The organism is Comamonas sp. 26 (assembly GCF_002754475.1).
GTDB lineage: Bacteria > Pseudomonadota > Gammaproteobacteria > Burkholderiales > Burkholderiaceae_C > Comamonas.
In genome coordinates this window covers 911,621-968,679 of sequence record NZ_PEFL01000001.1, presented here as the reverse complement: position 1 = coordinate 968,679, position 57,059 = coordinate 911,621, and the positions used below count along the sequence as shown (strand labels likewise).

General features: G+C 59.3%; 51 protein-coding genes, 1 tRNA gene, 2 pseudogenes and 1 riboswitch (1 of these 55 cut by a window edge). Of the genes and pseudogenes, 32 read left to right on the top strand and 22 right to left on the bottom strand.

The annotated features are described in order from the left end of the window. The first annotated feature begins 168 nt into the window (after positions 1–168). Both CLU84_RS04460 and CLU84_RS04455 read left to right on the top strand, forming a co-directional pair. On the top strand, positions 169–789 hold the full coding sequence (locus tag CLU84_RS04460) for a TRAP transporter small permease subunit (protein WP_099736120.1): 621 nt from the start codon (positions 169–171) through the stop codon (positions 787–789). Between the two features lie 19 nt (positions 790–808). Continuing rightward, positions 809–2,652: pseudogene (locus CLU84_RS04455) on the top strand (TRAP transporter large permease subunit). A 265-nt stretch (positions 2,653–2,917) separates the two neighbouring features. Here CLU84_RS04455 and CLU84_RS04450 read toward each other — a convergent pair. The 5 genes from CLU84_RS04450 to xseB all read right to left on the bottom strand — a co-directional run bounded on the left by CLU84_RS04450 (position 2,918) and on the right by xseB (position 8,632). Continuing rightward, complete coding sequence (locus CLU84_RS04450; protein ID WP_099736119.1) at positions 2,918–4,000, bottom strand: TRAP transporter substrate-binding protein; 1,083 nt, start codon at positions 3,998–4,000, stop codon at positions 2,918–2,920. Positions 4,001–4,183: 183 nt separating this feature from the next. Then, positions 4,184–5,266: a TRAP transporter substrate-binding protein DctP gene (dctP, locus tag CLU84_RS04445; RefSeq protein WP_099736118.1), complete on the bottom strand. Its 1,083-nt coding sequence runs from the start codon at positions 5,264–5,266 to the stop codon at positions 4,184–4,186. Between the two features lie 194 nt (positions 5,267–5,460). Further along, complete coding sequence (gene dxs, locus CLU84_RS04440; protein WP_099736117.1) at positions 5,461–7,326, bottom strand: 1-deoxy-D-xylulose-5-phosphate synthase; 1,866 nt, start codon at positions 7,324–7,326, stop codon at positions 5,461–5,463. 68 nt (positions 7,327–7,394) lie between these two features. Continuing rightward, complete coding sequence (locus CLU84_RS04435) at positions 7,395–8,336, bottom strand: polyprenyl synthetase family protein (protein ID WP_099736116.1); 942 nt, start codon at positions 8,334–8,336, stop codon at positions 7,395–7,397. A 56-nt stretch (positions 8,337–8,392) separates the two neighbouring features. Further along, complete coding sequence (gene xseB, locus CLU84_RS04430) at positions 8,393–8,632, bottom strand: exodeoxyribonuclease VII small subunit (RefSeq protein WP_099736115.1); 240 nt, start codon at positions 8,630–8,632, stop codon at positions 8,393–8,395. Positions 8,633–9,079: 447 nt separating this feature from the next. On the opposite strand from xseB, the gene CLU84_RS04425 reads away from it, so the two are divergent. The 3 genes from CLU84_RS04425 (at position 9,080) to CLU84_RS04415 (ending at position 12,388) form a co-directional block, all read left to right on the top strand. Next, complete coding sequence (locus tag CLU84_RS04425) at positions 9,080–10,219, top strand: aromatic ring-hydroxylating dioxygenase subunit alpha (RefSeq protein ID WP_099736114.1); 1,140 nt, start codon at positions 9,080–9,082, stop codon at positions 10,217–10,219. Positions 10,220–10,302: 83 nt separating this feature from the next. Continuing rightward, positions 10,303–11,217 (top strand): DMT family transporter, encoded by a 915-nt coding sequence (locus CLU84_RS04420; RefSeq protein ID WP_099736113.1) that lies wholly within the window; start codon positions 10,303–10,305, stop codon positions 11,215–11,217. A 259-nt stretch (positions 11,218–11,476) separates the two neighbouring features. After that, positions 11,477–12,388, top strand: a complete 912-nt coding sequence (locus CLU84_RS04415; protein ID WP_099737857.1) for a sulfurtransferase — start codon at positions 11,477–11,479, stop codon at positions 12,386–12,388. On the opposite strand, the gene CLU84_RS04410 is transcribed toward CLU84_RS04415, so the two are convergent. After that, entirely contained in the window at positions 12,318–13,565 is a 1,248-nt protein-coding gene (locus tag CLU84_RS04410) for a GGDEF domain-containing protein (protein ID WP_199173684.1), read from the bottom strand. The two genes, CLU84_RS04415 and CLU84_RS04410, sit on opposite strands and share 71 nt — an antisense overlap. 401 nt (positions 13,566–13,966) lie before the next feature. Between CLU84_RS04410 and flhD the strand changes: the two genes are divergently transcribed. Both flhD and flhC read left to right on the top strand, forming a co-directional pair. After that, positions 13,967–14,293: a flagellar transcriptional regulator FlhD gene (flhD, locus tag CLU84_RS04405; RefSeq protein ID WP_099736112.1), complete on the top strand. Its 327-nt coding sequence runs from the start codon at positions 13,967–13,969 to the stop codon at positions 14,291–14,293. Between the two features lie 38 nt (positions 14,294–14,331). Next, the gene (gene flhC / locus CLU84_RS04400; protein ID WP_099736111.1) at positions 14,332–14,883 is read left to right on the top strand and encodes a flagellar transcriptional regulator FlhC; all 552 of its coding nucleotides are present in this window, start codon (positions 14,332–14,334) and stop codon (positions 14,881–14,883) included. Between the two features lie 229 nt (positions 14,884–15,112). Here the strand turns inward: flhC and ppc are convergent, their stop codons facing one another. Continuing rightward, a complete protein-coding gene (ppc, locus tag CLU84_RS04395; RefSeq protein WP_099736110.1) occupies positions 15,113–17,962 on the bottom strand; it encodes a phosphoenolpyruvate carboxylase in 2,850 nt (949 codons plus the stop codon). Positions 17,963–18,042: 80 nt separating this feature from the next. Here ppc and hemC point away from each other — a divergent pair, with 80 nt between their 5' ends. The 10 genes from hemC (at position 18,043) to galU (ending at position 29,263) form a co-directional block, all read left to right on the top strand. Then, positions 18,043–18,987, top strand: a complete 945-nt coding sequence (hemC, locus tag CLU84_RS04390) for a hydroxymethylbilane synthase (protein WP_099736109.1) — start codon at positions 18,043–18,045, stop codon at positions 18,985–18,987. 11 nt (positions 18,988–18,998) lie between these two features. Continuing rightward, a complete protein-coding gene (locus CLU84_RS04385) occupies positions 18,999–19,832 on the top strand; it encodes a uroporphyrinogen-III synthase (RefSeq protein WP_099736108.1) in 834 nt (277 codons plus the stop codon). Then, the gene (locus tag CLU84_RS04380) at positions 19,829–20,947 is read left to right on the top strand and encodes a uroporphyrinogen-III C-methyltransferase (RefSeq protein WP_099736107.1); all 1,119 of its coding nucleotides are present in this window, start codon (positions 19,829–19,831) and stop codon (positions 20,945–20,947) included. Before CLU84_RS04385 ends, CLU84_RS04380 begins: the two co-directional genes overlap by 4 nt. A gap of 18 nt (positions 20,948–20,965) precedes the next feature. Further along, positions 20,966–22,276, top strand: a complete 1,311-nt coding sequence (locus CLU84_RS04375) for a heme biosynthesis HemY N-terminal domain-containing protein (protein ID WP_099736106.1) — start codon at positions 20,966–20,968, stop codon at positions 22,274–22,276. Positions 22,277–22,451: 175 nt separating this feature from the next. Beyond that, a complete protein-coding gene (locus tag CLU84_RS04370) occupies positions 22,452–23,015 on the top strand; it encodes a cytochrome b (protein ID WP_099736105.1) in 564 nt (187 codons plus the stop codon). 35 nt (positions 23,016–23,050) lie between these two features. After that, positions 23,051–23,626 (top strand): YceI family protein, encoded by a 576-nt coding sequence (locus CLU84_RS04365; protein ID WP_099736104.1) that lies wholly within the window; start codon positions 23,051–23,053, stop codon positions 23,624–23,626. 82 nt (positions 23,627–23,708) lie between these two features. Next, positions 23,709–24,284, top strand: coding sequence for a YceI family protein (locus CLU84_RS04360; RefSeq protein ID WP_099736103.1), 576 nt, complete (start codon positions 23,709–23,711; stop codon positions 24,282–24,284). Between the two features lie 170 nt (positions 24,285–24,454). After that, positions 24,455–25,105, top strand: coding sequence for a VOC family protein (locus CLU84_RS04355; RefSeq protein WP_099736102.1), 651 nt, complete (start codon positions 24,455–24,457; stop codon positions 25,103–25,105). 284 nt (positions 25,106–25,389) lie between these two features. Next, positions 25,390–28,302 (top strand): valine--tRNA ligase, encoded by a 2,913-nt coding sequence (locus CLU84_RS04350; protein WP_099736101.1) that lies wholly within the window; start codon positions 25,390–25,392, stop codon positions 28,300–28,302. 73 nt (positions 28,303–28,375) lie between these two features. Continuing rightward, positions 28,376–29,263, top strand: a complete 888-nt coding sequence (galU, locus tag CLU84_RS04345) for a UTP--glucose-1-phosphate uridylyltransferase GalU (protein WP_099736100.1) — start codon at positions 28,376–28,378, stop codon at positions 29,261–29,263. Positions 29,264–29,339: 76 nt separating this feature from the next. Here galU and CLU84_RS04340 read toward each other — a convergent pair whose 3' ends face one another. The 3 genes from CLU84_RS04340 to cysM all read right to left on the bottom strand — a co-directional run bounded on the left by CLU84_RS04340 (position 29,340) and on the right by cysM (position 31,411). After that, positions 29,340–29,567 carry a sulfurtransferase TusA family protein gene (locus CLU84_RS04340; protein WP_099736099.1) on the bottom strand — a complete coding sequence of 76 codons (228 nt, stop codon included), beginning with the start codon at positions 29,565–29,567 and terminating at the stop codon, positions 29,340–29,342. Between the two features lie 203 nt (positions 29,568–29,770). Continuing rightward, complete coding sequence (locus tag CLU84_RS04335; protein WP_099736098.1) at positions 29,771–30,394, bottom strand: NUDIX domain-containing protein; 624 nt, start codon at positions 30,392–30,394, stop codon at positions 29,771–29,773. A 111-nt stretch (positions 30,395–30,505) separates the two neighbouring features. Beyond that, entirely contained in the window at positions 30,506–31,411 is a 906-nt protein-coding gene (gene cysM, locus CLU84_RS04330) for a cysteine synthase CysM (RefSeq protein ID WP_099736097.1), read from the bottom strand. A 39-nt stretch (positions 31,412–31,450) separates the two neighbouring features. Between cysM and CLU84_RS04325 the strand changes: the two genes are divergently transcribed. The 5 genes and pseudogenes from CLU84_RS04325 to CLU84_RS04305 all read left to right on the top strand — a co-directional run bounded on the left by CLU84_RS04325 (position 31,451) and on the right by CLU84_RS04305 (position 33,786). Next, positions 31,451–31,535: transfer RNA gene (locus CLU84_RS04325), tRNA-Leu, on the top strand. A 210-nt stretch (positions 31,536–31,745) separates the two neighbouring features. Further along, positions 31,746–32,162 (top strand): translesion error-prone DNA polymerase V autoproteolytic subunit, encoded by a 417-nt coding sequence (locus tag CLU84_RS04320; RefSeq protein WP_199173753.1) that lies wholly within the window; start codon positions 31,746–31,748, stop codon positions 32,160–32,162. Between the two features lie 4 nt (positions 32,163–32,166). Next, positions 32,167–33,024, top strand: coding sequence for an excinuclease Cho (gene cho / locus CLU84_RS04315; RefSeq protein WP_099736096.1), 858 nt, complete (start codon positions 32,167–32,169; stop codon positions 33,022–33,024). Positions 33,025–33,033: 9 nt separating this feature from the next. Then, positions 33,034–33,463, top strand: a pseudogene (locus CLU84_RS04310) (DNA polymerase V subunit UmuC); the annotation flags it as partial. Then, positions 33,451–33,786 carry a hypothetical protein gene (locus tag CLU84_RS04305; protein ID WP_099736095.1) on the top strand — a complete coding sequence of 112 codons (336 nt, stop codon included), beginning with the start codon at positions 33,451–33,453 and terminating at the stop codon, positions 33,784–33,786. The pseudogene CLU84_RS04310 and the gene CLU84_RS04305, both read left to right, overlap by 13 nt. A gap of 25 nt (positions 33,787–33,811) precedes the next feature. Here the strand turns inward: CLU84_RS04305 and CLU84_RS04300 are convergent, their stop codons facing one another. Continuing rightward, positions 33,812–34,855 carry a glycosyltransferase gene (locus CLU84_RS04300; RefSeq protein WP_233209923.1) on the bottom strand — a complete coding sequence of 348 codons (1,044 nt, stop codon included), beginning with the start codon at positions 34,853–34,855 and terminating at the stop codon, positions 33,812–33,814. Between the two features lie 592 nt (positions 34,856–35,447). Here CLU84_RS04300 and CLU84_RS22595 point away from each other — a divergent pair. Beyond that, positions 35,448–35,930, top strand: a complete 483-nt coding sequence (locus CLU84_RS22595) for a hypothetical protein (protein ID WP_304441936.1) — start codon at positions 35,448–35,450, stop codon at positions 35,928–35,930. Between the two features lie 1,526 nt (positions 35,931–37,456). Here CLU84_RS22595 and CLU84_RS04290 read toward each other — a convergent pair. Next, positions 37,457–37,675 carry a hypothetical protein gene (locus CLU84_RS04290; protein WP_099736092.1) on the bottom strand — a complete coding sequence of 73 codons (219 nt, stop codon included), beginning with the start codon at positions 37,673–37,675 and terminating at the stop codon, positions 37,457–37,459. Positions 37,676–37,872: 197 nt separating this feature from the next. On the opposite strand from CLU84_RS04290, the gene CLU84_RS04285 reads away from it, so the two are divergent. Both CLU84_RS04285 and CLU84_RS04280 read left to right on the top strand, forming a co-directional pair. Then, the gene (locus CLU84_RS04285; RefSeq protein ID WP_099736091.1) at positions 37,873–38,274 is read left to right on the top strand and encodes a CidA/LrgA family protein; all 402 of its coding nucleotides are present in this window, start codon (positions 37,873–37,875) and stop codon (positions 38,272–38,274) included. Continuing rightward, positions 38,271–39,011 (top strand): LrgB family protein, encoded by a 741-nt coding sequence (locus CLU84_RS04280; protein ID WP_099736090.1) that lies wholly within the window; start codon positions 38,271–38,273, stop codon positions 39,009–39,011. Before CLU84_RS04285 ends, CLU84_RS04280 begins: the two co-directional genes overlap by 4 nt. Positions 39,012–39,058: 47 nt before the next feature. Here the strand turns inward: CLU84_RS04280 and CLU84_RS04275 are convergent, their stop codons facing one another. Continuing rightward, entirely contained in the window at positions 39,059–40,009 is a 951-nt protein-coding gene (locus CLU84_RS04275) for a DMT family transporter (protein WP_233209922.1), read from the bottom strand. Between the two features lie 75 nt (positions 40,010–40,084). Here CLU84_RS04275 and CLU84_RS04270 point away from each other — a divergent pair, with 75 nt between their 5' ends. Then, positions 40,085–41,041: a LysR family transcriptional regulator gene (locus tag CLU84_RS04270; protein ID WP_099736089.1), complete on the top strand. Its 957-nt coding sequence runs from the start codon at positions 40,085–40,087 to the stop codon at positions 41,039–41,041. A 757-nt stretch (positions 41,042–41,798) separates the two neighbouring features. On the opposite strand, the gene tenA is transcribed toward CLU84_RS04270, so the two are convergent. From tenA to CLU84_RS04255, 3 genes are all read right to left on the bottom strand, one after another. After that, a complete protein-coding gene (tenA, locus tag CLU84_RS04265) occupies positions 41,799–42,470 on the bottom strand; it encodes a thiaminase II (protein WP_099736088.1) in 672 nt (223 codons plus the stop codon). Positions 42,471–42,640: 170 nt separating this feature from the next. After that, positions 42,641–43,021 (bottom strand): lysozyme inhibitor LprI family protein, encoded by a 381-nt coding sequence (locus CLU84_RS04260; RefSeq protein WP_099736087.1) that lies wholly within the window; start codon positions 43,019–43,021, stop codon positions 42,641–42,643. 112 nt (positions 43,022–43,133) lie between these two features. After that, positions 43,134–44,078, bottom strand: coding sequence for a LysR substrate-binding domain-containing protein (locus CLU84_RS04255; RefSeq protein ID WP_099736086.1), 945 nt, complete (start codon positions 44,076–44,078; stop codon positions 43,134–43,136). Positions 44,079–44,271: 193 nt separating this feature from the next. Here CLU84_RS04255 and CLU84_RS04250 point away from each other — a divergent pair, with 193 nt between their 5' ends. From CLU84_RS04250 to CLU84_RS04240, 3 genes are all read left to right on the top strand, one after another. Then, positions 44,272–45,465 carry an acyl-CoA dehydrogenase gene (locus CLU84_RS04250; RefSeq protein WP_099737853.1) on the top strand — a complete coding sequence of 398 codons (1,194 nt, stop codon included), beginning with the start codon at positions 44,272–44,274 and terminating at the stop codon, positions 45,463–45,465. Between the two features lie 264 nt (positions 45,466–45,729). Continuing rightward, the gene (locus CLU84_RS04245) at positions 45,730–46,980 is read left to right on the top strand and encodes a CaiB/BaiF CoA-transferase family protein (RefSeq protein ID WP_099736085.1); all 1,251 of its coding nucleotides are present in this window, start codon (positions 45,730–45,732) and stop codon (positions 46,978–46,980) included. Positions 46,981–47,107: 127 nt separating this feature from the next. Further along, entirely contained in the window at positions 47,108–48,076 is a 969-nt protein-coding gene (locus CLU84_RS04240) for a tripartite tricarboxylate transporter substrate binding protein BugE (protein WP_099736084.1), read from the top strand. Positions 48,077–48,184: 108 nt separating this feature from the next. On the opposite strand, the gene CLU84_RS04235 is transcribed toward CLU84_RS04240, so the two are convergent. The 3 genes from CLU84_RS04235 to CLU84_RS04225 form a co-directional block, all read right to left on the bottom strand. Beyond that, positions 48,185–49,234: a porin gene (locus tag CLU84_RS04235; protein WP_099736083.1), complete on the bottom strand. Its 1,050-nt coding sequence runs from the start codon at positions 49,232–49,234 to the stop codon at positions 48,185–48,187. 71 nt (positions 49,235–49,305) lie between these two features. After that, positions 49,306–50,526 (bottom strand): sugar transporter, encoded by a 1,221-nt coding sequence (locus tag CLU84_RS04230; protein ID WP_099737852.1) that lies wholly within the window; start codon positions 50,524–50,526, stop codon positions 49,306–49,308. Between the two features lie 122 nt (positions 50,527–50,648). After that, positions 50,649–51,308 carry an NAD(P)-dependent oxidoreductase gene (locus CLU84_RS04225; protein ID WP_099736082.1) on the bottom strand — a complete coding sequence of 220 codons (660 nt, stop codon included), beginning with the start codon at positions 51,306–51,308 and terminating at the stop codon, positions 50,649–50,651. A gap of 108 nt (positions 51,309–51,416) precedes the next feature. On the opposite strand from CLU84_RS04225, the gene CLU84_RS04220 reads away from it, so the two are divergent. Further along, positions 51,417–52,343: a LysR family transcriptional regulator gene (locus tag CLU84_RS04220; protein WP_099736081.1), complete on the top strand. Its 927-nt coding sequence runs from the start codon at positions 51,417–51,419 to the stop codon at positions 52,341–52,343. Positions 52,344–52,498: 155 nt separating this feature from the next. Here CLU84_RS04220 and CLU84_RS04215 read toward each other — a convergent pair whose 3' ends face one another. Both CLU84_RS04215 and CLU84_RS04210 read right to left on the bottom strand, forming a co-directional pair. Next, the gene (locus tag CLU84_RS04215) at positions 52,499–53,635 is read right to left on the bottom strand and encodes a branched-chain amino acid ABC transporter substrate-binding protein (RefSeq protein ID WP_099736080.1); all 1,137 of its coding nucleotides are present in this window, start codon (positions 53,633–53,635) and stop codon (positions 52,499–52,501) included. A 242-nt stretch (positions 53,636–53,877) separates the two neighbouring features. Continuing rightward, a complete protein-coding gene (locus CLU84_RS04210) occupies positions 53,878–54,420 on the bottom strand; it encodes a 6,7-dimethyl-8-ribityllumazine synthase (RefSeq protein ID WP_099736079.1) in 543 nt (180 codons plus the stop codon). Between the two features lie 89 nt (positions 54,421–54,509). Continuing rightward, positions 54,510–54,680, bottom strand: a riboswitch (FMN riboswitch). Between the two features lie 255 nt (positions 54,681–54,935). On the opposite strand from CLU84_RS04210, the gene CLU84_RS04205 reads away from it, so the two are divergent. Together CLU84_RS04205 and CLU84_RS04200 are read left to right on the top strand one after the other, a co-directional pair. Then, a complete protein-coding gene (locus CLU84_RS04205; RefSeq protein ID WP_233209921.1) occupies positions 54,936–55,511 on the top strand; it encodes a hypothetical protein in 576 nt (191 codons plus the stop codon). Between the two features lie 112 nt (positions 55,512–55,623). Next, complete coding sequence (locus CLU84_RS04200) at positions 55,624–56,334, top strand: DUF4124 domain-containing protein (protein ID WP_233209920.1); 711 nt, start codon at positions 55,624–55,626, stop codon at positions 56,332–56,334. A 63-nt stretch (positions 56,335–56,397) separates the two neighbouring features. Here the strand turns inward: CLU84_RS04200 and CLU84_RS04195 are convergent, their stop codons facing one another. After that, on the bottom strand, positions 56,398–57,059 hold the 3' portion of the coding sequence (locus CLU84_RS04195; protein WP_233210074.1) for an SDR family oxidoreductase. The gene runs 214 nt beyond the window's last position; the window shows 662 of its 876 coding nt (coding positions 215–876); the start codon falls outside the window, past its right edge; it ends in the stop codon at positions 56,398–56,400.

Below are 57,059 nucleotides of genomic sequence, written 5' to 3'. Positions count from 1 at the left end.
TAGTAGGCAATCGCTGACGCTCAGCCACCACATTCAGGACGATATTTGTAAAAAACTTGATACCGCCGTCCGTAGAATCTCTTCCTTGGTTAGAACACATAGATCGCCCCTTGAGGCTTACCAGCTCCAAACCGCGCGACGCAACACAGCCTACTTTTTGGAGACACCATGCAGGCTTTACTCGCCCTGTCAAAGGGCATAGACAGGCTCAATGCCTTTGTCGGCAAATATTCCATCTGGCTGATATTTGCCGCCACCTTCATCAGCGCCGCCAACGCCATCGTTCGCAAGGTCTTTGACACCAGCTCCAACGCCTTCCTGGAAGTGCAGTGGTACCTGTTTGCCTGGTCCTTTCTGATTGCCGCCGGCTACACCCTGCTGCACCGCGAGCATGTGCGTATCGACGTCATCAACTCCCGCCTGTCCAAGAAAACGCAGGTCTGGATCGACATCATCGGCTTCGCACTGTTCCTGACGCCGCTGTGCATCACCATCCTCTGGCTGAGCACGCCCGTGGCGATTCAGATGTGCCAGTCGGGCGAAGTGTCGGGCAACCCAGGTGGCCTGATTCGCTGGCCGGTATGGGCAGCCATCCCCGTGGGCATCACCTTGCTGATGCTGCAGGGCTGGTCTGAGCTGATCAAGCGCATCGCATTTTTGACTGGCAATGGCCCCGACCCCATGGGCAAGCTGCAGGACAAGAGCGCCGAAGAAGAGCTGGCCGAAGCACTGCGTGCCGAAGCCGATCGCAAGCAGGCTGAGGCGCTGACCGCTCAGGCCAAGGCATAAGAAGTAGCGGGAGACATCAATGGAATTTATCGCTACCAACTACGCCCCCATCATGTTTGCGGGGCTGATCTGTTTCTTGCTGCTGGGCTTCCCCGTGGCATTCAGTCTGGGTGCTGCGGGCCTGGCCTTCGGCTTTCTGGGCATCGAGCTGGGCGTCTTCCCCTCGTCCGTCATGGCCTGGCTGCCCCAGCGCCTGATCGGCATCATGGCCAACGACACCTTGCTGGCCGTCCCCTTCTTTACCTTGATGGGCCTGATTCTTGAGCGCTCGGGCATGGCAGAGGATTTGCTGGACACCGTCGGTCAGGTCTTTGGCCCCATCCGCGGCGGCCTGGCTCTGGCCGTGATCTTTGTGGGCGCGCTGCTGGCAGCCACCACCGGTGTGGTTGCCGCTTCGGTGATCTCCATGGGCCTGATCTCGCTGCCCATCATGCTGCGCTACGGCTACGACCGCCCCTTGTCTGCGGGCGTGATTGCCGCATCCGGCACGCTGGCCCAGATCATTCCACCATCGCTGGTGCTGATTCTGATGGCCGACCAGCTGGGCAAGAGCGTGGGCGATATGTACAAGGGCGCCTTCATCCCCGGCTTCATGCTGATGGGTCTGTATGTGCTGTGGGTCATGTTCCTGGCCGTGTTCAAGCCCAAGCTGGTTCCCGCACTGCCGCCTGAAGCCCGTATCTACCGCGAAGCCAATGGCAACGGCGGCTACACCTCGCTGGTCGTGGTGCTGGGTCTGTCCACCATCGTCGCCATCTTCCTGGCCAACCACATGGCTGACCTGCACACCTGGTGGCAGGGCAAGGAAGTGCTGGACGTTGCCACAGACGAAAAGATTGTCTCCGCCATGTGCGGCGGCACCTTCATGGCCTTTGTGATCGCTTCGCTGAACCGCGTGTTCAAGCTGGGCCTGCTGTCCAAGCTGGCCGAGCGCGTGACCTTTGTGCTGATCCCCCCCTGCTGTTGATCTTCCTGGTGCTGGGCACCATCTTCCTGGGCATTGCGACACCTACCGAAGGCGGCGCCATGGGCGCGATGGCTGCGCTCATCATGGGCTTTGCACGCGGCCGTCTGAACATGACTCTGCTCACGCAGGCTCTGGCATCCACCACCAAGCTGGCCAGCTTTGTGATGTTCATCATGATTGGCGCCACCACCTTCAGTCTGGTCTTCCAGGCGGCTGACGGCCCCAAGTGGGTTGAGCACCTGCTCACCGGTCTGCCCGGCGGCCAGGTAGGCTTCCTGATCGTGGTCAACGTCATGATCTTTTTCCTGGCCTTCTTCCTGGACTACTTTGAGCTGTCGTTCATCGTGGTGCCGCTGCTGGGCCCCGTGGCCGAGAAGATGGGCATTGATCTGATCTGGTTCGGCGTGCTGCTTGCGGTCAATATGCAGACCTCCTTCATGCACCCGCCATTCGGCTTTGCACTGTTCTTCCTACGCTCCGTTGCACCCGATAAGCAGTATGTGGACAAGGTCACGCACAAGGTCATCGAGCCCGTGACCACCATGCAGATCTACAAGGGAGCCATTCCCTTTGTGCTGATCCAGCTGGTGATGGTGGGCACGCTGATCGCCTTCCCAGGCATCGTGACGGGCGCGCTCGATAAACCGGTCGTCGTCGACATGCAGAAAGTCGGCGACCAGCTGCAGGAGCAGTTGAACGACGCTGGCGGCGGCTACGGTGCAGACAACCCGTTTGGCGCACCTGAAGGTGGCGAAGAAGGCTCAGCCTCTCCCGACGCGCCCAAAGACGGCAGCCAGCCAGCGCCAGAGGCCCCGAGCGCTGACACCGGTTACGGCTCGGACGACCCAGCCAAAGCTCTGCAGGATTCGCTGACGCCTACACCTGCTGCCAAGTAAGCAGCAGAAAGTCAGAGCTGGCAGCCAGAAACTGCCAGCTTCCAGGCAAGCCCCGCCTCGCAAGAGCCGGGGCTTTTTCATGCCTGCCCACCCTGCTGCGCATATAAAACAATAGCCGTCAGCGTTTGCTAAGCATTGCCTTCAAGGTCATAAGAAGCTGAAACCCATGAATGGCAAGCGCTGGACGCTCCCAAAATAAAAAAGCCGCAAGAGATTCTTGCGGCTTTTGCGTTTGCGGTGCAGCCTAGCTGCACCTTGAAAAGCATCAGATCTTGGCGGTAGCCATGTACTGGTTGAAGGGGTACTCCGAGAAGCGGTTCCACAGGATCTGATCGCGCTGGAAAGCGCGCATGTCCTGGTGAATTTTCTTGAACTCGGGCGACTTGGCTTCGTGCTCGGCAAACACTTCCATGGAGGCCTTGAAGCCAGCGTCCATCAACGGCTTGGGGAACATCTTCAGCTGCGTCTTGTTGGCCACCAGGCGCTTGATGGCCTGGGGGTTCAGCACCTGGTACTTGGAGGTCATGTCCATGGCGGCCACGCGAGTCGCGGCATCCAGAATGGCCTTGTTCTCAGGCGACAGAGCGTTGTACTTCTTGATGTTGATGAAGAACTCCAGCTCGGCAGAGCCTTCCCACCAGCCGGGATAGTAGTAGTAAGGCGCAACCTTGTTGAAGCCCAGCTTTTCGTCGTCGTAAGGACCGACGAATTCCACAGCATCCAGAGTGCCCTTTTCCAGCGCCTGGTAGACATCGCCAGCAGGCATGTTTTGCGCCACCACGCCCAGCTTGGCCATGGCCTCGCCGAACACACCGCCGCCCAGACGCATCTTCAGACCCTTGAGATCTTCCACGGTCTTGATTTCCTTGCGGTACCAGCCGCCCATCTGGGTGGTGGTGTTGCCGGCGGATGCGGTCTTGAAGTTGTACTTGGCGAAGAAAGCATCCAGCAGCTTGCGGCCATTGCCATGGTCCTTCCAACCATTCATCTGCAGCGCGGTCAGGCCAAACGGCACTGCGCAGCTGAAGGCGAAGATGGGGTCTTTGCCGGTGAAGTAGTAGGCCGCCGTCTGTGCCATGTCGATGGTGTCGCCCTGCAGTGCATCCACCACGCCAAAAGCAGGCATCAGCTCGCCAGCGGGGTGCACCGAGATTTCAAACTTGCCGCCCGACATGGCCTTGACCACTTGCGACAGCTTTTCGGCGCTGCCAAAGATGGTGTCCAGCGACTTGGGGAAGCTGGAAGCCAGACGCCAGCGCACTGCGGCCTGAGCGTGAACAGCGGGAGCTGCACCAGCAGCCAGCACGCCAGCGATACCCGCATTTTTCAGAATAGAACGACGATCCACTTTTTAGTCTCCTTGAGGAAGTTATTGGGCTGGCACAGATGACGGATCTAAGCCAGCTTCACTCATGTAACAGGCACAAAATGTACACGAGCCCAACGCGGAGTGCTCACTAAAAAGTGACCGTTCATTTAAGAAGTTCTACCTAGTGATTTTCATCAATCTCAATCACTCAAGAGCAAGCGCTTACAGCCGGACAGCACTCATATAACTGGCATAGCGAAATTCCGAGAACCGGTCCCACAGCAGTTGGTCATGCTGAAACCCGCGCATGCTGCGGTGAATTTTCTTGAACATGGCCGACTTGGCTTCATGCTCGGCCATGGTCGCCATCACCGCCTTAAAGCCCGCATCCATCAACTCGCGCGGGAAGGCGCGCAATTGCACTCTTTCACTCAGCAGCTTCTTCAATGCGGCGGGGTTTAGCGCCAGATATTTGGCCGTCAAATCCTTGGCCGCCAGCGCAGCTGCGGCTTCCACCATGGCCCGGTGCTCAGGTGCCAGCGCGGCAAAGGCCTTGGTGTTAATGAAATAGGCCAGCTCAGCCCCACCCTCCCACCAGCCGGGGTAGTAGTAGTAAGGCGCAATCTTGCCAAAGCCCAGTTTCTGGTCGTCGTAGGGGCCGACAAACTCCACCGCATCGAGCCTGCCTTTTTCGAGCGCCTGCTGCGCATCACCAATCGGCATATTGACGGCCTGCACACCCAGCTTTTGCAGCGCATCGCCCAGCAGGCCACCGCCTGCGCGCATGCGCAGACCACGCAAGTCTTGCACGCTCTTGATTTCTTTGCGGTACCAGCCGCCCATCTGCGTGCCGGTGTTGCCCGCGCTCAGGCTCTTGATGTTGTACTGGGCGTAGAAGTCATCCATGAGCTTGCGCCCACCGCCATACTCCATCCAGGCGTCCATCTGCCGGGCCGTCAGACCAAAAGGAACGGCGCAGCCCAGGGCGAAGCAGTAGTCCTTGTCTGTGAAGTAGTACGGAGCCGTCAGCGCCATCTCTACAGTACCGCTTTGCACGCCTTCCATCACACCAAACGCGGGCATCAGTTCGCCTGCGGCGTGAATGCTGACTTCGATCTGGCCTGCAGACATGACGCGCAGCGTCTGGGCAAATTTCTCTGCAGCGCCAGAGATGGCATCCAGTGCTTTGGGGAAGCTCGTCACAAGGCGCCAGCGCAGCACCTCCTGGGCGCGAACTGCAGGTGCGACACCCGCAGCCAGCACGCCAGCCATGCCCACATGTTTGACGAGTGAGCGACGATCCATGAATATTTCTCCGCAATAAGTTTGTCAGTGACTCAACCGTTATATCAGGCTGAGCCCAAGCCCCAGCCATTCTAGAAACGCAGATGCCGACTGTGTGGAGATTAAGGTCTGCCGTCAGTTTTCTTTGCCATGTCACCAAGATCTCGCAAAGAAAAAAGGCCCTTCAATGAAGGGCCTCATTTTTGCCATGCAACTCAGGCAGCAAGACGTTTGCGAATCGAGGCTTCAATACCTTCAGCATCCAGCCCTTGCAGCGCCAGCAGCTTGACGGGGTCGCCATGCTCGATGAACTGATCGGGCAGGCCCAGTTGCAGCACGCTCTTGGTCACGCCGTGGGCAGCCAAAGCTTCCATCACCGCCGTGCCAGCACCACCCATGATGCAACTGTCTTCCAGCGTCACGATCAAATCATGCTCGGCAGCCAGTTTGAGCAGCAGCGCTTCATCCAGCGGCTTGGCCCAGCGCATATTGGCCACGCTGGCGTCCAGCGCCTCGGCGGCTTGCAGTGCGGGGTAGAGCAGCGGACCGAAGGCCAGAATCGCCACCTTTTTAGAGGCCGATTCGCGGCGCATTTCGCCCTTGCCGAAGGGCAAAGCCTCCAGACTTTCCAGCGGAGCCACACCCACACCGGCGCCGCGCGGGTAGCGCACGCAGACGGGGTGATTTTGCTCGTAAGCCGTGCTCAGCAACTGGCGCGTTTCGCGCTCGTCGGCCGGGCAAGCCATGCTCATATTCGGAATGCAGCGCACAAAGGCCACATCGTATGCACCGGCGTGCGTAGCGCCATCAGCGCCCACCAGACCTGCACGGTCCAGCGCAAACACCACAGGTAGGTTTTGCAGGGCCACGTCGTGAATCAGCTGGTCGTAGCCACGTTGCAAAAAGGTTGAATAGATGGCGACCACGGGCTTGAGCCCTTCGCAGGCCATGCCACCCGCAAAGGTGACTGCGTGCTGCTCGGCAATACCCACGTCGTAGTAGCGACCGGGGAAGCGCTTGTGAAACTCCACCATGCCCGAGCCTTCGCGCATGGCTGGCGTGATGCCCACCAAGCGCTGATCCTTGGCCGCCATATCGCACAACCAGGAGCCAAAGATTTGCGTAAAGGTCTGCTTGGCCGGTGTAGCGGACTTGACTAAGCCAACCGCCGGGTCGAACTTGCCAGGACCGTGATAAGCAATCGGGTCAGCCTCGGCCATCTTGTAGCCCTGGCCTTTTTTGGTGACCACGTGCAGGAACTGCGGGCCTTTCAGGCCTTTGATGTTTTCCAGCGTAGGAATCAGCGAATCCAGATCGTGACCATCAATCGGGCCGATGTAGTTGAAGCCGAACTGCTCAAACATGGTGGCAGGAACGACCATGCCCTTGGCCTGCTGCTCAAGGCGCTTGGCCAGTTCCAGCAGGGGAGGCACCTGTTTGAGAACGCTCTTGCCCACATCACGGGCCTTGGCGTAGAACTGGCCGCTCATCAGCTGGGCCAGATAGCGGTTCAGCGCACCCACGGGCGGGCTGATGCTCATATCGTTGTCATTGAGGATGACCAGCAGATTGGCATCCGTCACGCCGCCGTTGTTCAGCGCCTCAAAGGCCATGCCGGCCGTCATCGCACCGTCGCCAATCACGGCAATGGCACGGCGGTCTTCGCCCTTTTGCTTGGCAGCCATGGCCATGCCTAAAGCGGCAGAGATGCTGGTGGACGAGTGCGCCGTGCCAAAGGTGTCGTATTCGCTCTCGGTGCGCTGAGGAAAGCCTGACAGCCCGCCCATCTGGCGCAGCGTGGACATGCGATCGCGGCGGCCAGTCAGAATTTTGTGCGGATAGGTCTGGTGACCCACATCCCAGACGACGCGGTCATACGGCGTGTTGAACACCGCATGCAGCGCCACCGTCAGCTCCACTGTGCCCAGATTGGAGCTGAGGTGTCCGCCTGTCTTGGAGACACTGTCGAGCACATAGCCGCGCAGCTCGGCGGCCAGCGTCTTGAGCTGCGCACGCGGCAGGCGGCGCATCTCTGCGGGATCATTGATGCTCTGCAGCAAAGGGTATGTGTTCGTGGACATGATCTATATTTTTAATAGCTGCTAGCGCTTGCCAATACTGGATTACAGGGCTTTTTTATTCTTGATTTTTAGTGTGTGCGCTGCACCACCATATCAGCCAGTGCCGCCAGCGCCTGTGTATCTGCCAGACCGCTGCGGGCCAGTGCGGCATGGGCCTGCAGGCGCAGCTCTTCAGCATGCGCACGTGCAGTATCCAGCCCCAGCAGGGACACATAGGTAGGCTTGTCATTGGCGGCATCCTTGCCCGCCGTCTTGCCCAGCGTGGCCGAATCTGCGACCACATCCAGAATGTCATCAACGACCTGGAAGGCTACGCCCAGCGCCTGGCCGTAGTCCGTCAGCGCAGCCAGAGCCGCATCATCCGTTTTTTCATTGCAGGCAGCGCCCATGAGCACGCTACCCAGAAGCAGAGCGCCGGTCTTGAGACGGTGCATTTCGCGCAGCTGTGCTTCATCAAGCTGTTTGCCCACGCTGGCCAGATCAATGGCCTGACCGCCTGCCATGCCCTGACCGCCTGCGGCAGCGCCCAGCAAGCGGCAAAGCTTGGCCTGCATGGAGCATGGAATGCCTTCATCCTCAGGCAGCAGCAGCTCGAAGGCCAGCGCCTGCAGCGCATCACCGGCGAGCAGGGCCGAGGCTTCGCCAAACTGCACATGCACAGTGGGCTTGCCGCGGCGCATGATGTCGTTGTCCATGCAGGGCATGTCGTCGTGCACCAGCGAGTAAGCGTGGATCAGCTCCACCGCGCAACCGGCGCGCAGCATGGCAGCCGCTTGCCCGCCCACGGCTTCTGCAGCCGCCCAGACCAGCAAGGGCCGCAGGCGCTTGCCGCCATCGAGCACGGCGTAACGCATGGCTTCACCCAGACCAGCAGGCGTGTTGATGCCCACCCAGCGCGACAGCGCGTACTCGGTGCGAGCCAGTCGCTCCTGCATCCAGGCAGAGAAATCCAGGGCAGGCTTGCCCGCGTTCAGAGAAGTCGACTGTTCAGCAATCATTGATTCATTCATGGGCGGCATATTCAAGGCGGTGGTCTCTGGGTCTGAATCTAGCTCGGGCACTGGTCTCAGTCCTGAGTCCAGGCAGACAGCTTGCCTTCGTCGAGCACCTTGACTTGCTCCTGCACGGCATCCAGCTGCCCACGGCAAAAGCCCAGCAGTTCAGCGGCTCGCTGATAACCGCTGAGCATCTGCTCCAGCGGCAGCTGACCGGATTCGATCTGTGCAATCAGTTGCTCCAGCTCCTGCAACGCAGCTTCGTAGCTGGCAGGCTGATCAGATTTTTTCGCAGCGGCGGCCTTGGGCATGGATGGTGTGGGTTTGTGTTGGACGGAAACGACGATTTTAGGCGTCCCCGCCTCCCCAGCGTCCAATGACCGCAAAGCAGGCCCACGCTTTGTGTCTTAGGTGTGACTTCTGCACGACTTCTGCGGTTCCGAGCGCCATGCCTGAGGCAGCAGAACCTTTGCCCACGCAGGTTTTAAGGCAACTGGCAGTTGGCTGACAGATATCAGCGCCAAGCGTCACGCTTCGCCAATACACGTACCAGAAGAACGGCAATAACCCCACAGCCTATAATCCCATTCCTGTCAAGCCGGCCCCGTCTCTAGTCATCCTGCTTGGGCGCTCCGGGGCTGTATTTTCAAGTTCTGCCTCTTACCGCCTGAAATTCATGTCCAGACAAGGCCGGTTTCGTTATTTACCGCGTGCGTACGTGCACCCTCCCTGTGGGGAGTCTTTAGGTCAGGTCACCCATGACTGATTTAAGTCTTCAACTGCAGCAGGCCGCAAGCCAACTACCAGTTTCAAGTTATTTCGACCCTGCGCTGTTCCAGCGTGAGTTGGAAACGATTTTCAAGTGCGGCCCTCGCTATGTGGGCCACCAGCTAGCTGTACCCGAAATCGGCGACTACTACGCCTTGCCTCAGGAAAACGAAGGCCGGGCGCTGGTGCGCAACAGCAAGGGTGAGATCGAGCTGATCTCCAACGTCTGCCGCCATCGTCAGGCCGTGATGCTCAAGGGTCAGGGCAATCTGAGCTCCGAAGGCAAAGGCCATGCCGGGGGCAACATCGTCTGCCCGCTGCACCGCTGGACCTACAACACCAGCGGCGAGTTGCTAGGCGCGCCCCACTTTGGCCACGATCCCTGCCTGAACCTCAACAACTACAAGCTGCGCGAGTGGAATGGCCTGCTGTTTGAGGACAACGGCCGCGATGTCGAGGCCGATCTTGCAGGCATGAAGCTGCGCGACCAGCTCAAGTTCGATGGCTTTGTGCTCCACCACGTAGAAATGCACGAGTGCAACTACAACTGGAAGACCTTTATCGAGGTCTATCTGGAGGACTACCACGTCGGCCCCTTCCACCCCGGCCTGGGCAACTTTGTGACCTGCGACGATCTGAAGTGGGAATTTGCCAGCGAGTACTCGGTACAGACCGTGGGCGTGGCGCCCGGCTTTGGCAATCCAGGCTCGGACATCTACAAGACTTGGCATGACGTGCTGCTGGCCTACCGCAATGGCGAGTTGCCTGATCGCGGGGCCATCTGGCTGACCTACTACCCCCATATCATGGTGGAGTGGTACCCGCATGTGCTGACGGTCTCGACCCTGCACCCGCTGGCCGTGGACAAGACGCTGAACGTGGTGGAATTCTTCTACCCTGAGGAAATCGCGGCCTTCGAACCCGAGTTCGTTCAGGCCCAAAAAGCCGCCTACATGGAAACCTGTATTGAGGACGACGAAATTGCCGAACGCATGGACGCAGGCCGCAAGGCTTTGTATATGCGCGGGGACAACGAAGTCGGCCCCTACCAGAGCCCCATGGAGGACGGCATGCAACATTTCCATGAGTGGTACCGCCGCATCATGGGTGACAGCGTGCCCCAACGCTGAACGAGGTGCGCCTCAAAATCGATAGCTGCTATCGCTTACCCCATAAGCGCAGCAGCTATTTTTTATGCTGAATTGAGTGAGATATGCAAGCCCTGTGGATGGTGCTGGCCGCGTTGATTTTTGCGGTCATGAGTGTGTGTGTGAAGTTTGCCTCCCAAGACTTCAATACGGCAGAGATTATTTTTTACCGCGGCCTGATCAGCATGGCGCTGCTGGCCTGGTTGGCCAAAAGCAGCGGCGTGACACTGGCGACCCGCTACCCACGTGAGCACGGCTGGCGCAGTTTTGTCGGCGTTGTCTCCATGGGGGCCTGGTTTTATGCCATTGGTCACCTGCCACTGGCCACCGCCACCACGCTCAACTCCATGAGCAGCATCTGGATGGCCGTATTCCTCATCAGCCAGGGTTTGTGGATGCGCCACACTCTGCGCAAGTCCTATGCCGCGCAGCCCGAGACACGTCTCGCTATTCCGCCCTTCCCCTGGGGACTGGTCTCCACCGTCGTGGCTGGTTTTGTCGGCGTGCTGCTGGTGCTGCGCCCAACAAGCGCCCCAGCAAGCGAATGGGTGGCCGCACTGGGCGGGCTGTTTGGCGGCATGTTTGCCGCCATGGCTTATATGCAGGTGGCCACGCTCTCGCGCATGGGCGAGCCTGAAACCCGCGTGGTCTTTTATTTCTCTCTGGGCTCAGCCATTGCAGGCGGCATCACCATGCTTTTTATCGGCATCTCCCCCTTCCCGGGCTGGAGCGCTCTGTGGCTGGTGCCCGTGGGCGTGCTCGCCGCCGTCGCCCAGGTCTGCATGACCAAGGCCTACGCTTCCGCCGGCAGCAAGCGCAACACGCTGGTAGTCGCCAATCTGCAGTACACCGGTATTGTGTTTGCCGCCTTGCTCAGCCTGATGCTGTTTGGCGAGAGCATCCCCGTGATCGGCTGGGTGGGCATTGTGCTGATCGTGGCCAGTGGTGCCGCAGCGACTGCACTCCGCTCCAGAAGCTAAGCCCCTCAGGCGCTTTGCGCCTTCTCCCTGTCTCGCTCCGTGGGATAGGAACGATGCCATCGCTGCGGTGCGGCACTTGCCTGTCGCACTGACCTGCTCCACGCCTGTTCAACGCTATCTGACAGCGCAGACACACATGTCCAAACGATAGCTCGGCAGACCTCTGCGCCAGCTCACCCCCATCGCATAATGGTTTGCATCCCGCAGGCAAGCATCAATGCATGGCCTGCATCAGCTACATTTTTTGGAGCAGCAAGCCATGACCACATCTGCACCAGGGCGCTATAACACCCTGATTTCTGTCGAGCAACTGGCTCAGCTCAAGGCCAGCGGCAAGCCCGTGATGGTGTTTGACTGCAGCTTCGACCTCATGAATCCACCTGCAGGTCATGCACAGTATTTGCAGTCGCATATTCCAGAGGCGGTGTTTGCCGATCTGGACAAAAACCTCAGCGCCCCGCACGGCGCACCGGGTGAAGATGGTCAGGTTGCTACCAGCGTTCAGGCCGCATCGGGCGGTCGCCACCCGCTTCCCACGCGTGAGCGCTTCTCGGTCTGGCTGTCATCCATAGGCTTTGCCAACGATATGCAGGCCGTGGTCTATGACCGCAACGGTGCCAATTACTGCGGCCGCCTGTGGTGGATGCTGCGCTGGGCCGGCCATGATGCCGTGGCCGTGCTCGACGGCGGGCTGCAAGCCTGGCAGGCCGCAGGTCAGGCCGTGAATGCGGGTGAAGAGCCCAGCCACTTCCAGTCCAACTTTGAGCTGGGCGAGCCGCTGGAAACACTGAAAACAGTCGATCAGGTCGAGGCCGATCTGGGCCAGACCACCCAGACGCTGATTGATGCCCGCGCGCCCGCCCGCTATCGCGGCGAGGTCGAACCTCTGGACCCCGTGGCAGGCCATATCCCCGGCGCGCTCAACCGTCCGTTCAGCAGCAATATTGCCGCCGACGGCCGCTTCAAGCCCGCAGCTCTGCTCAAGGCGGAGTTTGATGAACTACTGGCAGGCCGCGACCCGGCCAGCGTGGTACACCAGTGCGGCAGCGGCGTCAGCGCTACGCCCAATGTGCTGGCCATGCGCATTGCAGGCTTTGCGCCTACGGCCTTGTTTGCAGGTAGCTGGAGCGAGTGGTGCAGCCAACCCACTCGTCCGGCCGAGCGGGGCTGAACTTGCTGCGCGCAGGAGCAAGATCAGGCGCTGACTTCTGCTTGGCCCATTCCACCCGGTTGCGGCCCCGGTGCTTGGCCTCATACAAGGCCGCATCGGTGCGCTCCAGCAACGTCACCGCGCCCTCGTCTTCCTCAAGCATCGCGGCCCCGATGGAAACTGTATAGGAGACTTGAATGCCCGAGGAAAGAACCGCAGGCGTTGCGGCAATCTTTGCTCTCACATACTCCAGTAGCTGAGCGCCGTCATCCTGTGAGGTGTTGGCCATCAGCAGCACAAACTCCTCCCCGCCCCAGCGCGCCCAAATGTCCGAACCTCGGACGCTGGCCTCCACCTGACGGGCAAAACTCTGCAAAACCTGATCGCCTGCAGCATGGCCGTGGCTGTCGTTAATCGCTTTGAAAAAATCCAGATCGAACTGAGCCACCAGCAAAGGCTGGCCGCTGTGCCGCGCTCGCGTCTCTTCAAGGCGCAGCATGTCCTGCATATAGCGACGGTTGGGCAGACCGGTCAGCTCATCGTGGGTAGCCAGCTCGTGAATATGCTGCACCGCTTCGGCCAGCTCGCTTTTCTGTACTTGCAGATGCACCCGCATGGCATTGGCATGCAAACTCAGCGCGGCCGTCATCGTCAGCACCATGGCCACGATCAGCAGATAGACCGCCGCCAGAGAAGCTGGCATAGGATCGTCAGGCAGACCCCACTGCACCACCGCTGCCGCCGCGCCATAGGCGAACAGGCCATAGAACATCAAGCCCTTGATCTGCCTGGGCTTCAGGCCGAAGACCGCGAACATCATGATCGCCGCCAAGATGGGCGGCGTAATACCCCTGGCCGTACCTGCAATCACGTAGGCAACGGCGTTGCTGGTGATGGCATAGACCATCTGTGCGCAGGTAAACGCCGGGTCATGCCAGTTACGCGTCACGCCGCTGCGAATCAACGCAAAACTGATCAGCACGCAAGCGCCGCTGGCAAACGACCACCAGCGCACCCACTGCCTGTCAGCCAGCCCGGCGGCGGCAACCAGCTCCATGGCCAGAATGCAGAACGCCATGAACAAACAGGCAAACCCCGTCGTAATCAATGACACACGCTGACGTGAATCCGTGGTCAGCAGAGCATCAAGCAGGCTGGAGCACCTCACGCCTTGAGAACTCACGAATCTCTGGCTCATATGCACCCCTGAAGAAGTTGACTAAGCCAGTCAACGTAGATTCACGCAACTATCACAGCCGGCGGCGGATTCTCTATTTCAAAGGCACTTAGATACAACGAAAAAACTGCCTATTTCCTAGCTTGGCTTTTTTGCACCTCATTCACAATAGCGAACAACCGCAGGAGACTTCCCTGCATCAATGCAGTCCCAACGCAGGCTCATTGAGTCATCCACAAGGATGGCAGTCAAGTAAGGGAAATCTTACATAGTGGCTGGCGCAACCGGTCAGGCCAGACATCCCTGCCCCGACTTCAGTTCAGTCGCGGTCTGCAACACAATTCACTCCAACAGATCGAAACACTTTTAACGCCTTGTTTTGCAAGCCGTTGCGGTCTGTCGGTATTGAAAGGACCAGACCCATGAACAACGAACAACTGCTTGCCGAGATCCGCGAAGCCAACCTCACTTATCTGATGCTGGCCCAGACCCTGATCCGCCAGGACAAGGCTGAAGCCGTGTTCCGCCTGGGTCTGAATGAAGAAGCCTGCGACTTGCTGGGCTCGCTCTCCTCGGCACAGGTGCTCAAGCTGGCATCGCGCAACACGCTGCTGGCCAGCTTCCGCGCCGACGATGAAATGGTCTGGAGCCTGCTGACCAACCACAGCAGCAACAAGATTGGCAATGCCGCCACCAACACGCTGCACGCCAATATCCTGATGGCCAGCCGTGTCTCCGAAGTGCTTTAAGCACTCGTTAATACCTACCTGGTTTTAAGGAAAGACACATGCCTGCTACCAAGACTGCCGTGAAAAGCGTTCTCAACGAATCCAAGCAAATCGAGCGCGCCGCCATGCTCATCGAGATGGGCGCCCGCATGCAGGTGCTGGAGTCCGAGACTACTCTGTCTTACGAACGCCTGATCCGGCTGTACAAGGAAATCTCGGGCAAATCCCCCTCCAAGGGCCAGCTGCCGTTCTCCACGGACTGGTTTCTGACTTGGCAAGAAAACGTGCACAGCTCGCTGTTTCTCAATATCTACGAATACCTGTCCAAGGGCGTGGAGCTGGATACCGCCGAGCAACTGACCAAGGCCTACCGCCTCTACGCCGAACAAATCAAGGCGGCCGAGCTGGATGTGCTGCTGTCCTTTACCCGCGCCTGGCGCCTGGTGAAGTTTGTCGATGCGCAGATGCTGAGCCGTACGCAATGCTCCGTCTGCAAGGGCCAGTTTGTGACCGAGCCCTACGAAAATGCCCGCCACTATCAGTGCGGTCTGTGCAATCCTCCGGCCCGTGCCGGCAAGAGCAAGGCTGCCGGCTCCTTGATGCTTCACTGAGGGGACGACTCCCCCTGAGCCGCTACGCGGCTTCCCCAAAGGGGACGACATCCTCGCTGCGCGGCGGCGCTTGCTTGCTGTCCCTTGCGCTGAGGTCGTGCCGGTATTTAGGTCAGCTCATTCTTTTCATAGCTGGTAGCGCCATATACAAAAGGGTTTGAAGCAGATATCTGCCTCAAACCCTTTATGTATTGGCGCAAGCAGCTCCTGTTTCAAGAGCTGCTTTGCTTTAACCCGTGTTGCGCACCCCCGCCGCAATACCGTTGATGGACAGGTGAATACCGTTTTTCACCTTTTCATCCGTCTGGCCCGCACGCCAGCGGCGCACCAGCTCCACCTGCAAATGGTGCAGCGGGTCGATATAGGGGAAGCGGTGACGAATGGAGCGGGCCAACGCCGAGTTGTGCTCCAGCCGCTGTTTATCGCCCGTGATCTGGTTCAGGGCATCCACCGTGCTATGCCATTCGGCCTCAATCACGCTAAAGATGCGGCGACGCAAACGGGCATCAGTCACCAGTTCGCTGTAGCGCGACGCCAGGTTCAGGTCGCTCTTGGCCAGCACCATGTCCATATTTGACAACAGCGTTTTAAAGAACGGCCACTGGCGATACATCTTCTGCAGCAGCGCCAGTTGCGCCTTGGCATCTTTACCGGGGCGGTGAATAAAGGCCTGAATCGCGGAGCCAAAGCCATACCAGCCGGGCAGCGTCAAGCGGCACTGACCCCAGCTGAAGCCCCAGGGGATGGCGCGCAGGTCTTCAATCGCCTGCGTGGCCTTGCGCGATGCAGGGCGCGAGCCGATATTGAGCTCGGCAATCTCGCGAATCGGTGTGCTGCTGAAGAAGTAATTGGTAAAGCCCGGTGTCTCATACACCAGCTCGCGATAGGCCTTCATGCTGGCTTCAGACAAAAAGGCAGCCGCATCCAGAAACGCCTTGGTCGCCGGTTTGGTTGGCTGCAGCAGCGTGGCTTCCAGCGTGGCCGCCACCAAGGTCTCAAGGTTTCTCCGGCCAATTTCGGGGTTCGAGTATTTGGAGGCAATGACTTCGCCCTGCTCGGTCAGGCGAATCTGCCCACGCACCGTGCCCGGTGGCTGGGCCAATATCGCCTGATAGCTGGGCCCGCCCCCACGCCCGACCGTGCCGCCACGGCCGTGGAACATGCGCAGCTGAATGTCAAAGCGGCCTGCCAGATCATCAAACAGATCGACCAGCGCAATCTCGGCGCGGTACAGCTCCCAGTTGCTGGTGAAGATGCCGCCATCCTTGTTGCTGTCGCTGTAACCCAGCATGATGTCCTGCTCGCCACCACTTTTTTTCACCAGCTCGGCAATACCGGGCAGCTGGTAGTAGCGGCGCATGATAGGGGCGGCGTTGCGCAGGTCTTCAATGGTCTCGAACAGCGGCACCACAATCAGGTCGCACTGCGCGCCATCTTGCAAGGTGCCGCGCAGCAGGCCCACTTCCTTTTGCAGCAGCAGCACTTCCAGCAAGTCACTCACGGTTTCGGTGTGGCTGATGATGCAGTGGCGAATGGCCTCTGCACCCAGTCGCTCGCGCAGCTGCTTGGCGGCTTCAAAAATCGCCAGCTCACTGCGGGTGTGATCGCCATAGTCCGCGCCCATCACGCGCAGCGGACGGGCGTCTTCCAGCAGGCGCACCAGCAGTGCGCATTTGGCGTCTTCTTCCAGGGCGCTGTAATCGGCCTCCACCTTGGCCACGGCCAGCAGCTCGCGCACCACTTCTTCATGCTTGTCCGAACTTTGGCGCAAATCCACCGTGGCAAGATAAAAGCCAAACACCTGCACAGCACGCATCAGAGGGCGCAGGCGCTGGGGAGCCAGCGCATCGCCGTGATAGCGCGAGAGCGAATCGTCGATGACCTTGAGCTCGGCCAGAAACTCAGCCGCCGATGCATAAGCGTTCTGCGGCACCACGGCATGGCGAGCTGCTTCGCCGCCCGTCAGTTGCTTGAGCGTAGCCGCCAAGCGCGCATAAATACCGGTCAGAGCACGGCGATAAGGCTCATCGCTGCGATGCACATTGTGGTCAGGCGATGCATCGGCCAGCGTCTGCATTTCGGGCGTGATGTCCACCAGATTGGCCGACAGCGACAGCTCGCCACCCAGGTAGTGCACCTCGCGCAGATAGTGGCGCAGCGCCACATCGGCCTGACGCGAGAGGGCCAGATTCAGGCTCTCGGCCGTCACAAAGGGGTTGCCGTCGCGGTCGCCACCAATCCACTGGCCCATGCGCAAAAAGCTTTGCTGGGGCAGCTTCTCGCCCAGCTCTTGCTCCAGCTGCTCGTAGATTTTGGGAATTTCTTGCAAAAACGTCGCTTCGTAATAAGACAGCGCGTTTTCAATCTCATCCGCCACGGTGAGCTTGGAGTGGCGTAGCAGGCGCGTCTGCCACAACTGGGCGACACAGGCGCGCAACTGTGCCTCAATGCGCGCCAGCTCACGCGGAGTCAGCGCATCCTTGGCGCTGTTGTAGAGCTGGGCGCGCACCAGAATATCGTCGCGCTCGGCCAGCAATTGAGCAATGCGGCGCTCAGCCGTCAGAATGCTCTGGCGCTGCACCTCGGTGGGGTGAGCGGTGAGCACGGGTGAGATAAAGCTCTTGGCCAGCGTCTTGGCCACCGTGCCCGATGAAATACCGGCCCAGCGCAGGCGGGCCAGTGCCACTTCGATGCTGCCTTCCTGCGTATTGCCGGCGCGCTCGTGCACGGCGCGGCGGCGAATGTGATGGCGATCTTCGGCCAGATTGGCCAGATGCGAGAAATAGGTAAAGGCGCGAATCACGCTCACCGTCTGGTCGCTGGACAGGCCCTTGAGCAGCTTTTTCAGCGCCTTGTCAGCCGCCTCATCTGCATCGCGGCGAAAGGCGACCGAGAGCTGACGCACCTGCTCAACCAGCGCAAAAGCGGCATCGCCCTCCTGCTCGCGGATCACATCGCCCAGAATTCGGCCCAGCAGGCGAATGTCTTCGATCAGCGGCAAATCCTTGTCAATCTTGCGCACCGGCTTGTCTGTATGTTTGTCTGTAGCTGCGGCGCTTTTGGGACGGGCGGAAGGCATCGACTATTCTCCTTGGGCACTGTGTAAGACAACTTGCCATGCTAGCATTCCCTGTTACCTGTCAGCTACCTGCGCCTGCTATGAATTCCCAATCGTCCACACCCGCATTCATCGTCATTGCCACCCGCGAAAGCCAGCTGGCCATGTGGCAGGCCGAGCATGTGCAGGCGATTTTGCGCAGCCGCGGCCACGCCGTTGACCTGCTGGGCATGACCACCAAGGGCGACCAGATTCTGGACCGAGCTCTGTCCAAAGTCGGCGGCAAAGGCCTATTCGTCAAAGAGCTGGAAGTTGCTCTGGAAGAAGGACGCGCCGATCTGGCCGTGCACTCCTTGAAGGATGTGCCCATGGAGCTGCCCGAAGGCTTTGTGCTGGCCTGCGTGATGACCCGTGAAGACCCGCGCGATGCCTTTGTCTCTAACAAATACTCATCGCTGGCCGAGCTGCCGCAAGGCGCCGTGGTTGGCACTTCCAGCCTGCGCCGCCAGGCTCTGCTTCAAGCCCTGCGCCCCGACCTCAAGATTGAGCCGCTGCGCGGCAACGTCAACACCCGTTTGCGCAAGCTGGACGAAGGACAGTACGACGCTATCGTGCTGGCCGCTGCCGGCCTGATGCGTCTTGAGATGAGCGATCGCATTCGCACCAAGTTCGACCCCGCCCACATGCTGCCCGCAGCAGGTCAAGGCGCGCTGGGTATTGAGGTGCGCGCTGACCGTCAGGACATCATTGACGCCCTGGCCCCGCTGGCCCACATGCCCACCTGGCTGACCGTGACGGCTGAACGCGCCGTCAGCCGCTGCATGGGCGGCAGCTGCTCCATGCCGCTGGCCGCCTTTGGCCGCTTTGAAGGCGACACCTTGCATATGGATGCGGCATGGGGCGATATGGAAGGCCAAAAGGGACTGATCCGCGTGCAGGCCAGCGCCACCGTCACCGACTTTGCCTCCGCCAACGCTCTGGGCGAGCAACTGGCCACACGCCTGCAAGCTGCTGGCGCCGTGCCCGCCGCCCCCAAGCAGGACTAAGCCCACTTTCCATGCGCCGCGTACTTGTAACCCGCCCCTTGCACGATGCGATGCCCTGGGTGGAGGCTTTTCGCGCCCGCGGCCTGCTGGCCGAGGCCTTGCCGCTGCTGGCCATTGGCCCCTGTGCCGATAAAGCATCTCGCCAGGCATTAATGGCTGCCCGCCAGCGCGCACAGCTTGGCTATTACAGGGCGGTGATGTTTGTCAGCGGCAATGCAGTGCAGCATTTCTTTGCTCAAAACCAGCCTCTAGCGCTTGATGGAAAAGCGCTGATAGCTACTGAAACAAGAGCATGGACGCCCGGCCCGGGCACAGAGCGCGCCTTGCTGGAAGCAAATCTTCCCGCCTGCCAGATTGATGGCCCATCACCCGATGCGCCGCAGTTCGAATCTGAATCGCTGTGGCAAAACGTGCACCTGCAAATTCGCCCCGGCGACCGCGTGCTGATTGTGCGCGGCGCAAGCCCAGCCGCAACGATTCAAAACACCGCCAGTCAGCCGCCTACCGAAGGCGCAGGCCGTGACTGGCTGGCCGCCAAACTGCGTGATGCCGGTGCCGAGGTGGAGTTTCTGGCAGTTTATGAGCGCCAACTTCCGTCATGGAGCGCCCAACAGTTGGATTTGGCGGAGCAATCTGCGACTGACGGCAGCCTGTGGCTTTTCAGCAGCTCTGAAGCTGTTGCCAACCTGCAACAGCTCCTACCTACACAGAACTGGCGGTCTGGGTTAGCGCTTACCACTCATGATCGCATTGCCAGCAAAGCACTTGCTGCCGGCTTTGGCCGTGTTTTGCAAAGCCGGCCAAGTCTGGACGACGTGGTGGCGTCTATAGAATCAGGGCTATGAGCTCTAATGCCATCCCCACTACCGATAACAAGCCCGCAGATCTACCGCCCAGTCAGGACAATCCAGCGCCCGTAAACAACGGCCATGGAACGCCCATGGCCGTGGTGCTGACGCTGGGGGTGGTAGCCGTCGCCGCCCTGATTGCCTGCGGCATGCTGTGGCAGCGCGTGGGCAATATGCAAGAGCAGCTGGCACGCCAGTCGGCACAGTCTGGTGCTCAATCGGTAGAGGCGCGCACTCTGGCCAAAGATGCACAAGACCTGGCCCGCGACAGCGCGGCCCGCGTTTCCGTCATGGAAGCGCGCGTGGGCGAGTTGAGCCTGCAGCGCAATCAGCTCGAGGAGCTGATGCAGAGCATGTCCCGCTCGCGTGATGAAAATCTGTTGGCTGATATTGAGTCATCGGTGCGGCTGGCTCAGCAACAGGCCGAGCTATCCGGCAGCCTGCAGCCGCTGGTGACCACCCTCAAATCCGCCAAAAAACGCGTGGAAAGCACGGCTCAGCCGCGCCTTGCGCCCGTGGTACGCGCTTTGGACCTGGATCTGGACAAACTCTCGCGCATGAGCGTGACCGACACCACGGGGGTGCTCAGCCGCATTGAAGACTTGATTCGTCAGGTCGATGACCTGCCCCTGATCAACGATGTGGGCCGCGCACGCAGCCGCGGCACGCCGCAAGACAAAAACACCGCCGCAGACCATGCGACGGCCGATATCGCCAACCTGTCAGCCACCCAGTGGGCCTGGTGGCAGGGGCAGAGCCAGCGCGTGTGGGATTCCTTCAAGAATGGCGCATCCGATCTGGTGCGCGTGCGCCGCATCGATCACCCCGAAGTCGCACTGCTCGCCCCCGAGCAAGGCTATTTTCTACGTGAGAACCTCAAGCTGCAGCTGCTCAACGCCAGACTAGGCCTGCTGTCTCGCCAATGGGAATCGGCCCGCGCTGACCTGAGTGCATCGGGCGCACTGCTGCACAAATACTTCGACAACCGCGCGCGCCGCACCCAGATTGCACAGGCACAGCTGCAGCAGATTCAGTCCAATTTGCATGCTGGTGGACAGCTGCAGCTGGATGACACGCTCAATGCCCTGGCCACTGCAGCGGCCGGGCGCTAACCCGAGGAGGAGACAGAAATGCGCGCCGCCTTGTGGTTAATGGGTTTGTTTGCCATGGCTGTAGCCTTGGCCTTGTTTGCAGGCAATAACCAGAGCTCGATCACCTGGTTCTGGTCGCCCTACCGGGTGGACATGTCGCTGAATCTGGCCATCGTCCTGCTCTTTCTGAGCTTTGCACTGGTCTATGCCGCGCTGCGCGCACTGGCTGCGCTGGTGCAAATGCCGCATCAGGCCCGCCGCTGGCGCATGCAGCAAAAAGAACGCGCCATGAACCAGAGTCTGCTGGAAGCGCTCTCTCATCTGCAGGCTGGCCGCTTTGTGCGTGCCCGCAAGGCAGCGCTGACGACCTTGTCTACCGCATTGTCGCTGCGTGAAGGCGGCGCTGCCCTGCCCTACGGCGAGCGCCTGAGTGCCACCGCCCATCTGATTGCCGCCGACGCATCACACGCCCTGCAAGATACGCCTCTGCGTGACAGGCACTGGCAGAAAGCCCTAGACACGCTGCCCATCCCTGGCAACACGCAGGACGACGAAATCCGCGAAGGTGCGCAAATGCGTGCCGCCCGCTGGGCGCTGGATGACCGCGATGCCGCCGAATCTATGCGCCGCCTTGGCGAACTGCCGCTGGGCGCGGCCCGCCGCACCATTGCCCTGCGCATCAAGCTCAAGGCCGCGCGCCTCGCAGGCGATACGCACATTGCGCTGGATACCGCCCGCCTGCTGGCAAAGCACCGCGCCTTCTCGCCCGCCGCATCGGCCAGCGTGGTGCGCGGCCTGCTGCTGGCCAGCATTCGCGATGCACGCGACACTTCATCGCTGCAGCAGTTCTGGCTGTCGCTGGACGAAGACGAACGCGCCATGCCCGAAGTGGCCATTCCCGCCACCGAGCGCCTAATCGAGCTGGGCGGCGAAGCCCAGCAAGCCCGCACCTGGCTGCTGCCCGTGTGGGAGCATTTGCTGGGCCACCCCAGCCCGCGCACCGAAGCCCATCTGCCCAAACTGGTGCAAGTGTTGCAGTCCTGCCTGAGCAAGCTCGATGGCGCATGGCTGGCCCGTATTGAAGCGGCGTCCAACGCCCATCCTCGCGAGCCGCGCCTGCAATACCTGGCCGGCATGGCCTGTGTGCAACGCGAGCTCTGGGGCAAAGCACAGCAACTGCTGACCCGCGCCGCGCCCCTGCTGCAAGACCCGCTGCTGCGCACCCGTGCCTGGCAGCGACTGGCGCTGATGGCCGAGCACCGCGGCGACATGGAAGCCTCCGCCATCGCCTGGAAGCTGGCGGCACAGGCCATGGTGGTGCTGCCGGAAAACCCGGCACGCGAGGCGTAAAAAGCCCCATCCAACCAGCCCCTAGCTTGTAAAAGCTCGGGGCTTTTTCATTTCAGCGCCGCCATCATTCAGCTTTTTTGAATTGTTTACTCAAACCCGCTGAACCTTTTTGCACAGCTCGCTTCATACACTGCATGGCTAGCGCGATGGTCGCACTTTCTTTTTTTGCAGCAACATGAACAACGCCTCTTCTTTCGCCAAGCGCTACAGCACCACAGCCATTGCCCTTCACTGGCTGTTGGCCCTGGCGCTGATCGGCATCTTTGCCTTTGGTCTCTATATGACAGGCCTGCCCTTCTCGCCCACACGCCTGAAGTACTTCAACTGGCACAAATGGGCGGGCATGACGATTCTGATGCTGTCGGCACTGCGCCTTATCTGGCGCATCACCCATCGCCCGCCAGAGCTGCCTGACGCAGTCACCCGCACCATGCCAGCCTGGCAGCGCGTGGCCCACCACGGCACGCACCACCTGATGTATGCGCTGTTTTTTGCGATTCCGCTGGTGGGCTGGATGTACAGCTCGGCAGCCGGCTTTCCCATCGTGCTGTTTGGCCAATTGCCCCTGCCCGATCTGGTGAGCAAAAGCTCCGAGCTGGCCGAAGCCCTCAAGCCCTGGCATGGCTATCTGGCTTATGCCCTGGCCGCGCTGGTGGTGCTGCATGTCGCAGCCGTCATCAAGCACCAGATCATCGACCGCGACGGTCTCCTCTGCCGCATGCTGCCCGGCAGCCGCTAACCCTTGTTTTCCAGAAAACCACGGAGTCTGTTTCCATGAAGCATTTGTTCAAAACCACTGCTGTCGCCGCCGCGTTGGGCGTTGCCGCAATCTCCAACCAGGCTCTGGCCGATCAGGCTCTGGTGCCAGCACAAAGCGCCGTCAACTTTGAGGCCAAGCAGATGGGCGTGCCGCTCAAGGGCCACTTCAAGAAATTCGACGCCAAGATTGCCTTTGACGCCGCCAAGCCCGAGGCAAGCAAGATTCACTTCAGCATCGACACCGGCAGCGCCACCATGGGTGCCAAGGAAACCGATGCCGAGCTGCCCAAGGCGGACTGGTTCAATGTCGCCAAGTTCCCTCAGGCCACGTTTGACTCCAGCGCCGTCAAGGCTCTGGGCGGCGGCAAGTTCCAGGTCGATGGCACGCTGACCGTCAAGGGCAATGCGCAAAAGGTGAGCCTGCCCGTGACGCTGACCCAGTCCGGCGCCACCACCACGGCCACCGGCACCCTGCCGCTCAAGCGCCTGACCTTCAAGATTGGCGACGGCGACTGGAAGGACACCTCCATGGTGGCCGACGAGGTCACAGTGCAGTTCAAGCTGGCCCTGACTGGCTTCGGCAAGATTTAAGTCTTTTTAGCCTCTAGCGCTTGATAGATAAGCGCTAGCAGCTCATGTTTTGATAGTTCCAACCCCTCAAGGATTTTTCACCATGCGTTCTGCATTGTTCGCCCTGGCCGCTGCTTCCCTGTTTGCTTCGGCCGCCCAGGCTGCCCCCGCGACTTACGCGATCGACCCTACCCATACATTCGCGACGTTCGAGATCGACCACTTCGGTGCCTCGACCAACCGCGCGCGCTTTGACAAGAAGAGTGGCTCCGTGCAGTTCGACAAGGCCGCCAAGACAGGCAAGGTCGAGATCGAGCTGGACATGACTTCGGTGAACTCTGGCACGCCCGCTTTCAACAAACATCTGCAAAGCGCCGACATTTTCAACGTGGAGAAATTCCCCACCGCCAAGTTTGTCTCCGACAAGTTTGTGTTTGACGGCGACAAGCTCAAGGAAGTCACCGGCCAGCTGACCATGCTGGGCAAGACTGCTCCCATCACCATCAAGGCCAACAAGTTCACCTGCTACGAAAGCCCCATGCTGCAAAAGCGTGAGGTCTGCGGCGGCGACTTTGAAGCCACCATCGACCGCACCCAGTGGGGCGTGGACTACGGCATCTCCTACGGCTTCCCCAAGCAAGTGCGTCTGGTCATGAGCATTGAAGCGGTGAAGCAATAAGCGGAATCAGCGGCTTCATTGCCTTCAAAAGCCCAGCCCGTGAAAGCGGCCTGGGCTTTTTTGTGTACGTTGGATTCATGCCCGTGAATCCCCTGATTAAAATTTACTTTAGGTTAATCAATTACGAATAGTAGAATTCCAGCATTCTCAAAAAATCCAAGGAGACATCCATGAGCCAGTCCGCCCCGACACCGGTTTACTCCCAGCCCCAGCGTGTCGACATGAGCCAGCTGCCCGCTCCCGCCAGCGTGCAGCAGCTGCATCACTACGCTTACAAGGCCAAAGATGCCGAAGAGACCCGTCACTTCTACGAAGATATTCTGGGCCTGCCGCTCTATCACATCATTCAGAGCGACTACGTCCCCTCCACCGGCGAGTACTGCCCGTACACCCACTTCTTCTTTCGCCTGAAGGATGGCTCCTTCATCGCCTTTTTTGACATTGGCGACGACGAAGCGGCCCTGCCCTCACCCAACAGCCCCATCTGGATCAACCACATCTCGTTTCGCGTCGACACCGTGGAGGAGCTGGAAAACACCAAGGCCCGACTGCAGGCCTGCGGCGTGGAAGTGCTGGGCGTGACGGATCACCACATCTTCAAAAGCATTTACTTCTTCGACCCCAATGGCATTCGTCTGGAGCTGACCGCACAGTTGGCCGATGCCATGCAAATGCAAAAAGAAAGCACCACGGCCCACGCCCGTCTGGCGGAGTGGACAGCCCGCAAGGAGCAGTGGCGCAGGGAGCGTGCAGAGGGAAAGACCGCTGAGGCGCTCAAGCCTCAGGGCAATGACCGGCCGGAATTTGTCCCTGGGAAATAACTCCCCCATGAGGCGCTACGCGCCTCCCCCCAAGGGGGACGGCAGCTTCGTGTCGCGGCGGCGCTTGCTTGGCGTCTCGTTGCAGACATATGGCGGTTTTGAGCTTTTAAATTTTGATAGCAGCTTGCGCTTGATAGATAAGCGCCAAGCGCTGAAATAAGGCCTACTGTCCCCATCAGCGGATCGGATCGCTAAAATCATTGGCAATCCGTCCTAATTTCTATGCAGACGGCATCCCCTCCACGGATGCCGTTTTCATTTTCAGAACTTTTTGCACCGCAGCCATGAGCGACACCATTCAACAGCCCGGCCTCGACAGCCTCACCAAGTCTTTTGAACCCGCTTCCATCGAAGCCCATTGGGGCCCCGAGTGGGAAAAGCGCGGCTACGGCAACGCCGGCTATCGCGGCACGGGCCTGCCCGGTGCCGAGGCTACCGCTGCTGGCAACAACTTCTCCATACAGCTGCCCCCACCCAATGTGACTGGTACGCTGCATATGGGCCACGCGTTCAACCAGACCATCATGGATTCGTTGACGCGCTACCACCGCATGAAGGGCTACAACACCGCCTGGATTCCCGGTACCGACCACGCAGGCATCGCCACGCAAATCGTGGTGGAGCGTCAGTTGCAGACACAAGGCGTGAGCCGCTACGACCTGGGCCGTGACGAGTTCACCAAGAAAGTCTGGGAGTGGAAGGAAAAGTCCGGCAACACCATCACCACGCAAATGCGCCGCATGGGCGACACCGTGGACTGGAGCCGCGAATACTTCACCATGGACGACAAGCTGTCCAAGGTGGTGACTGAGACTTTCGTCAAGCTGTACCAGCAAGGCCTGATCTACCGTGGCAAGCGCCTGGTGAATTGGGACCCCGTGCTGCAATCCGCCGTGTCCGACCTGGAAGTGGAAAACCAGGAAAAGGACGGTTCGCTCTGGCACATCGCCTACCCTCTGACCAGCGGCGAAGGCAATCTGGTGGTGGCAACAACTCGCCCCGAAACCATGCTGGGCGACGTGGCCGTGATGGTCCACCCCGAAGACGAGCGCTACAAGCACCTGATCGGCCAGACCGTGACCCTGCCTTTGGTGGGCCGCCAAATCCCCATCATTGCCGACGACTATGTGGACCTGGCATTCGGCACCGGCGTGGTCAAGGTCACGCCTGCGCACGACCAGAACGACTACCAGGTTGGTATTCGCCACAACCTGCCCATGATCACGGTGCTGACGCTGACCGCCAAGATCAACGACGAAGCGCCTGAAAAGTACCGCGGCATGGACCGCTTCGTGGCCCGCAAGGCCATCGTGGCGGATCTGGAAGAACTCGGCCTGATGGTCGAGATCAAAAAGCACAAGCTGATGGTGCCGATCTGCGACCGTACCGGACAGGTGATCGAGCCCATGCTGACCGACCAGTGGTTCATTGCCATGAGCAAGACCGCCAACGAAGGCACTGGCGATGACACCGGCAAGTCGATAGCCCAGAAGGCCATCGACGCTGTTGCCAATGGCGACGTGGAATTCGTGCCCGAAAACTGGGTCAACACCTACAACCAGTGGATGAACAACATCCAGGACTGGTGCATTTCACGCCAGCTGTGGTGGGGCCACCAGATTCCGGCCTGGTACGACGAAGACGGCAAGATCTACGTCGCCAAGAACGAAGCCGAAGCGCAAGCCCAGGCCCCCGGCAAGACACTGCGCCGCGACCCTGACGTGCTGGACACCTGGTACTCCTCGGCCATGGTTCCGTTCAGCACCATGGGCTGGCCAGAGCAAGGCACTGCCGCTGACGATGACTACAACCTGTACCTGCCCTCTTCGGTGCTGGTGACCGGCTACGACATCATCTTCTTCTGGGTGGCGCGCATGATCATGATGACCACGCACTTCACCGGGCGCGTGCCATTCAAGCATGTCTACATCCATGGCCTGGTGCGTGACTCGCAGGGCAAGAAGATGTCCAAGTCCGAAGGCAATGTGCTGGACCCGGTCGATTTGATCGACGGCATCTCGCTGGAGCCTCTGCTGGACAAGCGCACCACCGGCCTGCGCAAGCCAGAGACCGCGCCCACCGTGCGCAAGAACACGCAAAAAGAGTTCCCCGAAGGCATTCCCGCCTACGGTGCAGACGCACTGCGCTTTACCTTTGCGGCGCTGGCATCGCTAGGCCGATCCATCAACTTCGACAGCAAGCGCTGCGAGGGTTACCGCAACTTCTGCAACAAGCTGTGGAACGCATCGCGCTTTGTGCTGATGAACTGCGAAGGCTATGACTGCGGTCTGGCAGAGCACACCAAGGAGCAATGCCAGCCCGGCGGCGAGTTCGAAGGCTATATGCACTTCAGCCAGCCTGACCGCTGGATTTCCTCGCAGCTGCAAAAAGTCGAGGCCGAAGTGGCCAAGGGCTTTGCCGAGTTCCGCCTGGACAACGTCGCCAACACAATTTACGACTTTGTCTGGAACGAGTTCTGCGACTGGTATCTGGAAATCGCCAAGGTGCAAATCCAGACTGGAAGTGTTGCCCAGCAGCGCGCCACCCGCCGCACGCTGATCCGCACGCTGGAAGCGATTCTGCGTCTGGCCCACCCCATCATTCCGTTTGTGACGGAAGAGCTGTGGCAGCAAGTGGCGCCTGTGGCAGGTCTTAAGGGCGAATCCATCGCCGTGGCCCGCTACCCCGAAGCCCAGCCTGCCAAGATCGATGAAGCATCGATTGCCTACGTAGGCCGCATCAAGCAAATGGTGGACGCCTGCCGCGCTCTACGTGGCGAGATGGGTGTATCGCCTGCCCAGCGCCTGCCGCTGCTGGCGGTGGCAGGCTCGGCCGAAGGCACGGAGTTCCTGCGTGCCAATGCCGACGTGCTCAAGAATCTGGCCAAACTCAGCGAAGTCAAAGTCTTTGATGACGAAGCGGCATGGGCGACCGAAGCGCAAAACGCACCGGTGTCAGTGGTGGGCGATGCCCGTCTGGCGTTGTTCGTGGAAGTTGACGTTGCGGCTGAAAAAATCCGCCTGACCAAGGAAGTGACCCGCTTGGAAGCTGAAATTGCCAGCTCGCAAAAAAAGCTCAGCAACGAAGCCTTTGTGGCCAAGGCACCTGCCGCCGTGCTGGAGCAAGAGCGCGCACGTGTTTCAGAAAAGAGCGCTACCGTGGCCCGCATTCAAGAGCAATTGGCCCGTCTGGGTTGATATGCTGAGCGAGTGATAGGAAAAGGCGCAGGCAACTGCGCCTTTTGTTCATCTCTACCCCAAAGTACATCTCATGAACAATCAAACCCGCGTTCGCAAAGCCGTGTTTCCCGTTGCGGGTCTTGGCACCCGCTTTCTGCCTGCCACCAAAGCCTCTCCCAAGGAGATGCTGCCCGTGGTGGACAAGCCCCTAATCCAGTACGCCGTCGAAGAAGCCTATGAGGCTGGCATTCGCGACATGATCTTTGTGACCGGCCGCAGCAAGCGCGCCATTGAAGACCATTTCGACACCGCCTACGAGCTGGAGAACGAGCTGGAACGCGCAGGCAAGCACGCCATGCTGGATCTGGTGCGCAGCATCAGCCCAGCCGACATGAATTGCCTGTTTGTGCGTCAGCCTCGCTCTCTGGGTCTGGGCCACGCCGTGCTGTGCGCAGAGCCTCTGGTGGGCGACGAACCGTTTGCCGTCATCCTTGCCGACGACTTGATGACCGGTGACAACGGTGGCCCCGGCGTAATGGCGCAGATGACGGCAGCCTTCCAGAAGCAAGGCCGCTCGCTGCTTGCCGTGCAGGAAGTGCCACTGGAGCAAACCAAGCGCTACGGCATCGTCAAGGGCGAGCCTGCCGGTGGTCCGCTGATGCGTATTGATGAAATCGTGGAAAAGCCCGCGCCAGAAGTCGCCCCATCGCGCATGGGTGTAGCAGGCCGCTATGTGCTGACGCCCCGCATTTTTGATGAAATCCGCAACCAGCCCAAGGGCGTTGGCGGCGAAATTCAGCTGACCGATGCCATTGAGCGCCTGATGCAGCACGAGACCATCTACGCCTTCCAGTACGCTGGCAAGCGCTATGACTGCGGCAGCAAAGAAGGTTTTTTGCAAGCTACTGTGGAGCTTGCACTTCAGCACGCTGACGTGGGCAGCAGCTTCCGCGATTACCTCAAGAGTTTGAGCCTGTAAACCAATCGCCTCAAAGAAAAAGGCCTGCAATCGCAGGCCTTTTTTGCGTCATCCGCTCTCAAATCAAGAGCATTATTCAGCGGCGCTTGAGAATGTGAATGAACTCATCACCCACGGTCTGTTGCTCGACCAGCTCATTGCCCGTCTGTTTGGCAAATGCCTGAAAGTCACGGATAGAACCGGTATCGGTCGCCACTACTTTCAGCAGTTGACCGCTTTGCATGGCAGCCAATGCCTTCTTGGCTTTGAGAATGGGCAGCGGACAGTTCAGGCCGCGGGTATCAACTTCTTGGTCTACTTGCATGGGCGTGGTTTCCTCGTCAGTCTCGATTGTAGAAAGACCAGTCGCTGGCCGTGCCAGCACGGTCTTTACTTAAACCATCAAGCACAAGCCTTGAACAACCCTTGAGACATCGGCGCGAGGCCTTGTCGTACTGTTGTACTACCTGCGGCTTCGCGTCTTGTCTCAACCCAAACCCTCGGTTTGCTGGGCCTTGTTCATGGCTCTTAATCAATCACAGGGGCGACTGTAAAGCGCTGATCTTCATCCCATAGGCGAACGGGCCACTTGGCAGGGTCAGGTTCAGGGTTCTGACCAGGCCTGAAGGCGCCAAAACGCGGCTCAAAGCCTTTTTGCTTTATCCACTCAGCCAAGGCATAGCCCGTGCCTGCAGGCCAGCACAGAGACTCCTCAGCCGTCTGCCAGCGGTATTCCAGCAGCTCGGGCGAGAGCGTCACATCTTCAGCGCGGCCTTCTACCAGCACGTGATAGGCAATCAGCACCTGATTCATGCGCAGAAACTCCGAGCAGCACAAAAGACGCAGTGCCTTGACACGTAAACCGGTCTCTTCCATCACTTCGCGGCAAATACCCGCCTCTGGCGATTCACCGGCTTCCATGAAACCGGTTATCAGACCAAACACACCCTCTTGCCACAGCGCATTACGCGCCAGCAGAACACGGCCATCTGCCCCCTCAACCACAGCCGCCAATACGGGGGTCGGGTTGCCCCAATGCGTAAACCCGCAGCTAGGGCAACGCAGGCGCTGCACCTCTCCGCTGTCTTCATTGGCAACAATCCACTGCAGCTCAGTGGCGCAGTTGGAGCAAAAACGAATTTCATAGGCCATTCAGCTCTCTCCTTATTCTTTATTTTGATAGCAGCCAGCGCTTGTTATATAAGCGCCAGCCACCATTTAGAGCTTGCCTCATCGCTGAGGCAATCGCCTCAGCGACAAAGATCAGGCGGGGAACACGCCTGTAGAGAGGTAACGGTCACCGCGGTCGCACACCACAAAAACAATGGTGGCGTTTTCTTCGCGCTTGGCAATTTCCTGCGCAACCCACAACGCTCCGGCGGCCGAGATCCCGGCAAAAATACCTTCCTCGCGTGCCAAGCGGCGGGCCATGTCCTCGGCATCATCCTGCGATACATAGACCATTTCATCAACCAGCGATGCGTCATAGATCTTGGGCAGATATTCCTCTGGCCATTTGCGAATGCCAGGAATGCGCGAACCTTCGGAGGGCTGGGCACCCACGATCTTGATGTTCGGGTTCTTTTCCTTGAGGAATTTGGCCACACCGGTGATCGTGCCAGTCGTGCCCATGGCACTGACAAAGTGCGTGATCTCGCCACCCGTCTGCTCCCACAGCTCAGGGCCAGTTGTTTCGTAGTGGGCGCGAGGGTTGTCGGGGTTAGCAAACTGGTCCAGCACCACGCCCTTGCCTTGCTTGACCATCTGGTCAGCCAGATCGCGGGCATATTCCATACCGCCGCTCTTAGGTGTCAGGATCAGCTCGGCACCATAAGCCTTCATGGTCTGGGCGCGCTCAATGGACAGGTCTTCGGGCATGATCAAAATCATGCGGTAGCCCTTAATTGCTGCCGCCATGGCCAAGGCAATACCGGTGTTGCCCGACGTAGCCTCAATCAATGAGTCGCCCGGCTTGATCTCAGCACGCTCTTCAGCGCGCTGAATCATGGACAACGCAGGCCGGTCCTTGACGGACCCAGCTGGGTTGTTGCCCTCAAGCTTGCCCAGCACCACATTTCCGCGCTCGCGATTTGCATCCGCGCCAATGCGTTGCAATGCAACCAGCGGCGTGTGACCGATAGCATGTTCGATGGTCATATATGTTTTCATGACCAATACTGTGCCATAATTCACGTCTGCGCTAAGCAAGCCCGGGTGGTGAAATTGGTAGACGCAGGGGACTCAAAATCCCCCACCGAAAGGTGTGCCGGTTCGATTCCGGCCCCGGGCACCAATACAAAAAGCCGTTAAGTTCCAAAGACTTAACGGCTTTTTCTATTGCCTGTTTGCTTTGTGTTTTTCCCTCCCACGTTCGTGGTTAATTCGCGCCCCGTTCGTGAAAAAAGCGCTTTGCATTCGCACTCTGCACAAAATGGACACCCAGCACTGGGTCATAGTCGATTGATATACTGTACATATGAACAGTATTCGTCTGTTGGGCGGCATGCCCGTCCAACTCACCTCATCCCCAGTTGCACTGCCGCTGGCGGATTGCAGCGTGCGTGCAGGGTTCCCGTCTCCAGCTGAGGACTTCTCAGGCAAGCGGCTAGACATTGCCACGCTTCTGGTCGAACACCCCCAAGCCACGTTTCTGCTGCGCGTGGCAGGACCATCTATGCGCGAGTACGGCATCGATGACGGGGACATGATCGTCGTTGACCGAGCGCTGCGCGCTCGCCATGGCAGCATCGTCGTGGCCGTTATTGATAACGAATTCACCGTCAAGGCCCTGCACAACGCAGGCGGTGTGTTCAAGCTCAGGGCTGGCAACCCCACTTATCCCGACATCGTTCCCAAAGAAAACCAGGAGCTGGAGATCTGGGGTGTGGTCACCTCCTGCATCAAGCGCTTCCGGAATTGAAATCATGCACATCCCTGCACGCCGACGGCCCGAGTTCGATGAGGCACGCATCTACGAGTACCCCGAACACCTGCGTTCGTCGCTGCAGGGGATGCCCGCCGGACCAGGTGTCTACATTTTTCATGCGGCCGAGGGCGAACTGCCTCTGTACATCGGCAAGAGCATCAACCTGCGCGCTCGACTGCTCTCGCACTTTCGCACCGAAGATGAGGCCCGCATGCTCCGCCAGACGGTGCGCATCAGCTATATCCGCACGGCAGGAGAAATCGGGGCACTGCTGCTAGAGGCACAGCTCATCAAGCAACAGCAGCCTCTGTTCAATCAAAAGCTGCGTCGCAACAGGCAGTTGTGCGCACTGCGGTTGTCGGGAGATGTGCCCGAGGTCATTTATTCCCGCGATATCGACTTTGCCAGCTCGCCAGATATTTTTGGCTTGTACAGCAGCCGCCACTCCGCACTGGAAGCCCTGCGCGACCTGGCCGACATTCACAAGCTTTGCTATGGCGCCCTGGGCCTGGAAAAACTGGCCAAAGGCCGCGCCTGCTTTCGCAACATGGTTCACAAGTGCGCTGGCGTTTGCCATGGTGCTGAATCCTCAGAGGAGCATCGCGCCCGCTTGAGAGGTGCGCTTGAAGGCCTGCGCGTGGTGACCTGGCCCTATGCCGGTGCCGTGGGTATTGAAGAAAAGTGGCAGGACATGCGGCAGATCCATGTCATCAACAACTGGTGCTACCTGGGCAGCGCCACGACACTGCCAGCTGCGCGCAAGCTCAACACCGTGGCCGCAGGCTTTGATGCCGATGGCTACAAGATCCTGTGTCGCCCTATTCTCGGCGGCAGCGCCAAGATCATCCCCTTGTAGGGGGAGACCATGTTTGCGCTCATCGATGGCAACAACTTCTAATGATGCGTTCCATATAGTTTTTTTGAGCTGCGAGCGCGTTTTCAGGCCCAGCCTCAAGCGTGTTCCCGTTGTCGTGCTATCAAACAATGATGGCTGCGCAGTGGCCCGCAGTGACGAAGCCAAGGCACTGGGCATCAAGATGGGCGCTCCCTACTTTCAGATCAGGCATCTGCACGATGAAGCCGGGCTGGTCGCCCTGAGTGCCAACTTCCCCCTGTACGGCGACATGAGCGAGCGCATGATGAGTCTCGCCTCGGCCTTGGGCCCGCAGCTGGAGGAATACAGCATTGACGAATGCTTTATCGACCTGCAAGGCGTGCCCGAAGTCACGCGCCGCACCTGGGTCATTCGGGAGCGCATCTTGCGCGGCATTGGCATACCTACTTGCATTGGCATACCCGCATCGTCCAGCGCCGTGAGCTGGTAGATACGCTCTGCCCCAATCTGCTGGTGCTGCACGATGGTCGGCCAGTCACCTACCGAATGATTTCCCGCCGCTGGGAAGATGCCCGCGACGCAGCGGCCTACCGCGCCGAAGTCACCGGCGATGAAGAGCTGGGTAAACGCATCCGCGCCATGTACCTGCGCGATATGCGCAGCTTCGCGGCCAACCTGGCTGAAGACATTGAAGAGGCATCAAAGCTGCTGGACCACAGCAGTGTAGGCGTGACGCGCAAGCATTACCGGACGCGGGCCACTCGGTTAAAAGCGGTGCGCTGAGCCAGTAAGAACGCCCCGCACCTGATCAATAGAACTTGCTGTTGCTCTCAATCCGGGCTCTTTCCGTCTCGGGGAACTTCCCTTCGGCAAGTAGCTGTTCACAGGCCATTCGCCCATCATCCAGAGCACCGGCATACCAGGCAGCGCTGGCCAGCTCATCCAAAGCCCTCCACTCGTACACAGACGAATCGACAAACAGCAGATCCTCTGTTTTCTTGATACGAGAAGCACGCAGGGCATAAAGATGAGCAAGTACTGTATCCCCCTGCAGCCTTAGATACCTGGACAGCTCATAAAGAGGCTCCGCCCGACTAGGCCGCATTGCATAAGCACGCAAATATGCCTGCTGAACATCAAGGCTTGAGCGATGGAGCTTTTCCTTCATCACTGCAACCTGAAAAGCCGCATACCAAGTTTCTTCGGCCCAGCCCTGAAGGCCGACTCGCTTTTCGTATTGAGTCAGGCTCTCAGACAATAGACCCGCATCCCGGTAGCTTTGAGCAAGATAGAAGGTGTACCTGGGATGGCCCGGCTGTTTAGTCAATGCCTTTTTGAGCACCTCAATGTCTTTGAGGTAAGTGGAGGGATCTCTGGCTCTGGCACCATCTCTGCTGACATGAATTTCTGGCCCAGGAAGCAACTGCCATTCGTGAGGTTCTGGGCAAGTCAAGTACTCGTGAATCACACCCTCCCACGCCCAATTCCGGCGAGTCGAAATCAAGCTATTTCGGGAGTACTGTGTGGTGTTCAGAATGCATTTGAAGAGGTAGCCATCTGCATCGAGATTCGGCCATCGAAATCCATCAGGCAAATGCAACTGCTCATCGGCATCGATGAACAACACATAGTCCGCCTTCTGCCGCGCGAAAGCCAAGGCCTCATTTCGATTGTGCGCAAAGTCAACCCAGGGCCGCTCGTATAGCGTGCCAGGAATCCCGGCCATCGCCTCCTGCACAAGCTGCTGAGTCCCATCGGTAGAGCCGGTATCCACGATGACCCACTGATCAATCCATGGTCTAACAGATTCGAGGCAGCGCTTTATTACAGGAGCTTCGTTCTTCACGATCATGCTCAAACTGATGCATCTATGTAACATGCTGAAAAAAATAATTAGATTTAGAAGCAATAAAAGCAGAATTTCTCGCCTACCCGTGGAGTTCTACTTATGCATACTCGTGTCAATCCGCTTCTTGCCAGTTTACTGGTTGGTCTCACAATTTCTTTGTCAGCCTGTGGTGGCGGAGGTGGAGATGATGGAGGTCAGGCCAGCGTGGCCCCTGCATCTGGCTTTGTACTCCTCGGTGCGAAGACTGCGCCTGCCAGCACTGTCGGTAAAGATGGCGATTTTTACTTGGACAGTTCAACAGGCAAGCTCTATGGCCCCAAAGCTAACGGGGCGTGGCCGACTGACTCGTTGACATTGGTTGGCCCTGCTGGCCCTGCTGGTGTAGAAGGACCGGTCGGGGCAGAAGGCCAGCCTGGATACGCCCCAGGTGCAGTTCTGATTACCGGCGTGCGCGCACCCGCAAATACTGTGGGCCGCGACGGCGACTTCTACGTCGATATCAGCACTTATTCTCTGTACGGCCCCAAGTCCGGAAATGTTTGGGGGTCGACTATTGGCAATTTGCAAGGTGCTACGGGCGCAACTGGAGCCACCGGTGCAACGGGATCTAACGGTGCGGCAGGACCCACTGGCGCAACCGGTGCTTCAGGAGCCACTGGTGCAGCAGGCCCCACGGGAGCCACAGGTGTTGACGGCGCCAATGGTGCAACTGGCCCCACTGGCGCAGCAGGCCCCACGGGAGCCGCAGGCGTTGGCGGCGCTACTGGTGCAACTGGTACAACCGGCCCCGCTGGTGCAACCGGGGCAACGGGATCCACTGGCGCAGCAGGCCCAACTGGCGCCAACGGCGTTGGCGGCGCTACTGGTGCAACTGGTACAACCGGCCCTGCTGGTGCAACCGGTGCAACGGGATCCACTGGCGCAGCAGGCCCAACTGGCGCCAACGGCGTTGGCGGCGCTACTGGTGCAACTGGTACAACCGGCCCTGCTGGTGCAACCGGTGCAACGGGATCCACTGGCGCAGCAGGCCCAACTGGCGCCACAGGCGTTGGCGGTGCCACTGGTGCAACAGGCCTGACGGGCACAACTGGAACAACAGGCGCAACGGGTTCTACTGGTGCAGCTGGCCCAACAGGCGCAACTGGAGGGACGGGAGCAACAGGCGCCCAAGGACCTCAAGGAAACACAGGGGCAACCGGAGCAACGGGCGCCGAAGGCCCTCAAGGCCCAGGGGGTGCGACTGGTGGTACGGGTGCAACTGGCTCCGCTGGCCCAACTGGTGCAACGGGATCCACTGGTGCAACAGGTCCCACTGGCGCTACAGGGAACAATGGAGCAACGGGTGCTACAGGCGCAACAGGAGCCACTGGCCCAAGTAGTACTGTGGCCTATTCGTTTACGGTCTTGGATAACGCGAACTTTGATGCTTTATTACCGAGATACTTACTGCAGGGAGGCGGAACCTCGACTACTGCAGAAACAGGAGTAGTCGTACCTAACGCTTGTACATCCGTCAAACTCGTCGTGTCACTAGGCGGAACACTGCAAAACCTCACAAGCGATTACACGGTTTCAGCATTGCATTACGATCCGACCACTGGAACAGCCCCCCCGGCCAAGAAATTTCATCCTGTACCGTTAGCAAAACTGGACAAAAGATATGCAGCAGTACCGTGCCAACAAATATCGGGGAAGGTCACTTACTTCAATTGCAGATCAAGAATTTCACCCAAAGATTCAACGAATGGGACGGTGTGCTTTTTGCAAGTATCAGTTGCAATTAAGCAAAAAAACCTGCATGTCTAGCGACTCACAACTGAGGCCAACAGAGGAGCTTGCCCTGAAAGAAATCGTTTTCCAGTAAAACGAGAACAGACAAAAACTGTTGGCGCAAAGAGTGTTTTCGTGTCGATAGCCCGTGATCCTCTTTGCGCCCAAAAACGAGCTACAATCCACGTCCCTCAAGGGTATGCGGTCAGACTCAAAATCCCCCACCGAAAGGTGTGCCGGTTCGATTCCGGCACCAGATACCCAAGCCGAGAAAGTGAATTCACTTCTCGGCTTTTCTATTGTCTGACTCCAAAGAAAACGGCGAATCGGGTACATCGCCCCATCCCTTTATCCAAGTCTTCCCGCTGCCGGGCTTAGGCAGGATCTGCCTTATCTGCTCACTTTTCAGAGATGGTGCAGCAACTGTGAATAACTTTTTGCAATCAGGCCCTTTCGAGCACATAGGAATGTGCCGTTTTTTGCTTCAAAGCCGCACTTCTGCGCCTCTAAGGCCAACAAGCCATTCACCCAAGAAAAGCCGCGTAGGCGTGCGATTGCACAGCGTCCTCCTCTGAAAAATTTCTCTGTAGGGTCAAAGCGAGCGTATTTTCGAAACTAGCGGCTGCTGTCAATCAGAGCAACCCTGTTTCCGTTTCAGCCACGAAAAAAGCGCCGATTTTCACGGCGCTTTTTTCCACAGATCCTGTTGATAATTCCGTGGATATCCAGTGGAATTCCATCGATACAGGCATCCTCTCCCTTGTATTGACGTCCTTGCCGGTTGGTTGCCTTCAAATCAGGCAGATGCCCAATAAAGGGTTAACCCCTAATCTTTCAGAGGGTGCGCCGGATCAGCAGGCGGCCGGTATCGGTGATGTGCCAATGCTTTTCTTCGTCCTGCACGACAAAGCCACGCTCCAGCAGGCGCCTGGACAGGTATTCCTTGACGGCCGCTCCGAGCGATACATCTTCACCCAGCTCCAGCTTTTTGAGCGTTTCCAATTCATCGACCGTAGGTTCATACACAGGTGCACGATAGACTGCTGTTTGCATGGTGATTTCTCCTAAGCTCGTCTGAGTAGACTGGTCGCTCCGGCCCCGAAGCGCCTGAAACCCAAGATAAACCTCTCATTTGCCACGCGCAATAGCTGATTGACGGCTTTACCTAAATTCACCAAGCCCTCAAACACCACTCAGCCCCACCACCCAGCGCCAGTCCGCCACTCTTATTTCAGGAGCTAGCTACCCACATGTTGTATGCGATTGCTGTTCTTTTCGCCTTTCAGTTGCTGGGCGAGTTTCTGGCGCGCATCAGCGGCCTGCCACTGCCCGGAGCACTCGTTGGGACTTTGCTGCTACTGGTTGGACTGCTGTTTTACAAACGCCTGCCCAAGCCGCTGGAAGACACCGCGCAGGTGCTGCTGCAGAACATGATGCTGCTTTTTATCCCCGTCATCGCGGGCGTGATGCTGGAGTTCGGCCACTTGCGCCGCGAATGGCTGCCGTTTGTACTGGCCTGCGTGCTAGGTGCTGCGATCACGTTTACGGCCACCGCCCTCACTTTCCGCTTTTTTCTGCAGCGCCAGCGCACTCTTCAGAGCAGCAATGAAGACAACGATGAACGCACTGCAGAGCAGGAGCAGGCCGCATGAGCACGCCTTTGCTTGATCGCCTGCACACCACCTGGCTGAGCCTTGCCCAAGGCTCGCCCCTGCCTTGGCTGGTGTTGACGCTGATCGTCTACCTTGCGGCAATGGCGATCTACAAAAAAAGCGGCAACCGGCCCACGCTGATTCCCGTGTTTACCGGTGTGGTGGTCATCGTCGGCATTCTGATGGTGACGGGCACGCCGTATGAGACTTATCGCAGCGGCGTATCGCTCCTGGGGCTGATGATTGGCCCGGCCACGGTGGCACTGGCGATTCCGCTCTACGCCCAGCGTGAACGCATTAAGGAACTGTGGCTACCCATCAGCGTGGCACTATTTGTGGGTTGCCTGGTGGCCCTGTTTTCTGCACTGGGCATTGCCTGGTTGTTTGGCGGCTCTGAAGCAACGCTGATTGCCGTGGCACCCAAATCAGCCACCATCCCCATCGCCCTGCCCATGGCAGAGCGTTTTGGCGGCAAGCCTTCTCTGGCGGCTGTGGCCGTGGCTATCACCGGTATCAGCGGCACCATGATGGCACCACTGCTGTGCCGCTTTCTGCGCCTCAAAGACCCGGCCGTTGAAGGCTTTGCCATTGGTCTGACCGCCCACGCCATTGGCACGGCGCGAGCCATTCAGCTCAATCCTACGGCGGGCGCGTTCTCGGCGCTGGCCATGGGGCTGAACGGTGTCGCTACGGCGGTGCTGATGCCGCTAGTTCTGGCTATCACCCCTTGGATTTAAAAAGATAGCTGCTTGCGCTTTATCTATAAGCGCAGCAGCAGTTTTGGCTAAGTTTTTTGATCGCCGCGCCGGTAGGCCCAGACGGCGCCCAGAATCAGCACCATGCCCAGCCACTGTGCGGGTTGGGGCTTGGCGCCGAACCACAGCAAATCCACCAGCAAGGCCATGACGGGGTAGATATAAGACAGGCCTGCAATGGCCTGCGCCTTGAGCCGCTGGAACGCCGTGTACATCAGCGTATACATCCAGGCCGTGTGCACCAGCCCCAGTACCAGCACGGCAGCCAACGCCTTGGGGCTGAAGACAACATCGGCACGCAACTCCCACACAAACGGCAGCAAAGCCAAAGCCCCGACTCCCATTTGCAGCATGGCAATCTGCGCTGGGGCGATGCGCTTGAGACGCTGGGTGTTCAACGTGGCCACGGCATACAGGCTGGCGGCCAGCAGAGCCAGGCCAATCCCTTGCCACGATGCCTGATGAGCACCATCAGCTCCCAGCAAGCCGCTGCTGAGCAGCACGCCAACCAGCGCCAACAGGAGCCACGGCATGCGCCGCAGCGGCAAAACCTCGCCCTGCAACAAGGCTGCCAGCAGCAGCAATAAAAACGGCTGCACGTGATAGACCACCGTGGCAATTGCAATGCCGCTGTAGCGATAAGCGCAAAACAGGCACAGCCAGTTGACGATCAGCGCCAGCCCGCCCAGCAGCAACCACCTCAACTCACTGCGCGTCGGCGTTCGCCACTGGCGTGAAACCGCCACCCACGCCGCCAGCCCCAGTCCACCCAGAATGCAGCGCAGCCAGACCACCCACAGTGCGGGTAGCTCGCTTTCAACCACCAGCAGGCCAATCGTGCCGGACAAGGCCATGGCCAGCACCATGCGCCAGGTGCCGCCGCCGGGCGTAGCGGTGGCTAAGGACGGATGAGGCACTTCAGGCACAGCGCCCGGGGATGAGGAAGAAGCATTGAGAGTCATGCTTTGATCTTTATTCATTGAATCTGATTCATCAATGCGTACCAATTCCACTTACTATTGTTTTTAAATCAACATTAGCCAAGGGATTGATCCATGAGCAAAGAGCCCCGACTGGTTCCCGAAATGCTGGTTTTTGCCAAGGTGGTAGAGCTGCGCAGCTTTGCCGCCGCCGCAAGGCAGCTGGAGCTGACCACCTCGGCCGTCAGCCGCAGCGTGGGCAGGTTGGAGGCGCACTGGGGCGTGCAGTTGCTGCACCGCACTACCCGGTCGCTGTCGCTCACGGAGCTAGGCGCCGAGGTCTACGCCGCCTGCAGCCAACTGAGTCAGACCGCCAGCGACATCCACGCCATTGCCGGCCACTACAGCGGCGTGCCGCGCGGCACGGTGAGACTGACTGCGCCCACGGTGTTTGGTGAAATCTGGCTGACTGCCCAGCTACCCGCTCTACGACGCCAGTGGCCTGAACTGGAGATTGCCATCAGCCTTAGCGATCAGATGCAAGACCTGGCCCAACAGGGGCTGGACCTGGCCATCCGACTGACCCGCGCCCACCAGCTTGCACCCAATATGGTGGCCCGCGAGCTGTGTACGGTGCGCTATATCGCCGTGGCCTCACCCGCCTATCTGCAAGGCCTGCGCAAGCAACCCGATCACCCTGCGGATCTAGCCCCATCGCAGGGCGTGGAATGCATCACGCTGGGGTATGGCGAATTTCAAAAGCAGCTGCAATGGGTACGCGGCCCTGGCGCGGCCACAAAACCCGCAGCCACCGATGCGGTGGAAGTCGCCATTCACACCCCCATCTATATTGGCAGCAGCACCGGCATCATTCATCTGGCGCTGCAGCACCAGGGCATTGGCCTGGTCGCCGACTTTGCCGCCCGCGCCGCGCTACAAAGCGGTGCACTGGTTCAAGTACTGCCCCAATGGAGCCTTACCGGCAACTACGCTCCCCGCACCGCCTATGCCGTCTATGCACCATCACGCCATCTACCTCTCAAGGTCAGGGCGCTTATTGATCACCTGATCGAGGCAGGAAAGCACACTTAGAGTCGCTAGCACCAGCCTTGATACGTCGTTATTTCGCCTTGTCGTACGCTTGTACTGCCTGCGGCTTCATGCCTCGTCTCAACCGCAAATCTGCGATTTGCTGGGTGGTGCTAGCGCTTCTTAAGCACTCACAACGAGTTCTCCCCGTCAAACCTCTACAAGCTTGTGGACAAAGCACACGGGGTAGCTGGATAAGCGACTCAAGCCATTGTTATCAAATGACTTCTTCATGGCTGCTTAATTTTTAAGCAAACCACTCCATACAGGTCTGCCAGCCCTCAAACTACGCAATTCATAGCAACCAGCGCACTCTAGACATGGGCTGGCGGGCAGTTCTCCCCACAGAATCACTACAAGCTTGTGGACAAACCCCGCCAAGACCTTTGATAAGCAAGCTAAGTCCTTGTCATAAAACAACAAAGCAAGAGCTGATTATTTTTTAATCAAAAACACCTCTGAGGCAATGCTCCAGCTGCACAGAGAAGGCAAAACACCAGAGAACGCCTTGAATACACCCACAGTGCGCAACCACTGACCACCCAGAATTACGGCAAAAACTCCGCAATTCATAGCAGCTAGCGCGCTATGGACTTGGGCTTGAGGCGAGTTCTCCCCAAAAAATCGCTACAAGCTTGTGGACAAACTCCAGCAAGCTGCTGAACAAGCCAGCTAACTCTTTGTCATACAACAAAAAAGAGGATGCTGCTTATTTTTTAAGCAACCCTCTCTTCAGACTGAATTTCAGGCAGAAAAGCGCTTAACGCAGCGGCTTGGGCCAGTCGGCCAGCTGATAAGCACTGTCCCAGAACATCCACTCCAGCCTTGCAGCATCACGATAAGCCGCGTGCATGGCGGCGCGGGTGGATTCCGTGGCATCTTCCGCCAGGCGATCCACCGTGGCGCAGACACCGCGTACGGCAGCGTGGAATTCTTTGCTGGCATAGGTATCGACCCAAGCCTGATACGGGTTGTCAGATGCCGAGCGCGCATGAATGTCGCGCCCCACTTCGGCGTAAATCCAGAAGCATGGCAGCAGTGCGGCCACGGCCACGGGATATGGCGCGCTCCAGGCGGTAGAGACCAGAAAGCTGGTGTAGTGGTGGCAGGCAGGCGTGAGCGGCGTGGCAGCGAACTGCTCAGCGCTGACACCAAAGTCACGCATAAAGCCGCCATGCAGGGCACGCTCCACCACCACGGCTTCATTGGCGGCATTGGCAAACTGCACCACGCCTTCGGCGTTGTCGGACTTGGCAGCCGTCACGGCCAGCGCACGGCCGTAGGCCACCAGATAGTGCGCATCCTGAATCATGTAATGGCGAAAGCGCTCCATGCTGAGCGTGCCTGCCGCCAGTTCCTTGTTAAAGGGCAAGTCCAGCGTGCTCTGGTACAAGGCTTGATTGGCGCTCCACAGGCTTTGACTAAACGACATAAACACCTTCTCTGAACCTCCTTTTCAAGGAGGCATGGTTTTCCAAAGGCCCAGGTCTGAACAGGGCCGCTCAACAGCAAACGCCAACCCAACAGCTGGCATTTGCGCTTGTCATGCGGGTGGGCAGCGGCGGCGCTTGATGGGCCTGCCTGCAAGCTATTAATAGGAGGTCACGGCTCGAGCAGCTTGCTGTTTTGGCAGCCCGCACTTTTGCACTCGCGTACACGGCCTTGCAAAAAGTCCACGCGGGCAATGGTGGTCTCGGTGGCGCAGCGCAGGTTTACATAAAAGCCGGTGTCATCCCTTTTGGAGCACTGATTGTTGCGCTGCTTCATCCAGGCCAGTTGGCCTTGCTTGAGCGCAGACTTGCCCGGTGCATCGAGCTTGGAGGCCAGTTCGGAATAGCGCTGGTTCAACTCCTTGTCGGCTTCCGAGTACACCTTGTTGAGGCAGTACAGGCCATCAAAATCATTGACTGGCTTGTCGCAATTGGAGTTGGCAAATACAGCCAACGGTGCAATCAATGCCAACGCGGCAAAAATTTTCTTCATCCGGGTACTCCTTGGGTTGGGCTTCCATGAAACATGGCCGAGCCTAGTTTGCCGCAACTTACAGGCCCCTACGCAGCATTCACTTTCAACCCAAACCCGGCAAGCACCCCGCTCAGGTGCGCACTTCCTTGGCCCTGCCCTGCAACCATTGACTGAACGCCCTCATAGCCGGGGTTTGCTGGGCATCGGCCGCCAGCTCAGGCGTGACCAGATAGTAAGCACGGTTGCCGCGCAGCGGCTGGGGGCAGGCAATGATGAGGTCGCCACGGGCAATTTCCTGTTCGATGAGCATGGGCGGGATGAGTGCCACGCCCAGCCCTTCACGGGCGGCCACGGCCAGCATGGAAAAAAGCTCCAGCCGCATGCCATCCAGCGCCCTCGGTGCATCGACGTTCATGGCTTCAAACCATTGCCGCCAGCCGTGGGCTCGCGTGCTTTGCTGCAGCAATGGCATTTTGGCAATCATCTCGGCCCCCACGGGCAGCCAGGCACGACCCGGGTCACGCTGCTGGGCCGTGGCCAGCAGTTGCGGGCTGCACACGGGCACAACCTCTTCATCCATCAGCCACTGCGCCTGCACGCCGGGCCAGCGCGACACCTGCTCGGGCGTGCCGGCAAATAAAGCGGCATCGAAGACGGTGTCGGCAAACAGAAACGGGCGGGTCTGCACATCGATGTGCACGGTAATGTCCGGGTGCTCTCTGGCCAGCTGCGGCAGACGTGGCAACAGCCAGCGCGTGGCGAACGTGGGCACGGCCGCCAGATTGATGGGGCCGCCCTCGCCCTGATGACTCATCAGATCCAAGGTGTCGCGTTCCAGCCCCTGCAGCCAGCGGCTGACCTGCGTGGCGTAGTGCTGGCCGGCATCGGTCAGCAGCACGCCGTGGCGGGTGCGCTTGAACAGGGCCACGCCCACAAACTCTTCCAGCGCAATGATCTGGCGCGAGACAGCGCTTTGCGTCAGCGACAACTCCTGTGCCGCCTTGGTATAGCTGATATGGCGGGCCGCCGATTCAAAGCAGGTCAGCGCCTGGGTGGAGGGAAGAACTCTTCGCATAGGTTTTATGCTTTCAGCGCATCAATAAAAATCAAAACAAAGTAGAAACCCTGACGAATGATTTTATACATGCAATTTACTCATCAATTGATGATTATTCATCGTTTGCCTCGCCCTGTTTCACAAACCTAATATGTATGCAAGCACTCAGGCGACGGCCTGCAAACCAACACTTTGTATTCAGGAGATGAACATGGCACATGGCTACCAGTGGGACGATTGCCTCCAGCTCGATCAACAGCTGACAGAAGACGAACGCATGATCCGCGACGCGGCACGCGACTACTGCCAGGACAAGCTCAAGCCCCGCGTGCAAGCCATGTTCCGCAATGAGTCGGTCGATCTATCCATCTTCCGCGAGATGGGCGAGCTGGGCCTGCTGGGCCCCACCATCCCCACCCAGTACGGCGGCGCCGGCCTGAACTATGTGAGCTACGGCTTGGTGGCCCGCGAAATTGAACGCGTGGACTCCGGCTATCGCTCAATGGCTTCCGTCCAGTCCTCGCTGGTGATGGTTCCCATCAACGAATTCGGCACCGAAGCGCAGAAGATGAAGTACCTGCCCAAGCTGGCATCGGGCGAGTTCATCGGCTGCTTTGGCCTGACCGAACCCGACCACGGCTCCGACCCCGGCAGCATGTCCACCCGCGCCTACAAGGTTGACGGTGGCTACAAGCTCAAGGGCAACAAGATGTGGATCACCAACAGCCCCGTGGCGGATGTGTTTGTGGTCTGGGCCAAGGAAGTGGCCGAAGACGGCACCGTGGGCCAGATCCGCGGCTTCATTCTGGACAAGGGAATGAAGGGCCTGTCCGCCCCCGCCATCCATGGCAAGGTGGGTCTGCGTGCCTCCGTCACCGGCGAAATCGTGATGGAAGACGTGTTCTGCCCTGAAGAAAACGCCTTCCCCGATGTGCGCGGCCTGAAGGGCCCGTTCACCTGCCTGAACAGCGCCCGCTTCGGCATTGCCTGGGGCGCTCTGGGTGCGGCGGAAGACTGCTGGCACACCGCCCGCCAGTACACGCTGGACCGCAAGCAGTTTGGCCGCCCTCTGGCCGCCAACCAGCTGATTCAGAAAAAGCTGGCCGACATGCAGACCGAAATCACGCTGGGCCTGCAAGCCGTGCTGCGCGTGGGCCGCATGAAGGACGAGCACCAGAACGTGATCGAGATCACGTCCCTGGTCAAGCGCAACAACTGCGGCAAGTCGCTGGACATTGCCCGCATGGCCCGCGACATGCTGGGCGGCAACGGCATCTCCGACGAGTTCGGCGTGGCCCGCCATCTGGTGAACCTGGAAGTGGTCAACACCTACGAAGGCACGCACGATGTGCATGCGCTGATTCTGGGTCGCGCCCAGACCGGCATCGCAGCGTTTGCGAACTGATAGCTCCCCCTGAGCCGCTTTGCGGCTTCCCCCTCTCTCTTCGGGAGGGGGACGGCAGCTTCGCCGCGAGGCGGCTCTTGCTTGCTGCCCTCACCTCGGGGCAATGACAAAGATTGCCGCCACCAGCACTTTCTGCTCACTATCTATTAATGAGCTGGTACCGCTTGATTTGTCTGGGTTTTGAATGCTTTCAGCCCAGAGCCCAGACAAATAAAGCGCAAGCAGCTATTTATTTCATTGTTTCGCTTGATCGGGCTACTCGGCATGAACACAACCTCCTCCACCCCCACCGGCGCACTGGCGGGCATCAAGGTGCTCGATCTGTCGCGCGTGCTGGCAGGACCCTGGGCCACACAGATGCTGGCCGACCTGGGTGCCGATGTGGTCAAGGTTGAGCGCCCTGTGGCGGGCGACGATACGCGACACTGGGGCCCTCCCTTCCTCAAGGACGATGCGGGCAACGACACGCGCGAGGCCAGTTACTTCACGGCCTGCAACCGCAACAAACGCTCAATCACCGTAGACATGGGCCACCCTGAAGGCCGCGCCCTGCTGCTGCGCATGGCGCAGGAGGCCGATGTGGTGGTGGAGAACTTCAAGACCGGCGGTCTCAAGCAATACGGGCTGGACTATGCCAGCCTGAAGGCACTGAACCCGCGCCTGGTCTACTGCTCCATCACCGGCTTTGGCCAGGACGGCCCTTATGCCGAGCGCGCCGGTTACGACCTGATGGTGCAGGCCATGACCGGTCTGATGAGCATTACCGGCCATGCCGATGGCGAGCCCGGCGGCGGCCCGCTGAAGGTGGGCGTGGCGGTCATCGACGTGTTCACCGGCCTGTATGCCAGCAACGCAATTCTGGCAGCGCTCAATGCGCGCCACGCTACGGGCGAAGGCCAGTACATCGACATGGCGCTGCTGGATGTGGGCATGGCCGTGCTGGCCAATCAGGCCGCCGGCTTTCTGAGTACCGGCCAGGTGCCGGGCCGCGCCGGCAATATTCACCCCAGCCTCGCGCCCTATCAGGACTTTCCAACGCTGGACGGCAATGTGCTCTTGGCCATTGGCAACGACGGGCAGTTCGCCCGCTTCTGCACCGCCATCGAGCATGCCGACTGGGCACAGGACGAGCGCTTTGCCACCAACACCGCCCGCGTGCAAAACCGCACTGAGCTGCTGGCGCTGATGAAGCCCGTGATGCTGACACGCAGCACCACAGACTGGATTGCACTGCTGGAAGACAAGGCCGTGCCCTGCGGCCCCATCAACACCATTGCCGAAGCGTTTGAAGATCCACAGGTCAAAGCGCGCGGCATTCAGCAAAGCTTGCCGCGCAATGCAGGCGACGGCATTGGCCACATTGCCACCGTTGCCAGCCCCATGCGCCTGTCGGCCACACCGGTTACCTACCGCCTCGCACCACCCGCCCTGGGCCAGCACACTGATGAGGTGCTGCGTGAGTTCGGGCTGGATGAGCAAACCATCGCTGATCTGCATGCACAAAACGTGGTTTAAGCCATGGCTTGAAAGCCTGCCGATCTGAACGATCCACCCAGCAAAAAACAGAGGGCAAAAGCCCCAAAAAACTGCAGCCAGCTTTCAAAAGAAGCGCACTGCACATCACACTTCCAAGGAGACAGATATGTTCAAAATCACCGCCACCGTTCTGGCGACCCTCGCGCTCTGCGGCGCAGCACAGGCTCAAGGTGCCTACCCCAACAAACCAATCCGCCTGCTGGTGCCTTTTGCGGCTGGCGGCACGACGGACCTGATTGCCCGCGTCATCGCAGAACCTCTGAGCCGTGAGCTGGGCCAGTCCGTTGTGGTGGAAAACAAGGGCGGCGGCGGCGGCACCATTGGCGCAGCTGAAACGGCACGCGCCAAGCCCGATGGCTACAACCTGGGCATTGCCACCGTGTCCACCACAGCCACCAACCCGGCCATCAACCCCAAGATCACCTACAACGTCGCCACCGATTTCACGCCTATCGTGAACATCGCAGCCACGCCCAACATCATTGCCGCCAACCCCAAGTTTGCAGGCAAGGATTACAAGAGCTTCCTGGCTGAGGTCAAGAGCAACCCCGGCAAGTACTCTTACGCATCGCCCGGTCAAGGCTCTATCACCCATCTGATGATGGAAATGTTCAAGCTGGAAACCAAGACCGACATAGCCCACGTGCCCTACCGTGGATCAGGCCCTGCGCTGAACGACGCGGTTGCCGGCCAGGTGCCGCTGATTTTTGACAACCTGCCATCCACCCTGCCCTTCGTCAAGGAAAAGCGCCTGACGGCCCTCGTCGTCGCCGCTCCCCAGCGTCTGGCTGCACTGCCTGATGTGCCCACCTTCAAGGAAATGGGTCTGCCCCAGGTCAACCGCATGGCGTACTACGGCATCGTTGGCCCCAAGAACCTGCCCAAGGAAGTGGTGGACAAGATCAACGCCGCCGTGCGCAAGGCCGTGCAAGATCCTGCGGTGAAAAAGCGCATTGAAGAAAGCGGCTCTATCATCATGGCCGACACGCCTGACGCCTTTGCCAAGCAAATGGCCGAAGAGCTGGTCGTCTACAAGAACGTGGTGCAAAAGCAGAACCTGAAGATGGAAGACTAAGCGTCTTCATCCCAAAAAAAGTCCTCGCAGGTGTGAATGCCTGCGAGGACTTTTTTCTTTGTACCGCTCATGCACAAGCAAGGTGCTGGTGCATGAAACTGGTGCAGCTTAGAAACGATGGCGAATACCCACCACCGCGCTGGTGCCGGATTTGTTGGGAATGTCCATGCTCACGCGGTCATACATGGCCACGGCGTAGACATCGGTGCGCTTGGACAAGAAATGGTCATAGCCCAGGCTGACGGTGGTTCTTGTGCCGCTGACACTGCCCACTTCTGACTTGGTGCGTGCAGCAGCAGCCTTGATGGTGCCTGCCGTGCCGCTAACGGGTACATCCAGACCCAGCGAGTACGTGGTGTTTTCACGGTTCTGCGCATTGATCTTGGCCTGACCGTAGGTGGCATAGAGCTTGGCCACGCTGAAGTCATAGCTGCCGCCGACCATCCAGTTGCTCTTGGTCGGCATTACGGCCAGAGAGACCGGATTGCTGATCTGCGCACGCTCGTAAAAAGCGGTCAGACTCAGCGGGCCGCCGAAGTACATCAGGTTCAGGCCCACATTCTTCTTGCCCTTGTTGCCGCTGCTGGTCTGCTCACCGAACTGGTAATGCACATTGGCCTTGAGACCGCCAAAGCTGGGTGTGGTGTACAGAACCTGATTGCTCCAGCCCGTGTTGGATGCCGTGGTCAGGCTGTCATTGCCCCATGCCGCTGTCGTCATATTGGCATGCAGAACCAGAGGGGAGAGCGTGAAGGAGTCGCCAAACGGGTTGGTCAGCACAGTGGGCAGAAAGTTCGGTGCCAGACCACGGCCCAGGCTCACACGACCGAAGCTGCCAGCCAGACCCACATTGGCATCGCGCGAGAAAAAGGGGTCGGCATCAAAGCGGCCGGGAGTGCCCGTATCAGCACGGAAAAAGCTGGTGATATTGAAGTCGGCCTTGAGCCCGCCGCCCAGATCTTCCACACCCTTCACGCCCCACCACGAGGTGGTCAGACCACCGGAGCCGACCGAAGCCACGCGCTCCTGCCCGGCCATCTTCATGGAACCCACGTAGGTATCGACAGTACCGGTGAGCTGCACCGAGCTTTGAGCCTGGGCCGACAGACTGGCTGCTGCCAAGGCAATAGTGGTAAAGGTTGCGGCAAATGCTTTCATGGATGGTTTCCTCTCTTAAAAATTTGAGACAAACCACCCATGCAAAAGTCAGGCCAGTTTTGTATACAAAGCTAAGACTTGCGTCGGAAGCTGTCGGCCAGCTTCAGCATCATGAACAACCACAGCGCACCACCCGCGCCAATCAACAGGCCGCCCGCCAACCCGATATACCCCATGCCCCATTGCTGGCTGACAATGCTGCCCAGCAGCGCGCCACCACCAATGCCGATGTTGAAAATGCCCGAGAACATGGACATGGCCACATCCGTCGCATCAGGGGCCAGGTTCAGCACCTTGGACTGCATGGTCAGCGCAAAGCAGATCATGGCAATGCCCCAGATAGAGCTTTGCAGGTACAGGCTCCACTCATGTGCGCTGCTCGTTGCCAGCAGCAGCAGGCTCAACGCCAGCACGACAATGGCCGCCAGCAAAAAGCCACGCGGGAAGCGCAGGCCCAGCCAGCTAAACAGCACACTGCCCACAATGCCCATGCCGCCGTACAGCAACAACACGGCCGTGGTCACATCTGCGGCGTGACCGGCAATGTTCTGCACAAAGGGCTCGATATAGCTATAAGCCGTGAACTGGCCGGCAATCACCAGCACCAGCAGCACATAAATGCCTACCAGCGCCGGGCGCTTGAACAGCATGGGCACGCTTTTGAGCGAACCGGCGTTCTCGCTGGGCAGCAGCGGCAGCAACTTGCCCAGCGTCACCATCACCACGGCAGCCACGCCGCCAATGGCCAGAAACGTCATGCGCCAGCCCAGCCATTCACCCACAATGCGACCCAGAGGAATGCCCAGCACCATGGCCATCGATGTGCCTGTGGCCAGCAGGCTCAGCGCCAGCGCCTTGCGACCGGGGGGGGCCACACGCACGGCCAGTGAGGCAGTGATGGCCCAGAAGATGGCATGTGACAGCGCAATGCCGATGCGGCTAATGACCAGCGAGGCATAGCTCCACGCCACACCCGACAGCAGATGGCTGACCACAAACACCGCAAACACGCCCATGAGCAGCTTGCGCCGCTCGACATTGCGCGTCAGCAGCATGAAGGGCAGCGACGCCAGCGCCACCACCCACGCGTAGATGGTCAGCATCAGCCCCACTTGCTCGACACGCAGGTCAAAGCTGGCACCAATGCTGCTGAGCAGGCCCACAGGCACAAACTCGCTGGTGTTAAAAACAAAAGCGCCCAGCGCCAGAGCAATCACGCTGAGCCAGGCCTGGGTCGGGGTTCGGGTTGAGGTTGATGCCAAAGCAATGGGGTCTGTAGAAGGTTCTGTCATGCCAAAAAGCGTGCCGGCGCCTGCGCCGCAAAACCCAGAATTGTGCGCGTGCACCAAGACAGTACGCAGACAGCAGGACCTTTCCCCGGCAAACGCCGGGGTTGGATACGCTAGTCAGCTACTCAATACGCCACGGTAAAGCGGGCTCGGATATGCTCGTTCTTGTCCAGAGCATCCACCAAAGCCACGGCCAGGTCCTGCACCGAGATATCGCCGGGCTGGCCATCGGCCTGCATCAGGGGCTCATCCTTGCCAGTGCGGTACTGGCCGGTGCGGCCCTTGGGCTGAGCAGCAGAGCCACCGTGAAAGCCAACGGCAGGGCTCAGCAGCGTCCAGTCCAGATCGGTTTCTTTCTCCAACTCCGTCAACATGTCGCGCGCTGCCGATGCACCGGGCTTGATGAAGGCCGGGAAGTCGGGCGAATCCACCAGTTGCTGGCCATTCACATACAGGCTGCCCGCGCCGCCCACCACCAGATAGCGCTTGATGCCTGCGGCCTTCACACCCTGAACAATGGCGCGCGAACCTTTCATGAAGTCGTCGTAGATATTGGGGTTGGTCCAGCCCGCGTTGTAGGCACTGAGTACGGCATCGCAGCCCGCCACAGCGCGCTGAACCTCGTCGGCGTTCAGTACATCGGCCTGAACGACCTGCACATGTTCACGAGTGGCAAACGCCTCGGGCTTGCGCGCCAGTACTAACACCTCGTGACCACGGTGCAGCAGCTCTTCCAGCACGCCTGCACCCACAAAACCCGTAGCGCCAATCAATGCAACTTTCATTTTTCAACTCCTTGTGTGTTCAACAGGACTGAAGATTAATCGGCATTAATCCGCAGAAAAACCACCTTCAGCCACCATGACCCTGAAGCACAGCTTCAAAATAGAGGCATGGACGATTTCAAACGTATGGCGATTTTTGCGACCGTGGTCGAGCGCAACAGCATGAGCGCAGCTGCGCGCCAGCTCGATATGTCGCCCTCGGCCGTCAGCCAACACATTCGCCAACTGGAGCAGGATGCGGGCGTAACGCTGCTACATCGATCGACCCGGCAGCTAACGCTGACCGACGCCGGCCAGCGCTTTTACGCCCAGTGCGCCGCCATGTGTGAAGCCGCCAGTCGCGCGCGGGCCGAACTGGCTGCCGAGCTGCAATTGCCCAGTGGCGAGCTGCGCTTGGCCGCCCCCGCTGGCTTTACCCAGCATGCCGCGCCTGCGCTGGGCCAATGGCTAGCCGCACACCCCTCACTGCGACTGCGCCTGCTGATGGATGACACGCCGATTGATCTGATTCAGGCCCGGGTGGACTTGGCACTGCGCTTTGGCAATCTGCAAGACTCCAACTGGGTAGCCCGCCACCTGGGCCGCAGCGCCACCGTGCTCTGCGCATCACCCCAATGGCTACAAGAGCACAGCAGCACACCACAACACCCCGCAGAGCTGGCGCAGTTGCCCTGGCTGGAGCTAAGCCGCAATGAGGAAGTGCAGACCGACTTTCTGTTGCACCACCACAGCACTGGGCAGGAGTACCGGCTGCAGGTGCTTCCGAAGATGGTCAGCAACCACAGAAGCGCTGTTCAGCAGTTTTGCGAAGCCGGTCTGGGCATCGCCCTGCTCTCTGCCCATGACGTGGCTGCCAGCCTGAAAAACGGCACGCTGGTGCGCCTGCTGCCCGACTGGGACATGGGCATACTGGACATCTGGGCCGTCACCGCCAGCCGCGACACGCTGCCCGCCAAAGTACGTGAAGCCATTAACGTGCTGCGCCAATACTTTGCCCAGCTTGATGGGGTGCAGAGCACGGCGGCTCTGACATAAAACTATCAATTCCATAGCTGTATGCGCTGTATAGACAAGCGCAAGAAACTGTTTTCACTCAAGAAAAAAGCCTGCCAATGCAATCGCACCAGCAGGCTTTGAAATTCCGGACTACCCAATCAGGCAACCAATCCGGATGCACTCAAACGTTCAGGTCACTTCAGCTCGATAGGCGTCTTGTTGCCAGCTACGTATCGGCTCAGTGTGTAGCTGGGGTTCTTCATTTCGCCGTTCTTCTCGAAAGCGATCTTGGAGGTCACACCCGAGAACTCCGACTTCTGCAGGAAGGGGATATAGACCTTGGGGTCCCAGGAATTGGCGCGCTTCATGGCGTCGGCCAGCAGCATGGTGCCGTCATAGAAGTACGGGCTGTAGACCTGGAACTGGCCGGGGTACTTGGCGTCGTAGCGCTTCTTCCACTCGGTTCCGCCAGGCATCTTGGCCAGCGATGCACCACCGTCGGCGCAGACCACGTTGTCCAGCGGCTTGGCGCCTGCGGCCACCTTGGCCAGCTCGGTCACGCAGATGCCATCGCCGCCAAACATCTTGACGTCATTCATACCCAGCTGAGCCATCTGACGCAGCATGGGACCAGCCTGTCCGTACATGCCACCGTAGAAGATGGCATCGGGCTTCTTGGCCTTGATGGAGGTCAGGATGGCCATGAAGTCCGTGGCCTTGTCGTTGGTGAACTCGTTGGCAACGATCTTGATGCCCTGCTTTTCCGCATCCTTCTTGAACACGTTGGCCAGCCCCTGACCATAGGCCGTGCGGTCGTCGATGACGGCAATGTTTTTGAGCTTCAGGGTCTTGGCCGCATAAGTGGCCAGCGCCGCGCCCAGAGCGTTGTCGTTGGCGATCACGCGGTAGGTGGTGTTCCAGCCAGGCTTGGTCAGATCAGGGTTGGTCGCCGCGCCGGTAATCATGGGAATACCGCAGTCATTGAACACCTTGGACGAGGGGATCGCCACACCGGAGTTCACAAACGCCACAGCGCCCGCCACCTTGTCATCGCACAGTTTCTGCGAAGCCGCCGTGCCCTGCTTAGGGTCAGCCACATCGTCTTCTGCCACCAGTACGAACTTGACCTTCTTGCCGGCAATTTCCATTCCCTTCGCGTTCAGGTCTTCAATGGCCATGCGCACGCCATTTTCATCATCCTTGCCGAAGTGCGCCTGAGGGCCAGAGGTCGGGCCAATATGGCCGATCTTGATGACCTGCTCCTGGGCCATGGCGCCCCCCGCCATTGCTGTTACTGCTGCCGCGATACACAACTTGCCAAAATTCTTCATTGCGCACTCCACTCGGTTGAGACAAGGCGCTACCTTATGCCTCGTTACAGGCAGTTGGCAATGAGGCAATCACATAGGTGCAAGGAGTGCTACACCGGTACAACAATCAGTGTTTTCAGGGATCGGCAAGGCCGCCCAGCTGTGCTTTAAAAACTGTAAGAAAACGGATGCAGGAAGTGGGGGCACTTCCTGCCAACGCCATGCCCCGCCGCTGGGCATGGCTCGCACTATCTCAGTGCAGATCAGGCGGCTTTGGCCTGCAGCAAGGCATCCAGCTTGGCGTGCTGGTCCAGCGTGTTCAGGCAGGCGTGGGCCACTTCTGCGCCCTTTTTCACAAAGTGCTGGCGGAAGAATTCCACATGGTCGCCATGCTCGTGGAAGTCACGCGGTGTCAGCACGGCAGAGAACACAGGCACTTCAGAATCCATCTGCACACGCATCAGGCCGTCGATCACAGCCGTTGTCACAAACTCGTGACGGTAGATGCCACCGTTGACGATGAGCGCACAGGCAATCACTGCATCAAAGCGGCCGCTTTGCACCAGCTTCTTGGCCATGAGAGGGATTTCAAAAGCACCGGGGACGCTGAAGTGCTGGATGTTGCCGGCCTGCACGCCTTGCGCCTGCAGTTCAGCCTGCGCTGCATCGCGGGCCTGGTACACCACTTCGGTGTGCCAGCTGGCGCTGATGATGGCAATGCGGCTGCGGCCCGCCGTAGCCTTCCAGGGGGTACCTGCGGAAGTGGCGTGGGTTTCAAAGTTCATGGTGCTAGGGGTCTGATTCATGGTGGTATTTCCAAAATTTCCAATGAATCAGGGCGTGCGCAAAGACACCCACCCATGCGGCAGCGATGGCTGCAACAAAAGCAAATGCTGCGCGATCTCTTTCATCCGGACTATGACCGTCGGCTCTGGTATCTCACCAGATCTGCTGACCCTGTGGACTCTGACGAGACCAAAGGCGCTCGCGGGCTGCTGCAGTCCGGACCATAGGTCTGGCTGCAGATACCGCCGGTGGGGAATTACACCCCGCCCTGAGAACGCTGCTTTGCGGTGAATGGTTTCACCACAAGGCAAAGTCATTCTAGCGACGCTTTGGTGCAGCTTTTGGCAAAAGGGTCACTATTGCGTCACTTCCAGAAATCAAGAAAAAATGGCTTGAAGCGCATACAAATAAACCGCTAGCAGCTATCAAATTGAAGTACGCGACCCGTAAGTCAACCTCGGCTGGCAGCCACACGTTAAACACAGCAAGACCCCGTCATCGCTTTCGCGTTGACGACCACTTCACAAGGCCAATCATGAAACCGTCTCTGCAGGCATTGATGTCCACCTCCACACGCTGGGCCACCATGGCCGCCATGGCTGCGCTGTGCACGGCCTGCGCGGTGCCCGGCGAGTTTGACTCGGGCTATGGCGGTGGTTACGGCGGTGGTTACGGCGGAGGCTATGGCGGCAGCTACGGCGCCACCACCATCTACAACAGCCAGCCGGCCTACCCCGCCTATCCGGTATATCAAGGCCAGAACCGCAACGACTGGATGCTTCGCGAGCGCGAACGCCGCGATTGGGAGCGCCAGCGCGACATTGAGCGTGAACGCACCCAGAATATGCGTGATCGCGAGCAATGGCAGCGTCAGCAGGAGCGTGATCGCACCCAGCAGCAACGCGATCAACAACGCCAGCAAGAGCAGCAGCGCCGCGACTGGGAGCGCCAGCAATCCCAGAACAATCGCGATCAGGACCGGATGCGCCGCGAGCAACAGCAGCAGATACAGCAGCAAAACAGACCGCGTGATCAGGAACAATCCACCCCGAACAGGGCATGGCAGCGGCAATGGCATGTATCTCCCCATAAACAGGCGGATGGGGATTAACAAAGACTGGAGCACAGCATCCAGCAGCAGAGATAGCCAAGAGCAATCAGTTGCCTGTAATCTCCGGTGACTGATCTCTACCTCTTTCTTGATGTCAAGTGAGGAGTCATATATGTCACGGCTATCTGGCGACACCACCAACCTTCATTATTTCCATCCTCGTTTCACCATGAAAAGCGTTGGATTGCTATTTGTTTTCATGCTCGGAGCAACTCTGAACGCCCAGGCCCAGGTCCTGCGCTGCGTGGACGCCAAGACCGGCGAGGTGACCTATACCAACGGCCGCTGCATCTCGGGCGAGATGAGCACGCAAATTCAAGCCCCACAAAGCGCCGAAGAAATTGAAGCCGAACGAGCCCGCGCCCTCAAGGCCCGAGAGCGCAGCAAAGCCGAGATAGCCCGTGCTGAGGCACAGCGCCGCCAGCGTGAAGAGCAGGAGCGCAAGGAACGCGAAGCCGGGGAGAGAGCGCAGGCCCGGGCTGGTGGCAACCTAGAAAACTCCCCCGCCTGCCGCCAGGCCCGTGAACGCTACAACGCCATCCTGGCCGAAGCCAATCCCGACCCTGCCACTTGGGGAGAGCGCAGTCAGGCCGCCCAGGCCCAGATGGAAATGAGCTGCCTAGGCGCTGCCGCCTATCAGCAACTGCAGCAAACCCGGGCGCTGCAGCCCAATGCCATCAACCGCCCACAATGGGGTTATGGCCGGCCACCCCATGGATATCCGCCGGTGCGCCCGACTCCATCGCAGCCGCCGGCCAAGATCGTCAACTGCAATGTCTTCCGCTGCTACGACAACCGCGGCGGTGTTCATCCGATACCGTGATTCCCCCTGAGCGACAGCACTTTGAAGGTGCCTCAGCGTTTGCGCGAACCAATTGCCGAACCGCTATGCGTTCTCAAGCAAGCCTTGCAGCACTGTGGGGTAGCGCAACCTGAGCCCCAGCTCTTTCTTGAGTCGCTGATTCGACAGCCGCCGTGACTCGCTCATAAAGCTCAACAAGCTGGCTGGCAGCTCGGTCTGCGCCAGTTCACGCGAAATACGCGATGGCCTGGCCATGCAGTACAGATCGGCGGCCAGATCAAAGTAATCACCCATCTTCAGCTGCGTGTCGTCACTGGCGTGATAGATGCGCTGCGGCTTTCCGCGCCACAGCGCCCGCAGGCAGGCACGGGCCAGATCATCGGCATGAATGTGGTTGGTATAGACATCATCGGCTGCCAGCAACACCGGCGTGCCCCGCTGCAGGCGCGAGCGCGGCGTGCCACCTTCGCGGTCAGGCGCGTAGATGCCGGGAATACGCAAGATGCTGGCCCGCAGGCCTGAGCGCCCGGCAAAGCGCACAGCCCGCTCAGCATTCACGCGGCGCTGCGCCCGGCCTGTGGTGGGTGCAACGGCCCTAGTCTCAGCCACCCATTGCCCCTGACAGTCACCATACACACCGGAGGTCGATGCATAGACCAGACTGCGCGGCAGGCTGCGCAAGCGCAGGGCCTGCATCAGTGCCGTGGTGCGCGCATCTAGCCACCAGCCCTCCTCAGCCTCCGACA

Coding starts and splice junctions, on each gene's coding strand:
- CLU84_RS04460 (WP_099736120.1), top strand. CDS start 169: ATGCAGGCTTTACTCGCCCTGTCAAAGGGCATAGACAGGCTCAATGCC.
- dctP (WP_099736118.1), bottom strand. CDS start 5,266: ATGGATCGTCGCTCACTCGTCAAACATGTGGGCATGGCTGGCGTGCTG.
- dxs (WP_099736117.1), bottom strand. CDS start 7,326: ATGTCCACGAACACATACCCTTTGCTGCAGAGCATCAATGATCCCGCA.
- CLU84_RS04435 (WP_099736116.1), bottom strand. CDS start 8,336: ATGAATGAATCAATGATTGCTGAACAGTCGACTTCTCTGAACGCGGGC.
- xseB (WP_099736115.1), bottom strand. CDS start 8,632: ATGCCCAAGGCCGCCGCTGCGAAAAAATCTGATCAGCCTGCCAGCTAC.
- CLU84_RS04425 (WP_099736114.1), top strand. CDS start 9,080: ATGACTGATTTAAGTCTTCAACTGCAGCAGGCCGCAAGCCAACTACCA.
- CLU84_RS04420 (WP_099736113.1), top strand. CDS start 10,303: ATGCAAGCCCTGTGGATGGTGCTGGCCGCGTTGATTTTTGCGGTCATG.
- CLU84_RS04415 (WP_099737857.1), top strand. CDS start 11,477: ATGACCACATCTGCACCAGGGCGCTATAACACCCTGATTTCTGTCGAG.
- CLU84_RS04410 (WP_199173684.1), bottom strand. CDS start 13,565: ATGAGCCAGAGATTCGTGAGTTCTCAAGGCGTGAGGTGCTCCAGCCTG.
- flhD (WP_099736112.1), top strand. CDS start 13,967: ATGAACAACGAACAACTGCTTGCCGAGATCCGCGAAGCCAACCTCACT.
- flhC (WP_099736111.1), top strand. CDS start 14,332: ATGCCTGCTACCAAGACTGCCGTGAAAAGCGTTCTCAACGAATCCAAG.
- ppc (WP_099736110.1), bottom strand. CDS start 17,962: ATGCCTTCCGCCCGTCCCAAAAGCGCCGCAGCTACAGACAAACATACA.
- hemC (WP_099736109.1), top strand. CDS start 18,043: ATGAATTCCCAATCGTCCACACCCGCATTCATCGTCATTGCCACCCGC.
- CLU84_RS04385 (WP_099736108.1), top strand. CDS start 18,999: ATGCGCCGCGTACTTGTAACCCGCCCCTTGCACGATGCGATGCCCTGG.
- CLU84_RS04380 (WP_099736107.1), top strand. CDS start 19,829: ATGAGCTCTAATGCCATCCCCACTACCGATAACAAGCCCGCAGATCTA.
- CLU84_RS04375 (WP_099736106.1), top strand. CDS start 20,966: ATGCGCGCCGCCTTGTGGTTAATGGGTTTGTTTGCCATGGCTGTAGCC.
- CLU84_RS04370 (WP_099736105.1), top strand. CDS start 22,452: ATGAACAACGCCTCTTCTTTCGCCAAGCGCTACAGCACCACAGCCATT.
- CLU84_RS04365 (WP_099736104.1), top strand. CDS start 23,051: ATGAAGCATTTGTTCAAAACCACTGCTGTCGCCGCCGCGTTGGGCGTT.
- CLU84_RS04360 (WP_099736103.1), top strand. CDS start 23,709: ATGCGTTCTGCATTGTTCGCCCTGGCCGCTGCTTCCCTGTTTGCTTCG.
- CLU84_RS04355 (WP_099736102.1), top strand. CDS start 24,455: ATGAGCCAGTCCGCCCCGACACCGGTTTACTCCCAGCCCCAGCGTGTC.
- CLU84_RS04350 (WP_099736101.1), top strand. CDS start 25,390: ATGAGCGACACCATTCAACAGCCCGGCCTCGACAGCCTCACCAAGTCT.
- galU (WP_099736100.1), top strand. CDS start 28,376: ATGAACAATCAAACCCGCGTTCGCAAAGCCGTGTTTCCCGTTGCGGGT.
- CLU84_RS04340 (WP_099736099.1), bottom strand. CDS start 29,567: ATGCAAGTAGACCAAGAAGTTGATACCCGCGGCCTGAACTGTCCGCTG.
- CLU84_RS04335 (WP_099736098.1), bottom strand. CDS start 30,394: ATGGCCTATGAAATTCGTTTTTGCTCCAACTGCGCCACTGAGCTGCAG.
- cysM (WP_099736097.1), bottom strand. CDS start 31,411: ATGAAAACATATATGACCATCGAACATGCTATCGGTCACACGCCGCTG.
- CLU84_RS04320 (WP_199173753.1), top strand. CDS start 31,746: ATGCCCGTCCAACTCACCTCATCCCCAGTTGCACTGCCGCTGGCGGAT.
- cho (WP_099736096.1), top strand. CDS start 32,167: ATGCACATCCCTGCACGCCGACGGCCCGAGTTCGATGAGGCACGCATC.
- CLU84_RS04300 (WP_233209923.1), bottom strand. CDS start 34,855: ATGATCGTGAAGAACGAAGCTCCTGTAATAAAGCGCTGCCTCGAATCT.
- CLU84_RS04290 (WP_099736092.1), bottom strand. CDS start 37,675: ATGCAAACAGCAGTCTATCGTGCACCTGTGTATGAACCTACGGTCGAT.
- CLU84_RS04285 (WP_099736091.1), top strand. CDS start 37,873: ATGTTGTATGCGATTGCTGTTCTTTTCGCCTTTCAGTTGCTGGGCGAG.
- CLU84_RS04280 (WP_099736090.1), top strand. CDS start 38,271: ATGAGCACGCCTTTGCTTGATCGCCTGCACACCACCTGGCTGAGCCTT.
- CLU84_RS04275 (WP_233209922.1), bottom strand. CDS start 40,009: ATGAATAAAGATCAAAGCATGACTCTCAATGCTTCTTCCTCATCCCCG.
- CLU84_RS04270 (WP_099736089.1), top strand. CDS start 40,085: ATGAGCAAAGAGCCCCGACTGGTTCCCGAAATGCTGGTTTTTGCCAAG.
- tenA (WP_099736088.1), bottom strand. CDS start 42,470: ATGTCGTTTAGTCAAAGCCTGTGGAGCGCCAATCAAGCCTTGTACCAG.
- CLU84_RS04260 (WP_099736087.1), bottom strand. CDS start 43,021: ATGAAGAAAATTTTTGCCGCGTTGGCATTGATTGCACCGTTGGCTGTA.
- CLU84_RS04255 (WP_099736086.1), bottom strand. CDS start 44,078: ATGCGAAGAGTTCTTCCCTCCACCCAGGCGCTGACCTGCTTTGAATCG.
- CLU84_RS04250 (WP_099737853.1), top strand. CDS start 44,272: ATGGCACATGGCTACCAGTGGGACGATTGCCTCCAGCTCGATCAACAG.
- CLU84_RS04245 (WP_099736085.1), top strand. CDS start 45,730: ATGAACACAACCTCCTCCACCCCCACCGGCGCACTGGCGGGCATCAAG.
- CLU84_RS04240 (WP_099736084.1), top strand. CDS start 47,108: ATGTTCAAAATCACCGCCACCGTTCTGGCGACCCTCGCGCTCTGCGGC.
- CLU84_RS04235 (WP_099736083.1), bottom strand. CDS start 49,234: ATGAAAGCATTTGCCGCAACCTTTACCACTATTGCCTTGGCAGCAGCC.
- CLU84_RS04230 (WP_099737852.1), bottom strand. CDS start 50,526: ATGACAGAACCTTCTACAGACCCCATTGCTTTGGCATCAACCTCAACC.
- CLU84_RS04225 (WP_099736082.1), bottom strand. CDS start 51,308: ATGAAAGTTGCATTGATTGGCGCTACGGGTTTTGTGGGTGCAGGCGTG.
- CLU84_RS04220 (WP_099736081.1), top strand. CDS start 51,417: ATGGACGATTTCAAACGTATGGCGATTTTTGCGACCGTGGTCGAGCGC.
- CLU84_RS04215 (WP_099736080.1), bottom strand. CDS start 53,635: ATGAAGAATTTTGGCAAGTTGTGTATCGCGGCAGCAGTAACAGCAATG.
- CLU84_RS04210 (WP_099736079.1), bottom strand. CDS start 54,420: ATGAATCAGACCCCTAGCACCATGAACTTTGAAACCCACGCCACTTCC.
- CLU84_RS04205 (WP_233209921.1), top strand. CDS start 54,936: ATGAAACCGTCTCTGCAGGCATTGATGTCCACCTCCACACGCTGGGCC.
- CLU84_RS04200 (WP_233209920.1), top strand. CDS start 55,624: ATGTCACGGCTATCTGGCGACACCACCAACCTTCATTATTTCCATCCT.